The sequence below is a fragment of the Sphingopyxis sp. genome, from assembly GCF_034380315.1.
Classification (GTDB): domain Bacteria; phylum Pseudomonadota; class Alphaproteobacteria; order Sphingomonadales; family Sphingomonadaceae; genus Sphingopyxis.
In genome coordinates this window covers 1-56,065 of the sequence record NZ_JAXMPB010000012.1, presented here as the reverse complement: position 1 = coordinate 56,065, position 56,065 = coordinate 1, and the positions used below count along the sequence as shown (strand labels likewise).

Here is a 56,065-nt window from a genome sequence, read left to right as displayed (position 1 = left end):
TGCTTGCGCGGCATCGGGCTACCGATTACAGGGGCATCACCTGCGAAATAATCGCAGCATTCCATAGTGATGAGCGGGGTAACAAGATGGCAGCCAACATCATGCCGAGTGCCGGCGGGCGTATGCCGGCTGCCTATGAAGCAGATGATCTGTTTCACCTGTTACCATCGATGGTGCAGGCGCAAAGCGCCGCATCCATAGGATCGCTTATCCATGCAAAAAATCGAGCAAGAGGCCTATTGGGTCGCTCAGACCACTTTAACTGAACTCACTTCGATCCATGTCGCTGTCGCATCCGTCCTGGACGGTACGATTGACGGCGAGGTCTGGCTGGACGACCCAGCCAATCCTCAGGTGGCGGTTGTCGCCAATGGGGACGCCTACTATCTGGCCGGAAACCCTGACGCAGAGGCCGAAACTCTCGGCGGCCTCCGGGAAATAATCCCCGACTGGGCCTATGTCTTTGCAGAGCCCCATTGGGTGCCATGCCTTCCCAAGGCGTGGAGCAATGCGTTCGCAATTCCGCATCCCCGCATTCGCATGGGATATGTGGCAGGCGCGGCACGGCCGGCGGTGCGCCAGCCAGGTCCAGGATTTGAGATCCTGCCGATCGATCGTGCGCTGTTCGACCGCAATCCCGGCAACCTTGAAGTGCTGGAGGACTGCGTTGAAGGGTGGACCTCTCCAGAGGCGTTCTTCAACCTCGCTGTCGGCTACTGCGCTCTCTACGATGGGCGGATCGTCAGTCACAGCCTGACGGACAGCGTCAGCGGCCAGCGTTGCGAAGTGGGCGTCGGTACGGAATCCGGCTTCCGGCGCCAGGGGCTTGGACGCATGGTCGCTTCCATGACGATCGCCGAGTGTGTCCGGCGCGGTCTTCATGGCGTCGAGTGGCACAGCCATGCGTCCAACAAGGGCTCCATTGCGATTGGTGGATCAATCGGCCTTTCCGAACTGGATCGGCATGTGGCCTATAGTTGCAGGCTGCCTGCCGAAAATGTCGGCGACCTCTCCCCTGATCACTGCCGCGACCTGGCCGCGCACTTCGAGCGGGCCAGCGAACAGATCAGCTGGAGCCGTTTCCATGCCGCCGGCGCACGAGCACTTGCGGATGACCGCGAAGGCGCGCTGGCAAATGTTCGGCTTCTGATCGAAAGCGACTGGGAGGGCGAAGCGGAGTGGCTGGAAGAATTCTGGGCCCTGCAAACCCTCGCCAATGATCCGGCATTCCGGGCGCTCCTCGCGCGCAAGCGCGAATTGGACCTCTAACGAACCAGCACTTTCTGGCCGCATCTCCGGATGCGGCCAGATTCCTTTCCGCCCCCGCTATCAACGCTTCCGGCGCCGTTTGGCGTGCCGCCGACGCGATCACCGCCACGGCGATGGCTGGCAAGCATGCGTCCATCAATTTCAGCGCATTATGGGCGCTATGGCGCTAAAACGGCGGCGTTCGACCGGGCCTGAATCATTCCCACTCAATCGTGCCGGGGGGTTTCGAGGTATAGTCATATACCACGCGGTTGATCCCCTGGACCTCGTTGATGATGCGCGTCGCGCAGCGCGACAGGAAGCTCGCGTCAAAGGGATAGATGTCGGCGGTCATGCCGTCGGTGGAGGTCACGGCGCGCAGCGCGCAGACGCTGTCATAGGTGCGCCCGTCGCCCATCACGCCGACCGTCTTGACCGGCAGCAGCACCGCAAACGCCTGCCAGATCGCATCGTACAGGCCCGCGTTGCGGATCTCCTCAAGGTACACCGCGTCGGCCTTGCGCAAGATGTCGCAGCGCTCCTTCGTCACCTCGCCGGGGATGCGGATCGCCAGGCCGGGGCCGGGGAAGGGGTGGCGGCCGACGAACACGTCGGGCAGCCCCAGCTCCTTGCCGAGCAGGCGGACCTCGTCCTTGAACAATTCGCGCAAGGGTTCGACCAGCTTCATGTTCATGCGTTCGGGCAGGCCGCCGACATTGTGGTGGCTCTTGATCGTCACGCTCGGCCCGCCGGTGAAGCTGACGCTTTCGATGACGTCGGGGTACAGCGTGCCCTGCGCCAGGAAGTCGGCGCCGCCGATCTTCTTCGCCTCTTCCTCGAACACGTTGATGAATTCGGCGCCGATGAACTTGCGCTTCTTTTCGGGATCGGTGACGCCGGAAAGGCCCGCCATGAAGCGTTCCTCGGCATCCACAACAACCAGCGGGATGTTGTAATGGTCGCGGAACAGCGTTTCGACCTGCTGTCGTTCGTTCATGCGCAGCAGGCCATGGTCGACGAAAACGCAGGTCAGCTGATCGCCGATCGCCTCGTGGATCAGCACCGCCGCGACCGCACTGTCCACCCCGCCCGACAGGCCGCACAGCACGCGCTGGTCGCCGACCTGGGCGCGGATTTCGGCAATCTTGGTGGCGCGGAACTCGGCCATCGTCCACTCACCCGAACAGCCGCAGACGTGGCGCACGAAATTGGCGATCAGCTTCGCGCCGTCGGGGGTGTGGACGACCTCGGGGTGGAACTGCGTCCCGTAATAGCGGCGCTCGTCATTGGCGATCACCGCAAAGGGGGCGCCGTCGCTCACCGCGACGATGCGGAAACCGGGCGCGAATTGCGTCACGCGGTCGCCGTGGCTCATCCACACCTGATGGCGCTCGCCGACTTCCCACAGGCCGTCGAACAACACGCAGGGTTCGGTGACGGTCAGAAAGGCGCGGCCGAATTCGCCGTCGCGCTCGCCGTCGCTGCCGCCGGGTTCGACCTGTCCGCCGAGCTGCTGGCTCATCACCTGCTGGCCGTAACAGATGCCCAGGATGGGAAGGCCGCTGTCAAAGATCGACTGGGGCGCCCGCGGGCTGCCTTCGGCGGGAACCGATGCGGGCGAACCCGACAGGATCACGCCCTTGGGCTGCATTCGCGCCAGCGCGGCCTCGGCGGCGCTGAACGGGACGATCTCGCTATAGACGCCCGCTTCGCGGACGCGGCGGGCGATCAACTGTGTGACCTGGCTTCCGAAATCGACGATCAGGATCGATTCGCCATTTTCGTTCGGACGGGGGGCGATGGCATTGTCTGGAGTCGGCATGGGTGGCCGATAAGGGGCGATCGCCATGCTGTCCAGCGGCGGATGCGTGCGGTTGGTGGAAGAAGGCTGGCCTTGACATATTGGTGCGACAATTGGCGCCGAGACGGTCGGTCGGGGCGATCGTGCGTCACGGGCCGTTCAGATCGGCCGGTTAAAGATAATGAAATCAATCGAACAGGAAATTGCTCTCCCCATGAAAGTCATCCCCCTTTCCCTGTCGGCCCGGGCTGTGATGCTGTCGGGCGCCGCATGTCTGGCGGCCCCCGCTATGGCGCAAGGCGCGTCGCTGGCGGCGGTCGCGGCGGTCGATCAGCCCGCCGAGACGGGCCAGGGCGCCGCGGCACCGGCCGACGACGGATATGAACCCGAAGAGGATGAGATCGTCGTCACCGCGCCGCGCCTCGCGGGACAACTCGATACCGATATCGCGGCAGAGGCCGAACTCGATGAAGCGACGATCGCCAGCTATGGCGCCTCGTCGGTTGAGGAATTGGTGGCCGCGCTCGAACCGCAGACCCGGTCGGGGCGCGGTCGGGGCGGCGGTCGGCCGGTGATGCTGGTCAATGGCCGCCGCGTCGCGGGCTTTGGCGCGATCCGCAACATCCCGCCCGAGGCGATCGCCAAGGTCGAGATTTTCCCTGAAGAGGTCGCGCTGCAATATGGCTATGCGGCGACCGAACGGGTGGTCAATTTGGTGCTCAAGTCGAATTTCCGGCAAATGTCGCTGGAGGGAGAGGCCGGGCTCGCGACGCAGGGCGGCCGGTTCCAAAGCGAGCTTGAACCGGCCTTCATGGCGATCGGCGCCAACGGCCGGGTGAACCTCAACGCCGGGTGGGAAAGCAAGGGGATGCTGCTCGAAAGCGAGCGCGGCCTGGGATCGTCCGACCGCAGTCTGCTTGCCGCGACCGACACCTATGTCATCGACGGCACGCTCATGCGCAACATCGACAAGCTGACCGACGCCTCGATCAGCCTGCGCTTCGACCAGACCGACAGCCTCAGCCTGCTCGGGGCGGGACTTGGCGGCGCGGGCGATCCGCTCCGCCGCAACAGCCGCAGCCAGAACTGGACCAGCTCGGCCAGCGTCAACGGCATGATCGGCGACTGGCGCTGGTCGGTCACCGGCAATTATTCGGATGCCGATACCCGCACCTTCACCGACCGAGCAGGCGGCACGCGCGACCGTTTCGACAGCAGCAGCCAGAGCTTCGGGTCCAACGCCAATATTTCGGGCAGCGTCGTCGACGGCTGGGCGGGGCCGATCCGCGCCTCGATCACCGGGGGATATACGGGTCTGCGCTACGACAGCCGCGCCGAACGCGGCGGCACGGTCACGGCCAGCGACCTGTCGCGCGACACCCCCAATGTGTTCGGATCGCTGACCATTCCGCTGTTCGATCCCGAATATGAGGTTGGGAATTTCGGCACCATGTCGCTGACCCTCAACGCCCAGGCGGAGCGGCCGAGCGACTTTTCTGCGCTGACCAGCTGGGGCACGACGCTCAACTGGGGCATCACCGACAAATTGTCGCTGCTCGCCAGTTTCAAGAATGACGAGGCCGCCCCCAGCGTCACCCAGCTCGGCGCCGCGCCGCTGGTGACGCCGGGCGTGACCTATTATGATTTCGCGACCGGCCAGACCGTCGAAATCACGACGACGACGGGGGGCAATCCCTTGTTGCGTGCCGAACGGCGCCGCGATTTCAAACTGGGGCTCAACTGGGAACTGCCGATGGTCGAAGGGCTGCGCTTTTCGGTCGACTATAACCGCAACCGCAGCGACGATACCGCCAACGGCTTTCCCCTGCTCACGCCAGAGATCGAGGCGGCCTTTCCGGGACGCGCGATCCGCGATGGCAATGGCGTGTTGATCGCGCTCGACCAGCGGCCGGTCAATTTCGACCGCGCAACCAATTCGCAGGTCCGCTGGGGCTTCAACATGAACGGCAGCTTCGGCGAGCCGGAGGCGCAGGGACGCCGCGGCGGCGGACCCCGTGGTGGCGGTTCGGGTGGCGCCGGTTCCGATGCCGGTGGCCCCGGCTCGGGCGGGGAGCGCGCGCGCGGCGCGCGGCCCGGCGCTGCCGCCGCAGGGGAAGGCGCTGCGCCGCCGCCCCCCGCTGCCGATGCCCCGCGCGGTCCGCGCACGGGGCGCGGCTTCGGCGGGCGCGGCGGCCCGCGCGGCATGTTCGGGCGGCCGCAGGGCGGGCGCTGGCAGGTCGGGCTCTATCACACGGTCCGGCTGACCGATAAAATCATGATCGGTCCCGGCGTACCCGAACTCGATCTGTTGAACGGGTCGGCAACGGGTACGGGCGGCGGCAGCAGCCGTCATCTGGTCGAACTCGACGGCGGGCTGTTCTACAAGGGCATCGGCGGGCGGATCAGCGCCAAATATGACAGCGGCAGCCGCATCGTCGGCGGCGCGAATGGCGACCTGAATTTCGGCGACCTCGCGACATTCAACCTGCGCGTCTTCGCCGATTTCAACCAGATGCCGAAACTGACCGAGGATCTGCCCTTCCTCAAGGGCTCGCGCCTGCGCCTGTCGGTCGACAATCTGTTCGATGCCCAGCGGCGGATCACCGACGGCAATGGCGTGGTGCCGCTGAACTACCAACCCGGCTATATCGACCCCTTGGGCCGCTATATCGAGCTGGAATGGCGCAAGACCTTCTAGCCCCTGTCCCTCGCGCCCGGACTGTTCGCCGCGCCGGCTACATGGCCGGTTGCGGCCACGCTTCTCCCCTCCCGCAAGCGGGAGGGGTTGGGGGTGGGCCAGCCGCGGTGAGCTCTTGCCCACCCCGCTGCGCTTGCGCAACGGGGCAGCCGACCACGCCATTTCGGCTTTTCATGCCGATCTGGATCGCATGGCAGCAAACGACCCCGAAGCCGCCGTCTCCGCCTCCTCAACCCGTTCGCATCGAGCGAAGTCGAGATGCCCCTCGGGCCGGGCGCCGCATCGATGGGTGTCTCGACTTCGCGCGACACGAACGGAAAAGGAGGTGCGTCGGCTAGCGAGCGGTTGCGACCGGAAGTTGACCTATCCATCATCGTCACCCCGGACTTGATCCGGGGTCCCGCTTGAGATCGAAGGCGATCCGCGCCTCAAAAGAGCGGGATCCCGGATCAAGTCCTGGATGACGAAGGAGGGCAACGTCCGCTTGCCCCCCAAAGTCGCCGTTCACCACCGATTTGGATTGAATGGCAGGAAACGACCGATTGCGGACATTGGTGTAACGGGGCACACTCACACCATGCTTGATCACCGTTCTCCAAATTTTCTGTGGCTTGTGGCGGGAATAGCACTCACGCTGAGTGTAGGCGCGCGGCTCCTATTTGACGAAACTCCAGTGGCATGGGCGCTGTTCATCATTGCATTTGCTGCGGGTGTCGAAGCGTCGACATCTCAGGCAGCAGCGCGAATTGGGGCACTGTATTTTGATCAGGACAGCGACGACGTCGAGCGACGGGCATTCAGCCCACTCGGGGCATTGTTCCGATGCGGCTATCTAGGTTGTTTCGGCGCCGCGGCTGTGCTCTTAGGCAGCGGCGGTTACAATCTCTTGCGGGACAATTTCTGGGTAGCCGCGTTCATCCTTGGGCCCATTCTAGTCTATTACCTCTGGGCAGGGACGAGCTACTTCAAATCGATCTCTCACCTAGCTCGTCGAGAAAGTTGGCAGCGTCAAAAATTACGCGGCTGATGTCCGCTTTCCACCCCAAAACCGGCCTTCCGCCGATCGGGAAACCGCGCCGTTCAGGCCGCGACGCCGAGCGGCGCGGCGGTGCCGGGCAGTGGATCGCCCGGTACAAAGGTCAGCGCGCGGACGAACTGCGCCGTGCATCCCGCCCAGCTATAGCGGGCGCCGAGCGCCGCGGCGTCGGCGCGGTCGCAGGCCAGCGCCCGGGCGATGGCATGGCCCAGTTTTTCGTCGAGCGCGCCGGCGCCGCCGGTCACGATATCGCCCGGTCCCGGTACCGGATAGGCGGCGACCGGGGTTCCGCACGACAGCGCCTCGATCACCACCAGCCCGAATGTGTCGGTGCGGCTGGGAAACACGAAAACATCGGCCCCGGCATAGGCGGCGGCAAGATCGTCACCGCCCAGCTTGCCCAGAAAGACGGCGCCGGGATGGCGGGCGCGAAGCGCGGCCAGCGCCGGGCCGTCGCCGACCACCACCTTGGTTCCCGGATGCGCGGTGTCCAGAAAGGCGCCGATATTCTTCTCGACCGCGACGCGCCCGACATAAAGCTGGATGGGGCGGGGCAGGTCCGCAAGGGCGGGGTGGGCGGCACGGTCGGGGCGAAACAGGGCGTGATCGACGCCGCGTTCCCACATCATCGTCTGCGGCAGGCCCTGTTCGGCCAGCTCGCGTGCCAGGCTGCGCGTTGCGACCATGATATGCTGCGCCGGGCGGTGGAACCACCGGATGAAACGCCACACCAGCGCGGGCGGGACGGGCAGGCGCGCCGCGACATATTCGGGAAAGCGCGTGTGATAGGCGGTGGTAAAGGGAAAGCGGTTGCGCAAGCACCAGCGCCGCGCCGCCAGGCCCAGCGGTCCCTCGGTCGATATATGGATCGCCTGCGGGGCAAAGGCGGCGATATGCCGCCCGACGCTGCGCGCGCCGGCCAGCGCGAGGCGGATTTCGCCATAGGTGGGGCAGGGGACCGACCGGAACAGGCCGGGCGAAATCACCGCGACCTCATGCCCCGCCACGCGCAGTTCGGCGAGCGTCGCCTGCAGCGTGCGGACCACCCCATTGACCTGCGGTTCCCAGGCGTCGCTGACGATCAATATCTTCATGCCGTCCGGCCCCTCACGCGGCCCGCGCCGACGCGGCGAGCGCGATGGGGGCCGGGGCGTCGCGCGCCGCGACCTCGTCGGCCCAGTGCAGGATTTCCATGCGCCCGTCGTGATGCTCGACCAGCGCGGTGCATCCTTCGACCCAGTCGCCGTCATTATAATAATCGACGCCGTCGATCGCGCGCATTTCGGCGCTGTGGATGTGCCCGCACACCACCCCGTCGACCCCGCGCGATCGCGCGGCGTGCGCGACGACCTCTTCGTAACGGCCGATGAACTGGACCGCATTCTTGACCTTGTGCTTGGCGACCATCGACAGCGACCAATAGGGCAGACCCAATTTGCTGCGCACCGCATTGACCAGCACATTGGCCTTCATCAACGCGGTGTAGGCGGCGTCGCCGACGAAGGCCAGCCAGCGGTGCGCCAGCATCACCGCGTCGAATTCATCGCCGTGGACGACCAGCAACCGGCGTCCGGTGGCGGTTTCGTGGATTGCCTCGCGCCGGATCTGGACGCCGCCGAAATCGAAACCGTCGAACGGCTTGACCATCTCGTCATGATTGCCGGGGACATAGATGACGCGCTCGCCGCGCTTGGCGCGCTTCAGCACCCGCCACACGACGTCATTGTGTTCAGGCGGCCAGAAATGCCGTTTCTTGAGCCGCCAGCCGTCGATGATGTCGCCGACCAGATACAGCGTCTCGCAATCGACATGGTCGAGAAAGTCGATCAGCAGCGCGGCGTTGCACCCGCGGGTTCCCAGATGGACGTCGCTGACCCAGACGGCGCGATAGCTGCGGCGCTCGCCGATCACCCGTTCGGGCACATGCGGCTTGGTCGTATAGGGGTCGGGAAAGCGGGCGGGGATGGGCAGGGTCGAAATCGAGGCCATGTCGCACTCCGTAGGCAGCCTTGGGCTGCCCACGGCCTAGACACGCGAAATGTTACAGCGTTCGATTCAAAGCCGCGACAATTTGAAGAAAGTTTCGCGGCGCTTCGGTGACGGTCGGGGCGGTCGCTCGTCCGGACCGGGGCGGACCGGGACGAAGGGGTCGCGGCAATCCAGGCAGCGCGAACCGCCCTGGATTGCTTCGCGGCGCTTGCCATGATGCGCCAGGCTGCGGGTCAGGCCCGCCGGATCACCAGATTGCGGATTTCGCTCATATCCTCCATCGCGAAACGAATGCCCTCGCGGCCGAGGCCCGAATCCTTCACCCCGCCATAGGGCATGTTGTCGACGCGATAGGACGACACGTCGTTGACGACGATGCCCCCGACGTCGAGATGGTCCCACGCCTCCAGAACCTTGTGGATGTCGCGCGTGAAGATGCCGGCTTGCAGGCCGAACTTGCTGTCGTTGACCTCGGCCAGCGCGGCGTCCCATTCGCTGAACTTCGACAGCACGACGACGGGGCCGAAGGCTTCCTCGACCACCACATCGGCGTCGCGGGGAACATTTTCCAGCAGCGCCGCCTCCAGCATATTGCCCGCGCAGCCGCCGCCCGCGAGCAGGGTCGCGCCCCCGGCGACCGCGGCGTCGATCCATCCCTTCAGCCGTGCCGCTTCCTTGGCGGAGATCATCGGACCGATAAAGGTTTCGCGATGCTTGGGATCGCCCGATTTCAGTGTCTTGACCTTTGCGCTCAGCATGTCGCGAAAACGGTCGTACACCTCGGCATGGATGATCACGCGCTGGACGTGGATGCAGCTTTGCCCCGACTGATAATAACCACCAAAGACGATGCGGGCGAGCGCATGATCGAGGTCGGCGTCCTTGTCGACGATGACCGCGGCGTTGCCGCCAAGCTCCAGCACGACCTTCTTCTTTCCCGCCTTGGCCTTCAAATCCCAGCCGACCCCCGGCGATCCGGTAAAGGACAGCAGCTTCAACCGTTCATCGGTGGTGAACAGGTCGGCGCCGTCGCGGCTCGCGGGCAGGATGCTGAACGCGCCTTCGGGCAGGATATCGCATTCGGCGAGTATCTCGCCCATGATGATCGCGCCGAGCGGGGTCATCGACGCGGGCTTCATGACAAAGGGACAGCCGATCGCGATCGCGGGCGCGATCTTGTGCGCGGCCAGGTTCAAGGGAAAGTTGAAGGGAGAGATAAAGCTGCACGGGCCGATCGGCACCCGCTTCCACATCCCCATATATCCCTTCGCCCGCGCCGAAATGTCGAGCGGCTGGATTTCGCCATAATTGCGCACCGCTTCCTCGGCGGCGATGCGAAACGTATCGATCAGCCGGCTGACCTCGCCCTCGGCATCGGCGATCGGCTTGCCCGCCTCGATGCACAGCGCATAGGCCAGCTCGTCGAAACGCTCGCGGAAACGGGCGACGCAATGGTTCAGCACATCCTGTTTTTCAAAACTCGCGAGCCGCGCCATCGGCTCGGCGGCCCGCACGGCGCCCGCAATGGCTTCGTCGATGACGTCGGGGGTCGCAAGCGCGGTGCGGAACGCGACCTCGCCGGTGAACTTGTCGGTGACGGCCAGGTCGGCGTTCGGCTGGGCCGCCTTGTTGTTGAGATAGAGCGGATAGACGGACTTGAGTGTCATTCGATTTCTCCCCCCTCCCGCTAGCGGAAGGGGTTGGGGGTGGGCCGGCAACAGCGCGGATGGCCCGCCCCGTCGCGACTGGCGAGCGAACGCGCCGCTCTTGCTTCCCCTTCCGTGGGCGGAAGGGGAAATCGGGCTTACAGCTCCTTCGACAACGCCTTGATGTCGATGTTCAAAATCTGGTCATTCTCCGAATAGTCCACTGGACAATCTATCAGGTGTACGCCCGGCGTGTCGCGGGTATGCGCCAGCAATTCGGCCAGATGCGCCGCGCTCGTCACGCGGTGGCCGTGCGCGCCATAGCTTTCGGCATATTTGACGAAATCGGGGTTGCCATAGGTCAGCCCCCAATCCTTGAACCCCATGTTCGCCTGTTTCCAGCGGATCATGCCATAGCTGTTGTCGTTCAGGATCAGCACGGTGATGTTGAGCCCCAGGCGCACCGCGGTCTCCATCTCCTGGCTGTTCATCATGAAACCGCCGTCGCCGCAGATCGCCATGACCTTGCGCTCGGGGTACAGCATCGCCGACATCATCGCGCTGGGCAGCCCGGCGCCCATCGTCGCCAGCGCATTGTCGAGCAGCACCGTGTTCGGGCGATAGGCGGTGTAACCGCGCGCGAACCAGATTTTATAGACGCCATTGTCGAGACAGATGATCCCGTCGTCGGGCATGGCGTCGCGCACCTGTTGCACCAGATGCGGCGGAAAGATCGGAAAGCGCGCATCCTCTGCCAGCGGCGCGGTGTGATCGACCTCGGCCCTGCGATAGGCCAGCAGATGGTCGAATTTCCATCCACCGTTGGGGACGATATCCTCCTTGATCTGCCAGATCGCGTTGGCGATGTCGCCGATCACTTCGATATCGGGGAAATAAACGGGATCGACCTCGGCGGTCTTGGTCGAAACATGGATCACCGTCGGGCCGCCCTGTTTCATGAAAAAGGGCGGCTTTTCGATCACGTCATGCCCGACATTGACGATACAGTCGGACGCCTCGACCGCGCGGTGGACGAAATCGCCCGCGCTCAGGGCGGCACAGCCCAGGAATTTGGGGTGGCGTTCGTCGATCACCCCCTTGCCGAGCTGGGTGGTCAAAAAGGGGATGCCGGTCTTTTCGATGAATTGCAGCAGCATCCGGCTGGTCATCGTCCGGTTGGCGCCCGCGCCGATCACCAGTACCGGGCATTTGGCCTTTTCCAGCGCCTTCACCGCCTCGCGCACCGATTTTACATCGGCGGTCGGGCGGCGCGAAAGGCTGCGTTTCAGCGGCGTCGATTCGGTATGTTCGTCGGCGATATCCTCGGGCAGTTCGATGTGCACGGCGCCCGGCTTTTCCTCTTCGGCCAGACGAAAGGCCTCGCGCACGCGGCTCGGAATATTGTCCGAACTCGCCATCTGGTGGGTATATTTGGTGATCGGCGACATCATCGAACAGACGTCCAGAATCTGGAACCGGCCCTGTTTCGATTTCTTGATCGGCTTTTGCCCGGTGATCATCATCATCGGCATCCCGCCGAGCTGCGCATAGGCGGCGGCGGTGACGAAATTGGTCGCGCCGGGGCCTAGCGTCGCCAGGCACACGCCGGTCTTTCCGGTGTGCCGGCCATAGGTCGCGGCCATAAAGCCCGCCCCCTGTTCGTGGCGTGTCAGGATCAGCTTGATCTTCGTCGACCGCGACAGGCTGTCCAGGAAATCCAGATTCTCCTCGCCCGGCACGCCGAAAATATACTCGACGCCTTCTTCTTCCAGGCAGTCGATGAACAGGTCGGATGCTTTTTTCATGCAAAGTCGCCCCTCTGCTTGCGCGCCATCATGGCACGGCCCCAGAATATGCCGGCGACCCTCGGCATAGTTTCGCGCAGCGCTCCCCGTCGTCAGGCCGCGAGTCCCTGCTGCACGGGGGCGGTTGTAACGAGGGGGGCGGGGGTTGTCACCCGTCGGGGTGCGGGGGCGGGATTCAGCGCCGGTCGATCCACATGTCGCTGTCGATCCGTCCGACGACCGGGGTTCCGGCCGGAATCTCGGCGCTGCGCCCGGTCGCGACAAAGGGCAGGGCGATGAAGGCGACGGCGGTTGCGGCGGCATCACCAGCATCGCTCTTGCCGCGCGCTTCCAGCGACCCGTGGATGCGCGCCGGTCCGCCGGGCAACTCGACATAGAGCAAGCGGACGTCGATCTTGCCCGACCGGCCAAAGGTGTTTCGCTTGTCGACCCGCGACAGCTCGGCGACGACCGTGGCACCGGCGGGTATCGCAACGCTGTCACCGGACAGGACCGGCGTGGCGACCGACAGGAACAACAGGTCGCCCTTCACGTTGCGCTTGCTCGACACCGCGTCGCGGGTGACGAGTTCGATCGCGCTGCCGCCGGGAATCTTCAACCGATCGGCCGATGCCTCGACGACCGGGGACGGGGGCAGGGTGGACGGGGGCAGGGGGGACGGCGGCGGCGGGCCCGCCGTCTGGGCGCCGCCGACCAGCAGCAGCGCGAGAAACGCCGTCATTGACCGGCGGTCGCGGGCATGGCGATCGCCGTATCCTGTTCGACAAATCCGGTCATCAGTTCGCCCGCCTTGATCTTCGCATTATTGCCCTTGGCGAACAGGCCGAGCGGCCCGAGGGCAAGGACGCCGAGTACGGTTTCGCCCGTGCCGCCCGCGCCCTTGGCGCTGTTGGTCCCGTTTACCGGAACCTGTACGTCCTTCGCCTCGACATAAAGCAGCCGGGCCGAAAGCTTGCCGGACTTGCCGACATTGCCGCTCGATTCGGCATCGGTCACTTCGCCCCAACCGGTCGCGCCCACCGGAATGGCGATATGACCGTCGATGACGACGGGGCGATCGACACGCAGCTTGAAACGATGGCCGGGGCCATGGGTCTTGGTGGTCACTTCGGACAGCACCATGAAATGAACCGGCGTGTCGCGCGGCACCAACAGCGTGGCCGGCGCGGCATCGATCGCGGTTTGGGTTTCGATTTCGGGGGGCGGCGCCGTTTCCGTTTCGGCCGATGGTGCGGTTTTGGCCGTCGGCGCTACCGTGTCGGCGGCGGGATCGACCTGTGCCGTTGCTGCCAGCACGGCCGCCGTCAGAACGCCCGAAAACACCATCATATTTCCCCCGTTTCCCCGCGCCGACATAGGCCATGAAATATCGGGAATGCCAAGTCGAATTTCAGTTGACGGCGATAATTTTCGCGACGAATTAATCGGCTTCATTTGGGGGAGCAGACAGAAATGCGTATGAACACTTTTCTGGCCGCGACACTGGCAGTCGCGGCGGTGACGACACCTGCCTATGCCAAGAAAAAGGACGTCGCTCATGTGATGGTGAACGAAGAGATGGGGGTTCCCGTCTTTCCGCACGACATCACGGAAAAGCCCTACAGGATCGTCGGCGTGGTGACGGCCGGGGTGCGCAAGGCGACGATTTTCAGCAAGGAACCGTCGCAGAAGAAAATCTATGCCGAACTTTGGGAACGCGGTGAAAAGCTTGATGCCGATGCGGTGATCGGCGCCAAATATGGCGACAGTCACATGACGGCGTTCAGCTGGGGCAGCACGACCGCTGGCGGCGTTGCGATCAAGTTTCTGACCGATGCCGAAATCGCGGCGGGGGAAAAGGGCGATACGCTGGAGGGTTTCGATCCCGCGGCCTGGACCGGCAAGAAAATCTGATCCCGACCGACGGGGCGCGAAGGGAGCGGCGATTGTCGCTCCCTTTGTCGTTCCATGCCCCCTTCAATCGCTCGCGCAGCGCCCGCCGCTCAATCGATGTCGAACAGGCTCGCCAATTGTTCGACCATCGTGCCGCCCAGTTGCTCGGCATCCATGATCGTCACCGCGCGGCTGTAATAGCGCGTGACGTCGTGGCCGATGCCGATCGCGCACAGCTCGACCGGCGACCGGTTCTCGATCCATTCGATCACCTGGCGCAAATGCTGGTCCAGATACGCGCCGTGGTTGACCGACAGGGTGCTGTCGTCGACCGGGGCGCCGTCCGAAATCACCATCAGGATGCGGCGTTCTTCGGGGCGATTGGCGATACGGTGGTGCGCCCACATCAGCGCCTCGCCGTCGATATTTTCCTTCAGCAACCCCTCGCGCATCATCAGCCCCAGCGACTTGCGCGCCCGGCGATAGGGTTCGTCGGCGGGTTTGTAGATGATGTGGCGAAGATCGTTGAGGCGGCCGGGGTGGGCGGGGCGCCCGGCGGCGAGCCAATCCTCACGGCTTTGGCCGCCCTTCCAGGTGCGCGTCGTAAAACCCAATATCTCGGTCTTCACGCCGCAACGCTCCAGCGTCCGGGCCAGGATGTCGGCGCTGATCGCGGCGATGCTGATCGGGCGTCCGCGCATCGAACCCGAATTGTCGATCAGCAGGGTGACGACGGTGTCGCGAAAATCGGTGTCGCGTTCGATCTTGTAGCTCAGCGATTGGCCGGGCGACACGATCACCCGCGCCAGCCGCGCGGCGTCGAGTTGGCCTTCCTCCTGGTCGAAATCCCACGCCCGGTTCTGCTGCGCCATCAGGCGGCGTTGCAACCGGTTGGCCAGCTTCGTCACCGCGCCCTGCAGATGCGCCATCTGCTGGTCGAGGTAAAAGCGCAGCCGCGCCAGTTCGTCGGCGTCGCACAAATCGGTCGCGGCGATGATCTCGTCATGCTTCTCGGTGAAGCGGACATAGTTGAAATCGGGAACATCGGTCGGCAGGCGGTTGGGGCGCACCGGCAACATGCCCTCGTCGCCTTCGCCGCCCATTTCGGGTTCGCCGTCGGCTTCCATTTCCTGCGCATCGGGGTCGCTGTCGCCGTCGTCGGCCTGGTCGCCCGCCATTTCGGCGCGTGCGTCGACCTGGCTTTCGCCGGTGCCGCCGTCCTCGCTTTCCTGTTCCTCGGCGCTTTCCTCTGCCTCGGTTTCATCCTCGTCGCCGCCGTCCTCGGCGCCTTCTTCCATCGGCTCGTCGCCGACGATCAGGTCCAGGTGGCGCAGCGCTAGCCTGGCGGTCTCGGCAAAGGCGGCCTGGTCGTCGAGCAGCATGGCCATCGCGTCGAGGTCGGTTCCGGCGTCCTTGCTGATCCATTCGCGGACCAGCGACAGGCCGGTTTCGGTGCCCTGCGGCGGCTTTTCGCCGGTCAGCGCCTCGCGCAGCATCAACTCCAGCGCGCTCGACACCGGGACATCGTCGCGGCTCTGCGCGCGGCTGATCGGGTCGGACCGCATCCGCATCGTCAGTGCGGCGCCCAGATTGTCGCGCATTCCCGCCATGTTGCGCGCGCCCAGTGCTTCGATCCGCGCGCGTTCCATCGCATCGAATGCGGCGGCGGCGACCGGTTCGGCGGGGCGGCCCGCGGCGTGCAGCGCCTCGCTGTGATGCTTCATGCGCAGCGCATAGCTGTCGGCAAAGCCGCGCGCTTCGGCGACCTGCTCGGCGGGCAGGGTGCGCGACGGGGTCGGGACCTTGATCTGCTTTCCGATACGCGCCGGGGCGTCGGCGGTGAAACCGACCTCGACCTCGGCATCGCGGGTGACGGCGCGCGCCACGCTCGACAGGGCGGCCTTGAAATCGTCGAGGGGGGACTGAGCGGACATGAAAGGGGCTGTAAACGGCTTTGCGGCGGGAAGAAAGATGGTCGGCAAACTTAGCGATGCTCGCTTGACGTGAACGGAAGGCAGGCGCATCGGCGGTCCATGGCCTCTCCCCCCATCTCCTCCATGAAGAAACCATGGATCGTCATCGCCTGCGCCGCGTTCATCGTGACCGTCGCGCTCGGCGTCCGCCAGAGCTTCGGCTTGTTCCTGCCGCAGATGAGCGCCGACATCGGCATCAGCCGGTCCGATTTCGGATTGGCGATGGCGCTCCAGAATCTTCTCTTCGGGCTGGTCCAGCCCTTCGTCGGTGCGCTGGCCGACAAGCATGGCGCGGGGCGCGTCGTGTTCTTCGGGGCGCTGCTCTATGCCGCCGGGCTGGGCGGCGCGGCGCTTGCCACCGATGCGGCGGGGCTGCACGTCAGTTTCGGCCTGCTGATCGGCATGGCCCAGTCGGCGACCACCTTTGTCGTCGTGCTCGGCGCGGTCGGTCGGGTCGTCCGCCCCGAACAGCGCAGCAGCGCCTTCGGCATCGTTACGGCGGGCGGGTCGCTGGGACAGTTTCTGGTCGTCCCCGCCGCCTCGCGCCTGCTCGGGACCATCGGCTATCATGAAACCTTGTGGATCATGGCGGCGGCGGTGGCGCTCAGCGGGTTGTTGGCGATCGGGGTCGCGGGGCGCGGCACGGGCGCGGGCGCGGGCGCGGTCGAATCGGATGACCAGAGCGTTGCCGACGCGCTGCGCGAAGCGGCGGCGCATCGCGGCTATTGGCTGCTCAACATCGGCTTTTTCGTCTGCGGTTTTCACATCGCCTTCATCGCGACGCACCTTCCCGCCTATCTCGATGACAAGGGGCTGGGGATTGAAATCGGCGCCCAGGTGCTGGCGCTCGTCGGCCTGTTCAACATTTTCGGTTCCTATGTGTTCGGCCGCCTTGGCGACATGATGCGCCAGAAATATGTGCTGTCGGTGCTCTATGTCGCGCGGTCGGCGGTGATCCTGCTGTTCCTGGCGCTGCCGCTGACCCATGCCAGCGCGCTGGCCTTTGCCGCCGCCATGGGCTTTCTGTGGCTCGGCACCGTGCCGCTGACCAGCGGCATCGTCGGGCGGATCTTCGGCATCCGCTATCTGTCGATGCTCTATGGCGTGGTGTTCCTCAGCCACCAGATCGGCAGCTTTTTCGGGGCCTGGATGGCGGGGGTGATCTTCGACGCGACGGGCAGCTATGATATCGCGTGGGGCATATCGATCGCGCTCGGCCTGCTTGCGGGGATCGTCCACCTGCCGATCGCCGATGCGCCGGTCAAAAGGCTGCGTCCGGCGTGAAGCGGCTCCAGCGCCAGGATGCGGTCGCGCTTGTGCTGTTCCTGCTCGTTGCGGTCGGCGGTCTGTGGCTGTGGCGGGGCGAGGGGCCGGTCGTCTGGCTGACCGATTTCGCCATCATGTGCGGATTTATCTGACGCCGTTCGTCATCCGCCGGGCCGGATATCCTAGCCTTTTTCGTCATCCCCCGCATCGGGGGTGCGGCCGCAGATGCGGTCATTGTCGGGCTTTGGGTCGGCGGGGTCGGGGGCCAGCCGGAACACATGCGCCAGATGGGTGGCGACACGGCCGGGCCGCGTTTTCTGGCCGGCGATTGCGTCGATGAAGTCACGGCACGCGGGCGCGCTGCGCAGGAAGTTGCTGTGCCCTGTCGACCCGCGCGACACGTCGGTCGTGTCGATCACCGTCAGGCCGGGGATGGCGGCGGGGTAACAGCGGGCGGGCAGGCCCTTCGCCTCCAGCGCGGCCGCCTCGAACGGGTTGAAGCAATAGGGGGAACCGAGCCGCGGATAACCGTGCAGGGTGCGCGACACCGACAGCGCGCGGTCGTTCAGCGAGGCATAGACGGTGATGTGGCGGCCAAGCGCAACGCGGTCCGGCGCCAATATATCGCCCCCGATGTCGCGTTCGAATGTTTCGCGGTCGATGTCGGGAGAGGCGAGGATGATCGTCGAAATATTGCCGGTGCGGTCGGCGCGCCGCGACAAACGGTCGGCCGACGCGATGGCGGGAAGCGCCAGCCGCGCGCCCAGCGAATGGGCGACGATGACAATCTCCTTCACCCAGGGGCGGTCGGCAAGCGTGCGCAGGAAGTCGCGGAAATTGCGCACGTCATGATACATGTTGGTTTCGTCGGCGGCATATTTCAGCACATCCCCCTGCGAGGGCCAGCTATATTCGATCACCGGGCCGTCGAAACCGGTCATCCGCGCCATCTGGGCGGCGTCCTTCGACGTCGATTCAAAGCTTTCCCGATATCCGTGGACGTACAGCAGCACCCGGCCCTGCCGGCGGTCGGTTTCGGCCTGCAACGCCTGCCACCAGTCGCCTTCGTCCATCAGCGCCAGCGGCGCGCGAAACTTCGTCTTGCCGCCGACGTCGATGTCGCGGGGCGCGGCAAAGCGACCCTGGCGCACCCGGTCGCCGCGATGGCTGAGCAGGCGGATGTCGGCGCTGCGGCAATCGGGCAGGCGGCTGGTGACGAAAAAATGCGGCAGTGCCGCCGGGTCGGCCGGTGCGCCCGGTTGCGGGGTGCAGCGCGGATCGGCGACATAGTCGGGGTGGCGGACCTTGCCATAATCGACCGCCGAAATGCATCCGGCGAGCGGGATCGCCGCCAGCACCGACAGCCAGGGGCGCCATCGGCGCGCGGCCGCCAGCAGGGGACGTCGCGGCGATGATCCGGGCAGGGGGCGGGTCGCGGGTGTCAGGCCGGCACTCCGGGAAAGGGGGCGCGGCGGCGCGCGATGGGCGTTGGCCGAACAATGCGGCCTGGCGAACGCCCTTGTCAATGCCGCCGCGCCCATTCGCTGGCGCCGCCCGGTCAGCGCGGGATATAGATGGGGATATAGGATGTGCGCGTGGTGGTCGTCAGGCCATAGGTGCCCTCGGGAAAACCGCGCGCAACATCGACCTCTATCTTCCCGCTCGCCGGATCATAGCTTTTGACGGTGAAGATCGTGCCCATCAACGCCACCTCCTGGGGCAGCGACTTGATGTCCACCTTGCGGCGGACATTGTCGAATGCCAGCCGTGCGCCGCTTTCGATGACGTGCAGGTCGAAACTAATGTGTCCGCCGACCATCCCGGTTTTGCCGCGATAGATGATCCGCGCCAGGCTTTCGCCCGCCATCACGTCGTTCATCGCGACCTTATAGGCGGTCGGGGTGATCGCCGTGGGCGCGACATCTTCGGCCCGTTTGACGCCCGACAGGATGGCCTGGTCGAAGGCCGCGTCATTCTCGCTGTCGATCAGGCATATCTGGGTGGCGTTCCCGGTGCGGTTGAGCAGCGACGACGCCCCCAGCGTGGACAGGGCGGTCAGCGCCTTGACCGCATTCATCTTTTCATTGCCGCAAAAGACGGCGGCCGCCTTCGGGACCAGCGATGCCGATTTGCCATAGAGCGTGGCTCCGGCGAACTGGTCGCCGGGAACAAAGCTGAAATCCTTGCCCGCCAGCCGGGCCTCGACCGGCGCGTCCAGCCGGGCGGCCTTGCGAAATCCGACCGGGGTTTCGAACATCACCGCGTCGGGTGCGAACTCTGCGGCGCCCAGCGTCGCCGGGGCCCCCTTGTGGGGCAGAAAGGCCTTGCTGGACAGGTTGACGCTATAATGCGGCGCCGAACAGCCCGATGCCAAAAGTAAAATCGCGGCGAATGCGGTTTGTTTCTTCATAAAATCCCCCCGGTTCATGTAACCGGGATAGATATTATGATTTTGACACGACGCTTTCCACTAAATCTTCGCCGAATACGCGCTGATAATATTCGGCGACGATCATCCGTTCGGCCTCGTCGCACTTGTTGAGGAACGACAGGCGGAACGCAAAGCCCAGGCTGTTGAAGATCGCGGCATTCTGCGCCCAGCTGATCACCGTGCGGGGCGACATGACGGTCGAGATGTCGCCGTTGATAAAGCCCTGGCGGGTCAGGTCGGCGACCTTGACCATATTGGCGACCGTCGTGTCGTCGGTGCCCGGCACCTTGGCGAGGATGATCGCGCTTTCGGTCGCGGCGGGCAGATAGTTCAGCGTGACGACGATGTTCCAGCGGTCCATCTGGCCCTGGTTGATCTGCTGCGTGCCGTGATACAGCCCGCTGGTGTCGCCCAGGCCGACGGTGTTGGCGGTCGCGAACAGGCGGAAATGCGGGTTGGGACGGATGACGCGATTCTGGTCGAGCAGGGTCAGCTTGCCTTCGGTTTCCAGCACGCGCTGGATCACGAACATCACGTCGGGGCGGCCCGCGTCATATTCGTCGAACACCAGCGCGGTCGGCGTCTGCAGCGCCCAGGGCAACAGGCCTTCGCGAAATTCGGTGACTTGCTGTCCGTCCTTCAGCACGATCGCGTCGCGACCGACCAGGTCGATGCGGCTGATATGCGCGTCCAGGTTGACGCGGATGCACGGCCATTTCAGGCGGGCGGCGACCTGTTCGATATGGGTCGATTTGCCGGTGCCATGATATCCCTGCACCATGACGCGGCGGTTGTATTTGAACCCGGCCAGGATCGCGAGCGTGGTGTCGCCGTCAAAGACATAGGCGGGGTCCAGGTCGGGAACGCGCTCGTCGGCCTCGCTGAACGCCGGGACCTTCATGTCGATATTGACGCCAAAGACTTCGCGCGCATCGACCTCGGTATCGGGCGCGGCAAGCAGCGTCGAGCCGTGGTGATCGGGAAGGCTGTTGGGGATATCGGTCATCATCGCGTCCATCATGTCATGTTCGTCATGCCGATCTGTTTCAGCATCCATGGCCCGGCTTGTCTTTTGGCGCCGCGCTGGCGGAAAGGTCGGGCCATGGACCCCGAAACAGGTTCAGGGTGACGAGGGAGATAGAGTCGGTGCGTTCCCACCGACCGTCCGAGCGCGGTATCGCTGTCCGTTTCGGCTTGCAACGCCTTATTCAGAGGATGCCCAGCGCGCGCAGCACCGACGATTGGTCGTAATAGGGGCGTTCGCACAGGATCTTGTCGCTGCCGGGGGCGAATTCGAAACTGGCCGCCATGCGGATACGGAACGACTTGCCGGTGGGTTCGACGGTCCGCACGCCCAGCTTCAACGGACCCAGATGCGTCCCGGTCAGCCAGAATTCGACCAATATCATATTGTTTTCGGTGTCGGCCGCGATCGCGATGATCTCGTTCGCCTGATCGGGAAAGGGTTCGCGCGATGCGGCGAAATAGGATCGCACCGCCGTCTCGCCGTCGAAAATGGTGCCGGGGCCCAGCAATTCGTAACGGGGATGGTCGAACGTCGCGATGACGCCGTCCCAGTCGTGGGTGATTTCCAGCGCCATGTGGCGTTTCACCGTTTCGATCCGCCGTGCGTCGAGTTCGCTCATGTCCCGCTCCCTATGCGAAGGCCCGTGTCTTCCTCAAAAGCTGATAGGCCGAAACCACTTCGCCCAATCTTGCCTCAAAACTGCGGTCGCCGCCATTGCGGTCGGGATGATATTGGCGGACCAGTTCGCTGTATCGGCGGCGCAGCGCCGAACGGTCGGCGTCGGGGCCGAGGTTCATCAGCTTCAGCGCGCGATGCTCCTCGCGGGTAAAGCGGGGATCGGCGGCTTCGCGCCGGGCCTCGTCCATGCGCTGACGGAACCGCGCGCCCAGCGCGTCCATCGGGTCCTTGAAATCGGCCCAGCGCGGCGGCAGGTCGGCGCTGCCCGCGGGGCGAAAGCTGCGGCTTTCGGTTTCCCATCCCGCGGTCGGCGACTGCGCGGCCATGATCTGGTCGGCGTTCATCCCTTCAAAGAAATTATAGCCCGCGTTGAATTCGCGAACATGGTCCAGGCACAACCAGCGATAGGGCGGCGGCCCGTCGGGCGAACGATGCGCCGACGCGGGCGCGCGAAATTCGCCGGCTTCCCTGCAACCGGGGACGGCGCACGGGGCCTCGCGGGGGACGCGGCCGTGGAATCGGTTGGGGCGGGCAGAGGACGACAAAACGGGCTTTCGGGATCGAGCGGGGGGTGCGTGGGGGCTCTTACCATTTGGTGCGCAAAAGCCTATGGTCAACCCATGTCTGAAAATCAGCCCATACATAATACCATACAAAAGCCCGCCGCCGGGCCGGTCCAGCGCGAGATGGAAACGATGCTGCGCGCCGCCTTTCCGGACGCGGATTTCACGCTCGATAACGACAGCGCGAAACATCACGGCCACGCCGGCGACGACGGCAGCGGCGAATCGCATTTCAGCCTGACGATCGAATGGGCTGGCTTTGCGGGCCAGAACCGCGTCGCGCGCCAGCGCGCGGTGAACAAGGCGCTGGGCGACCTGCCCGGACAGCGCGTCCACGCCCTCGCGATCAAGGCGACGGCGCCGGGGGAATAGGGTGGTGGCGGAGCATCGCATCTTTTCGACCAGCTTCGCCAGCGTCTATCCCCATTATGTCGCCAAGGCCGAGCGCAAGGGGCGCACGAGGGCCGAAGTCGATGAAATCATCTGCTGGCTGACCGGCTACGACCCGCTGCAACTGGACGCGGTGATCGCGGCGGGAACCGACTTTCGCGGCTTTTTCACGGCGGCTCCGGCGATGAATGGCGCGCGCGACCAGATACGGGGCGTCGTCTGCGGTGTCCGCGTCGAAACGGTGGACGATCCGCTGATGCGCGAGATCCGTTATCTCGACAAGCTGATCGACGAACTTGCGAAGGGAAAGGCGATGGACAGCATATTGCGGACCGCAACGGCATGACGATCGACAAGGTCAATCTGGCGCAGGCTTTCGCCACCATCCCCGACGCATGGAACCCGCGCGTCGCGGGCGACATCAACGATTTCCAGGTCAAGCTGGTGAAACTCGAAGGGAAATTCGACTGGCATCACCATGACATCGAGGACGAATTGTTTCTCGTCGTCGCCGGGCGGATGAAGATGGGGCTTCGGACCGGCGACGTAATCGTCGGACCGGGCGAATTCATCATCGTCCCCCACGGCACCGAACATTGTCCAGAGGCGCTGGACGGCGAATGCCAGGTGCTGCTCCTCGAACCGGGTTCGACGCTCAACACCGGCAATGTCGAAACCGACCGGACGCGCCGCGCGCTCGACCGGATCGCCTGATGTTTACCACGATCACGCCCTCGACCCACGATATCGGCGCTTTTGACGTTCGGCGGACCTTGCCGGACAAGGCGCGCACGATGGTTGGCCCCTTCATCTTCGTCGACCAGTTCGGCCCGGCGCATTTCGACATCGGACAGGGCATGGACGTGCGGCCGCATCCGCACATCAGCCTTGCGACCGTCACCTATTTGTTCGAAGGCGCGATCGAGCATCGCGACAGCCTGGGGACCCGCGCGACGATCCGCCCCGGCGCGTGCAATCTGATGACCGCAGGGCGCGGCATCGTCCATTCGGAACGCACCCCCGCGGCCGAGCGCGCGACCGGATCACCCATTTCGGGGATGCAAACGTGGCTCGCGCTGCCCGACGGCAAGGAGGAGATCGCCCCGGCGTTCGAACATGTCGCAAAGGATGACCTGCCGCTGGTCGAGGATGGCGGTGTGTCGGCGCGGGTCATCATGGGCAGCCTTTGGGGCCGGACCTCGCCGATTACCCAGCATGCCGCGACCATCTATGCCGACATATTGATGAATGCGGGGGCCAGCGTCCCGATCGAGGCCGACGCCGACGAACGCGCGGTGCTGGTGGCGCTGGGCGATGCCAGCCTCGATGGCGAGCGGCTCGAACGCTACAGCCTCTATATCTTGAAACCGGGGCAGGCGATGACGCTGCGCGCGACCAGCGATGCGCGCGTCATGCTGCTGGGCGGAGAGGCGTTTTCGACTCCGCGCCATCTGTGGTGGAATTTCGTCAGTTCCTCGCGCGATCGCATCAACCAGGCGAAACACAACTGGAAAGACGGCCAATTCCCCCTCGTCCCCGGCGACAGCGACGAATTCATTCCGCTGCCCGAGGCGCTGAAAAGGCCGGACTAGCTCCGATTTCACTGACACTCTTGTCAGCGGGGCGGTTTGTCGCCACTCTCGTTGCGAAACGAAACCAAAGGAGTGGATGGCGATGGACGATTTCGAACTGCGGCGGGTGACGCTGTCGACCGGGGTGGAAATCGATACCGTCGACATAGGGCCGCGCGATGCGCCGGTCCTGATCTTTCTGCACGGCTTTCCCGAATCGCATCGTACCTGGCGCCACCAGCTTCCCCATTTTGCCAGGCGCTTTCGCTGTATTGCCCCCGATCAGCGCGGCTATCGCGGTTCGTCAAAGCCGCAACAGGTCGACGCCTATACCCCCGACAAGCTGATCGCCGACATATTCGCGCTCGCCGATGCGCTCGATGTGCGGGACTTTACGATCGTGGGTCATGACTGGGGCGGTGCGATCGCCTGGGGCATCGCGCTTGGCGGCCAGCCGGGCGGGCTGCATCCCGACTGGGCCGGGCGCGTCACCCGCGCGGTGATTGCCAATGCGCCGCATCCGGGCCTGTTCCAACGGCTGCTCGCGACCGATCCGCAACAACGGGCGTCGAGCCAGTATATCCGTGTTTTCCGCGACCCCGCGAGCGACGCGATCATCGAGGCGCATGGGATTGCGGGGCTGCTCGCCCATGCGTTCGCCGACCGCGTGCCGAGCGGCGGGCTACAACCGTCCGACGAGATCGGCCGGTTGCTCAAGGATTGGGAGGACCGGGACGCCTGCCGCGCGATGATCAACTGGTATCGCGCCTCGCCGATCGACGTTCCGGCGATGACCGACGCTTTCGCACCGCTTCCGGCCGCGCCCTTTCCCCTGCTTGGCATTCCGACGCTGGTGATCTGGGCGCTCGACGACACCGCGCTGCCGCCGTGCAATCTTGACGGGATCGAAGAACTGGTCCCCAATGCCACCATTGTGACGGTGCCGGGGTGCGGGCATTTCGTGCCGTGGGAGGCGCCCGACCAAGTCAACGCGGCGATGGATGCCTTTCTGGAAGGGGGAGGCGTCCACGCCTGAGTCGGTGGGGGGCGAATGGAAAACAGGACCGCGGCATTGCGCCGCACGCGCGGGGATGCGCCCCGGCCAGGTCCGCGGTTTCCAGCGCATCCTTATTCTGCGGGCGGCTTCGGCGGCTATCGGCTGGGGTCGAGAAGGCAACCGCTGGCGCCAGCGAAGCGCGCGCTGCGCGAGGCGAGCAGCGGGACGCTGCCCGTCACCGTCCTGGTTGCCGGATCCTCGCTCAGCGACACGATTTCCATCCCGGGTTCGAAATCGCTCTGGCAGCTTTCGAGGCTGCGCCCCTGCACATAGCGGCAGGAACAGCCGATGCGCGCGGCATAGGCCGATCCGAGTTCGGCCTGCGCCTTGAAGGATGGGAATTTCCAGATCAGGAACCCGGTCAGCAATACCGCGAGCACGAGCGCCCAGGGCAGGCACCCGCCCCAACGCGGGGCGTTCCGCTTTCGCCCGCGCAGCCGGGCAGGCACCTCGGGCTTTTCGGGCGACGGGGCGCCGTTGTCGGGGCCGGGCGCCGCCGCCGACGGGTCCGGCGTTGCCGATGCGGGCGGGTTGGTGTTAGTCACATCACCATGATCACGAAAAAAGCCATGCTGGCAAGTGCCGCGCTCGCCGCGCTCTGCGGCTGGTCGCTGACCCAGGCGGCGGGACAGGGCAGTATTGCGCCGCCCGCACCCCGTCCGGACCTTGGCGCCGCGCCCGATCATGCCGTGACGCCGGATACCCTGCCGCTGCTTCCCGCGCTCGATCCGGCGATCAAGGGCAAGGCCGACGCGCTGTTCGCCGATGCCGATGAGGTGGGACAGACGCGCGCGCTTTTTGTGCTGCGTGACGGAGAGCCCATTTACGAGCGCTATGCGCCGGGTTTCGGGCCGGAGACAAAGCTGATCAGCTGGTCGATGGCCAAGAGCATCACGGCGGTACTGATCGGCTTTCTCGTGTCCGACGGGCGCTTGTCGCTCGACGGGCCGGCGCCCGTCGCGGCATGGCAGCGCAGCGGCGATCCGCGCGGCGCGATCACCTTGCGGCAATTGCTGCACATGTCGGCGGGGCTCGAACATGTCGAAGCCGGCGATCCGGTGTGGGATGGCGACACGGTCGATATGCTGTTCGGGGCGGCGGCACAGGATATGGCGGGGTTTGCGGAGGCCAAGCCCGCCGTCGCGCGGCCTGGCGAGCTGTTCAACTACAGCTCGGCGACCAGCGTGATTCTGGCCGACATTCTGGCCGACACGCTGACCCCGTCGCGCCATGCGGAGGCCCGGCGCGAGGCGGTTCGCGAATTCATCGACGGGCGCCTTGTCGAACCGCTCGGCATGACCAGCCTGACCCCGGAATTCGACGCCAGGGGAACGATGATCGGCGGATCGATCATGCACGCGACCGCGCGCGACTATGCCCGGTTCGGCGAGTTTCTGCGCCGTCACGGCGTCGTGGACGGCCAGCGTCTGCTTCCCGAAAGCTGGATGCGCTTCATGCTGTCGTCGTCGGCGAACGATGCGGCCTATGGTGGCCACATATGGCTCAACCGTCCTGGCTCGCCGGGGGAACCGGTGGCGCTATGGCCCGACCGCGGGCCGAACGACCTGTTCGCCTGCATCGGGCATCAGGGGCAGTATATCATCGTCTCGCCGTCCCAGCGCGTGACGATCGTGCGGCTGGGCGTCACCCGTGACGAACAGTTTCCCGCGCTGCGCCGCCGCCTCGCCGACCTCACGCAGGCGCTATAGCAGGAACTCGCCGGTCAGCGTCGTAACGCACGCACCCGACAGCTCGACCCGGTCGCCGTCCAGGCGGCATGCCAGATGTCCGCCGCGCGCGCTCGCCTGATAGGCGGAAAAATGATCGCGCTGCAACCGCGCCGCCCAATATGGTGCCAGGACGCAATGCGCCGATCCCGTCACCGGGTCTTCGTCGATGCCCGCGCCCGGAACGAACACGCGGCTGACGATATCGGCGCCTGACGGGTCGCCGTCGCCGGGGGCCGTCGCGATATAGGCGATGTCGCCTCCGGCGCGCAGGGCACGGAAATCGGGTTCCAGGGCCCGAACCGCAGCGGCGTCGCGATAGACGATCAACGCATATCCATCATCGCGCCAACAGGTTTCGGCGATGTCGCCGCCCAAGGCTTTTGCAATGCTTGGCAAGGATTTTGGCGTGGCCGGATAGGCGGGCAAGGACATGCGGTAACGATCTTCGTCATCGTCTCCGGCCCGCGCGACGCGCAGGATTCCGGCCTTGCGGGTGCGAAAGACCATTTCGTTGCGCCACGGCGCGGCCGACAGCAGGACGTGGCCGCTGGCCAGCGTGGCATGGCCGCACAGGGCAACCTCCATCCCCGGCGTGAACCAGCGCAGCTCATAATCGGCCGCGTCGCTTTCGTCGGGAACCAGAAAGGCGGTTTCGGACAGATTGTTTTCCGCCGCCATCGCCTGCAACAGATCGTCGCTCAGCCATTCATCAAGGGGCATGACCGCCGCCGGATTGCCCGAAAAAGCGCGGTCGGCAAAAGCGTCGACGCGCGTGACGGGAAAGCGGCGCCAGCTCATGGAAACAGGAATCCGCTGGTCCAGCCCTCACCCTCGCGGGTAAAGACGGTGCGTTCGTGCAGCCGGTGGGCACGATCCTGCCAGAATTCGATGCGTTCGGGCGTCACGCGCCAGCCCGACCAGCGCGGCGGGCGGGGGACGTCCTGACCTTCGAATTTCGTCTGCATCGCATCGAAACGGGCCTCGAAAGTGGCGCGGCTGTCCAGCGGGCGCGACTGGTCGCTGGCCCATGCACCCAATTGGCTGTCGCGGCTGCGCGACGCGAAATAGGCGTCGGCGGTTGCCTCATCGACCGGCGATACCGGGCCCTCGATCCGGATCTGGCGGCGCAGCGATTTCCAGTGAAACAACAGGGCGACATGCGGATTGGCGGCCAGTTCGCCGCCCTTTCGGCTGTCGAGATTGGTGTAAAAGACGAACCCGTCGGGGCCGTGCCCCTTCAACAGCACCATGCGCACCGAAGGCCGGCCATCGGGCGTCGTGGTGGCAAGGGCCATCGCATTGCTGTCATTTGGCTCGCTTGCGCGCGCTTCGGCGTACCAGCTGTCGAACAAGGCGAAGGGTTGGTTCATGCTCATGGCCGCACTCATAATGCGCCGCGCGGTCGCGGTCGAGCGAAAGCGGAGCCGGAACGGGAACTTGACCCGCGCCGCGGGGATATCCACATGAGCGCGCAATCGGGCCTTCACGGCCCATGCGAAATCGGGCTACAGAAGAGTTATGGCAGATCCCTATTCCACCCTGGGCGTGGCGAAAAGCGCGAGCGAGGCCGAGATCAAATCGGCGTATCGCAAGCTGGCAAAGGAATTGCACCCCGACCGGAACAAGGACAATCCGAAGGCGGCGGAACGCTTTTCCGATGTGACCAAGGCCTATGACCTGCTGTCCGACAAGACGAAGCGGGCGCAGTTCGACCGCGGAGAGATTGACGGCGACGGCAATCCGGCCATGCCCTATGGCTATGGTGGCGGGTTTCGCGGCGATCCGCGCGCCAGCCAGGGCGGCTTCGGCGGCGAAGGGGCCGATTTCGGCGACATTTTCGAAGGGTTGTTTGGTCGCGGTGGGGGTGGCGGCGGAAATCCCTTTGGCGGCTTCGGCGGGCGCAGCGCTCCCCCGGCAAAGGGTGCGAACGTCGCCTATCGGCTGGCGGTCAATTTCGTCGATGCCGCGACCCAGGCGCCGCAACGCATCACACTGGCCGATGGCGGGACCATCGATCTCAAACTTCCGGCCGGGGTCGAAACCGGCACGCAGATGCGGCTGGCCGGCAAGGGACAGGCGGGGCCGGGCGGTCATGGCGACGGGATCGTCACGATCACCGTGCGCGATCACCCCTTTTTCGTGCGCGAGGGCGCCCATATTCGCCTCGACCTGCCGATTACCCTGACCGAGGCGGTCAAGGGCGCAAAGATCAAGGTGCCGACCGTCGACGGGCCCGTGATGCTGTCGATCCCCGCCGGGTCCAGCTCGGGCAAGGTGATGCGGCTCAAGGGCAAGGGCTTTTCGCAAAAGGGCGGCGGGCGCGGTGACCAGCTTGTTCGCTTGATGGTCGATATTCCGGCCGATGATGCCGATCTCGCCAAGTTGATCGAGGCGTGGGCCGACGGTCGCGCGGTGCGGGCGGACCTTGGCGTGTGATGCGTGGCTGATCGCTTCGAGCAGCAAGCGGCCGATGCGCTGGCGCGCGAGGTAGCCGCCGAAGTCGATCAGGAATATCTGGCCGAAGGGCATTCGCCCCATTCCCCCGAGGCACGTGCCGAACGCGAAAAGCGGATCAAGCTGCGTGGGCGGGCGCAGGGTTTGCTCGATCGCAGCCGGGAAAGAATCGGTCCTGGAACCCGGCTGTTCCGCGTGCTGCGGCGCGTCGTTGTGGGCACCTATACCGACGGCTTCATTCACGCCGGAAACCTCGCCTATCTGGCGTTGATCGCCCTGTTTCCCTTTTTCATCCTGCTCGCCGCGGTGCTCAGCCTCGTGGGCGGCAGCATCGGCGGAGAGGAAGCGGTCGAGGCGGTGTTTTCGACCATGCCGCCGTCGGTCGCGGGGGCACTCGCCGAACCGATCCGCGAGGTGATGAACGCGCGGACCGGTCCCTTTTTGTGGTTGGGCGCGCTCGTCGCGCTGTGGACGGTGGGCAATCTCATCGAAACGATCCGCGATATTCTGCGGCGCGCCTATGGCACCCATTTCAGCCGGGGCTTCTTTCACTATCGCTTGCTGTCGATCGGGATCGTGACGGGCGCGGTGGTGCTGATGCTGTTGTCGTTCAGTATGCAGGTGCTGATCGTCGGGGTCGAACAATTCGTCAGCCGCGTCCTGCCCCAGGCATATCAGGCGGCCGGGGTCGTCGCCATTTCGCGGGGCGTGTCGGGGGTGGGGCTGTTCGTCGCGATCTATTTCCTCTTCCTGTCGCTGACCCCGTCGAAATATCGCGGGCGGCAATTCCCCAAATGGCCGGGGGCGCTTTTCACCACCTTGTGGTGGATCGGGGTCACTCTGGCGCTGCCGCCTTTGCTTGCGGGCCTTTTCCGCTATGACGCCACTTATGGCAGCCTGGCGGGCGTCATGATCGCGCTCTTCTTTTTCTACCTCGTCGGATTGGGTATGGTGATGGGTGCCGAACTCAACGCCGCGCTCGTCGAGGTTGAGGATTTGGGACATGACGCTATGGGGCGCTCGGACGACACTTTGGTCGAAAACAAGAAAGCCGGAGAAACGGAATGACGGGTCTGATGAAGGGCAAGCGCGGATTGATCATGGGCCTTGCCAATGACAAGTCGCTCGCCTGGGGCATTGCCAGGGCGCTGCATGCGCAAGGGGCAGAGCTGGCGATCAGCTATCAGGGCGATGTGATGCTGAAACGGGTCAAGCCGCTGGCCGATCAGCTGGGCTGCGATTTCCTGATCGACTGCGACGTCGGCGACATGGACAATCTGGATGCGGCGTTCGCGACGCTGGCCGCGCGCTGGCCGACGATCGATTTCGTCGTCCACGCCATCGGCTATACCAACAAGGAAGCGTTGCGGGGCAAATATGCCGATGTGACGCTCGACGATTTCCTGATGACGATGAACATCAGCGTGTACAGCTTTACCGCCGTCGCCCGGCGCGCGGCAGAGATGATGACGCCCTTCGATCCCGAAACGGGGGCCGGCGGCGGATCGCTGCTGACGCTGTCCTACTATGGCGCTGAAAAGGTGATCCCGCACTATAACGTCATGGGGGTCGCGAAATCGGCGCTCGAAACCAGCGTCAAATATCTCGCCAACGACTATGGCCCGCAAGGGGTGCGCGTGAACGCGATTTCGGCGGGACCGATCAAGACGCTGGCCGCCTCGGGTATCGGCGATTTCCGCCTTATACTTAAATGGAACGAAAATAACGCCCCCCTACGCCGCAACGTCACCATCGACGATGTCGGCGGTTCGGCGCTTTATTTGCTCAGTGACCTGTCGGCGGGCGTGACCGGTGAAACCCATCATGTCGATGCGGGCTATCACACCGTCGGGATGAAGCAGGAAGACGCACCGGACATCACGCTTGCCTGATCCGCTTTGCATCCGGCCTGCTGCGGCGACCGATGATGCAGCGATTCAGGCGCTGATCCGCACGGCCTTTGCGGCGACCGAATATGGGCATCAGGGCGAGGCGGAACTGGTCCACCGGCTTGCCGACGATGGCGATGTGCTGCTGTCGCTTGTTGCGGAGCGCGATCGGGCGATCGTGGGGCATGTATTGTTCAGCCGCATGGACGTTGAAGCCGACGGCGTTTCGCTGTCCGGTGCCGGGTTGGGGCCGGTGGCCACTGCGCCGGATGTGCAGGGGCAGGGGATTGGCGGTTCGCTGATCCGCGCCGGCCTTCAGACGCTGCGCGAGCGGGGAATCGCGATCAGCTTTGTCCTGGGGCATCAGGACTATTATCCGCGCTTCGGCTATGTCCCCGAACTTGCGGCGCGATTTACCTCGCCCTTTGCAGGACCGTATTTCATGGCCATGATGCTGGACAGCGGCGCGGCTTGGCCGCAAGGCGGCCGCGCAGATTACGCACCGGCATTCGGCCGATTGGGGTAAGTGATGAGTTTCAACAGTTTCGGGCGGGTTCTTCGTTTCACGACTTGGGGGGAAAGCCACGGGCTTGCGCTAGGCGCCGTGATCGATGGCTGTCCGCCGCGCCTCTCGCTGTCCGAAGCCGACATCCAACCTTTTCTCGACAAGCGCCGACCGGGGCAGTCGCGCCACACGACACAGCGGCGCGAACCGGACCAGGTCCGCATCCTGTCGGGCGTGTTCGAAGGCAAGACGACAGGAACGCCCATCAGCCTGATGATCGATAATGTCGATCAGCGATCGAAGGATTATGGGGAGATCGCCCAGGCCTATCGCCCCGGTCATGCCGATTATGCCTATGATGCAAAATATGGGATTCGCGACTATCGCGGCGGTGGCCGGTCGAGTGCGCGTGAAACCGCTGCGCGCGTTGCTGCGGGCGCGGTGGCGCGGTTGGCGATCCCGGAGGTGCAGATTCATGCCTGGGTCGCCGAAATCGGCGGCGATGCCATCGACGCTGCAAATTTCGATCTCGAGGAAATCGATCGCAATCCCTTTTTCTGTCCTGACCCTGCGGCGGCCCAGCGTTGGGAAGGGCTGATGGACGAAGCGCGCAAGGCGGGCAGTTCGCTGGGTGCGGTAATCGAATGCGCGGCAAGCGGGGTCCCCGCGGGCTGGGGCGCACCGGTTTATGGCAAGCTCGACGCCGACCTCGCGGCTGCAATGATGGGCATCAATGCGGTCAAGGGGATCGAAATCGGCGCTGGTTTCGGCGCGGCGCGGCTGCGCGGCGAACAGAATGCCGATCCCATGCGCCCGGCCTCCGATGGTAGCAACCGTCCCGATTTTCTGTCGAATAATGCGGGCGGCATTGCGGGTGGCATTTCAACTGGTCAGCCGGTCGTGGTGCGCGTCGCCTTCAAGCCGACCAGTTCGATCCTGACGCCGGTACCGACGATCAACCGCGCGGGAGAAGCGACCGATATCGTCACCAAGGGGCGCCATGATCCCTGCGTGGGCATTCGCGGCGTGCCTGTCGTCGAAGCGATGATGGCGCTGGTGCTCGCCGATCACAAGCTGCTCCATCGGGCCCAGTGCGGATAAGACCGCGATGATCGAGTCCGCCCAGACCGTCATCCTGGAATATCAGGCGATTATTGGCCTGATCGTTCTGGGGCTGATGTTCGTGGGTTTTGTGATGGAGCGCTTCCCGGCGACGGTGGTGGCGATCCTGGGAACCTGCACATTCCTTTTCCTTGGCATCTTGTCGGGCAAGGATCTGTTTTCGGTCTTTTCCAATCCTGCCCCGGTGACGATCGGCGCGATGTTCATCCTGTCGGGCGCCTTGCTGCGTACCGGGACGCTCGACGCGATTGCGAACCGCATCATTGCGCGGGCCCAGCGGCATCCCAAGCTGGCCCTCGCGGAAATGTTCCTCGGCGTTTATGTCGCCTCTGCTTTTCTCAACAACACGCCGGTCGTCGTGGTGATGATCCCGATCATGCTCAAACTGGCGGTGGCGTTGGGGATCAGCGCCAAGCGATTGCTGATGCCGCTGTCTTTCGTCTGTATTTTGGGCGGAACAACCACCCTTGTCGGCACGTCAACCAACCTGCTCGTGGCTGCGGTGGCCGAAGAAAATGGCCTCGACCGGTTCGGAATTTTCACCATCACGCCGGTCGGCTTGGTGGCGGGCGTGTCGGGCGTGCTCGCGTTGCTGTTCATCGCGCGTCGTTTTCTGCCCGACGACACGCCGTCGCAAATCGCGTTAAGCCAGGAGCATCGCAGCTTCCTTTCCGAGGTTCGCATATTGAAGGGCGGCAATCTGGTTGGCCGCCGCGTCGGCGATGTGCCCTTCGCCAAACGCGCCAACGTCAAACTTGTCGGGTTAAAGCGCGGCGCCAACCTGCGCCGCACCGGCGTTGCCGATGAAGTGCTGGAAGCGGAAGATCGCCTCGTCCTGCGTCTCGAACTGGCCGAACTCCTGTCGCTGCGTGTAAACAAGAATGTGGCGATCGGTCTGACGGCCGGGCATGACGATATCGCACAGGACAGCGACATGGTGGTCGAAGCGATGATCGCGCCCAGCCATCCGGCGATCGGCCGTCGCCTCGTTGAAATTCCTTTCCTGTCCGCGCTCAAGGTGCGCATTCTCGGCATTGCTCGCTTCCGCAAGACGCCGGGGCCGGACCTTCCCAATGCGCGCGTTCAGGCGATCGACCGGGTTCTCGTGACCGGACGGGCCGACCAGATCGAACAGATGTATGGGAACCCGCATCTTTATGGCGTGGGATCGACCAGCGAACGGGAATTCCGGCGTAGCAAGGCGCCGATCGCGATTGGTGCGCTGCTCGGTGTGATCCTGCTCGCGACCTTCAACATCATGGACATCGGCGTTGCCGCGGTCATCGGGGTTGGCTTGATCCTCGTCACCCGCTGCATCGATGCCGATGAGGCTTGGGATTCGATCGACGGCAATGTGCTGGTCCTGATCTTTGCGATGCTGGCGGTCGGCCTGGCGCTCGAAAACTCGGGCAGTGTCGGACTGGTGGTGCGCGAGTTGACCCCGCTTCTGCGCGAAGTGCCGCCATGGGCGCTGATCGTCGCCACCTATGTGGTGTCGGTATTGCTGACCGAGATTATTACCAACAATGCCGTCGCCATTCTGGTGACGCCGCTGGCCATCGCGGTCGCGCGCGAATTGGGCGTCGATCCCTATCCGCTGGTTATCGCGGTCATGTTCGCCGCCTCGGCGAGCTTTGCGACGCCCATCGGTTATCAGACAAACACATTGGTCTATGCTGCGGGCAACTATCGTTTCATCGATTTTTTCCGGGCTGGAATCCCGCTGACCATCGTCGTCGGGGTGGCCACATGTGCGGCGATCGCACTGCTCGTTTGACAACATGAAATCTGAAGATTGCCCGTGATCTCGCGGGCTGATACGCGGCCTGTTTGAGGTTCGCTGCCGAGTGGGCGAAGAGGGGAATGACCAAATGGCGAAACGCCTGACAATCTACATTCTGATCGGGATGATACTGGGCGTTGTCGCCGGTTATCTGGTCCGCGTCGCCGTACCTGCCGGTACCGAAACGTTCGAATATTGGTTGAAGAGTTTCGGCCTGCTGTCGACGATCTTCCTCAACCTGATCAAGATGCTGGTCGCGCCCTTGATCCTGGCCACTTTGGTGTCGGGCATCGCGCATATGGGCGACAGTACCGCACTGGGCCGGATCGGCGTGCGCGCGATCATCTGGTTCATGCTCGCCAGCCTGATTTCGATCAGCCTCGGCCTTGTCATGGTCAATCTTTTCCAGCCGGGTGCCGGTGTCGATCTGACCGCTTCGACGCAGGCGGTGGGCGAGGTGAAAAAACTCGATATGTTCGAGTTCATCGAGCATGTGTTTCCCAAGAATGTGTTCCAGGCGATGGCGGAAAACAACGTCCTCCAAATCCTGGTCTTTTCGCTGTTTGCGGGTGTCGGCCTGTCGGCGCTCGGGGAAAAGGGTGCGCCGCTCGTCCGCGGGGCAGAGGCGCTCGCCGAACTGATGCTCCAGATCACTGGCTATGTCATGCGCCTCGCTCCGCTCGCGGTGTTCGGCGCGCTGGCAAAGGTGGTCGCGCAATATGGGCTGGGTATTCTTGGTACCTATGCCGAATTGCTGACCGAATTCTATTTGTCGCTTATGGTGCTGTGGGTGCTGTTGCTGGGGGTCGGGGCGATCTTCCTGCAGCGGCGGATATTCTCGCTGATCCGCTATATTCGCGAACCGCTGCTGATCGCTTTTTCGACGGCGTCGTCCGAAGCTGCGATGCCCAAGCTCTTCGAACAGCTCGATCGCTTCGGCGTGCCGCGCCGCATTTCGGGCTTTGTGCTGCCGCTTGGCTACAGCTTCAACCTCGACGGGTCGATGATGTACGCCAGCTTTGCGACCATTTTCATCGCCCAGGCCTATGGCATCGATCTGCCGATCGAGACGCAAATATTGATCCTTCTGACGCTGATGGTCTCGTCAAAGGGAATCGCCGCCGTGCCGCGGGCCAGCCTCGTCGTCATCACCGCGACGCTGGCGATGTTCGACTTGCCGGTTGAAGGGGTCGCGCTCATTTTCGCGATCGATCAGTTCCTCGACATGGGCCGGACAGCGACCAATGTTGTCGGCAATGCGGTTGCCACCAGCGTCATTACCAAATGGGAAGGCATGCTGGAGGTCGAGGAGCCCGCCTTTGCCGATCGCCCCCATGCACCCAGTCACACAACCCATCATGGCGCGCGCGGGTTGGAACTGCAGGAAGATATGGTCGAGGATCAGCGCAAGCCTGCCGCCGATTAATCGAGCGCCAAAAAAGAAAGCGCCCGGCGTACCCGTTCAGGGGGCGCCGGGCTTTTGCTTGTATGTGCCGGGTGGTGACGCCTTAGTCTTCGCGCATCCGTTCGATACGGCGGCTGGTGTTGCGCTCGGTCGCCGGGCGTGGAGCCGGAGCCGGACGCACTGCGGGTGCGGGGCGAGGGGTGGGCGCCGCGCTAGGTGGACGCGACGGAGCAGTGGGCCGCGACATTGCAGGCGGCGTTAGCGGAGCAGGGCGGGCGAAATCGGGATCGCGGTCGCGGCGCGGAGCCCCGATCGGGCGGCGCGGCCTTTCGAACTGGTCGCCGCCGATCGTTTCGCGCGGGGGACGGCCGCCTTCGATCACATCGCGTCCAGGCCGCCGTCCCGGAATGGCCCCGGGGCGATCGGGCCGTGCCGGATTTTCGGCGGCGGGTGGCGTGCCCCTGCCGGGTCGGGGGGACGGGCGTGTCCCCGGGGTTCCGTCACGGTCTCCGCGTCCGTCCCATCCACCGGGGCGACCCGGCCGGCCGGGACGATCGGGACGGCCATCACGTTCGCGGTCGCGCCAGTGTCCATCGCGGCGCCAGTCGCCACGGTCGTCGCGGTGATGTTTCCACCATGCGCGCCTGCCGCCCCAATAGCTTAGATAATGGCCGCGCAACGGATAGCGGTTGCGATAATTGTCGAACATCCACAGGCCATAGCCAGGGTAATAATAGCGGTCGTACCATCCCCCGCCAAACCCGATCTGGACGAAGCCGCCGCTATAGTCGGTGGGGTCGTAACAATCATAGCCATAGCCGTCGTCATAGGCATAAGGGTCATAATCATAATAGCGGTCGGAACAGACCCCGGCGGAGGCATAGCTCGCGCCATGGACATCGCCGTAATAGCAACCGCCGAGCGCGGTGGTCGCGAGCGCGCCGAACAGGATGGAAAGAGGTTTTTTCAGGCTCTTGGTCATGGGCCAATCCTTTGTGGGCGCCGCAAAACGGTCGCCATGCTGTGTCGATGATTGCACGAGTCGAGTTGAATTTGCGGTGAATAGAGTCGCTTAGGTGTCTTTGCATTACTTGCATCGATGTCAGTAGTGCGATAGCCTGCCCCGGATTTGAATTGTCGAAGGATATGCTGCGATGAATGCGCCTGCCAAGATTCAGTGGCCTGCTGACCGTTTTGGTCCGGAAACGCAGCATTGGCTGCCGCGCAATGCCGGTAGCACGCTCGACCATATTCCCGGCGAAGACGGTCTGCCGATTCTGGGCAACACGCTCGACCAGCTCCGCGATTATCCCGGCTTCGCGCGCCGGATGGTCGAAAAATATGGCCGTGTATATCGTAACAACAGCTTTGGCGGGCGCAATGTCGCGCTCTACGGGCCGGAAGCGAACGAACTGGTCATGTTCGACCGCGACAAGATCTTCTCGTCCGAACAGGGATGGGGGCCGGTGCTGAACCTGCTGTTCCCGCGCGGACTGATGCTGATGGATTTCGAAAAGCACCGGGCTGATCGCAAGACATTGTCGGTCGCCTTCAAGCCGGAACCGATGCGTCACTATGCCGATGCCCTCAACGAAGGGATTGGAAAACGGATCGCCGACTGGAGCGGCAGGACCTTTCCATTCTATCCCGCGATCAAGGAACTGACGCTCGACCTTGCCGCGACCAGCTTTCTTGGCATTCCGTGGGGTCCCGAAGCCGACAAGGTGAACAAAGCGTTCGTCGACATGGTGCAGGCATCGATCGGCATCGTGCGCGTGCCGCTGCCCTTCACGGCGATGGGGCGCGGGGTAAAGGGGCGTGCCTATCTGGTCGAATATTTCGGCCGCATGGTGCCCGAACGGCGCGAAGGCAGCGGAGAAGATATCTTCAGCCAGATCTGCCGCGCGCGAGATGATAACGGCGATCATCTTTCGGTCGGCGCGATCGTCGATCACATGAATTTTCTGATGATGGCGGCGCACGACACGATCACCAGTTCGATCACCACGCTTGTTTGGCAGCTGGCGAAAAATCCGGATTGGCAGGACCGGCTGCGCGAAGAGATGCTGGCCGTCGCTCCGGCGGGCGAGGGTGTCGGTCACAACAGCCTGGGTGAGCTTGAAATGACCGAATGGGCGTTCAAGGAAGCATTGCGACTGGTGCCACCTGTGCCGAGTTTCCCGCGCCGCGCGCTCAAGGATTTCGAATTTGGCGGCTATCGCATTCCGGCAGGAACGTCGGTCGGCGTCAGCCCCGCCTTCACCCACATGATGGCGGAGCATTGGCCCGACCCCGAACGGTTCGATCCGATGCGCTTTTCGCCGGAAGTCGCGCGCGGGCGGCACAAATATGCGTGGGTGCCTTTTGGCGGCGGCGCGCATATGTGTCTTGGGCTCCATTTCGCTTATATGCAGGCGAAGATATTTTTCCATCACGTCGTGACCACTCACCGGATCGTGGTGGCGGACGGCTATGATCCCGAATGGCAGATATTGCCGATTCCGCGGCCGAAGGACGGATTGATCGTGACGTTCCAGCCGCTCTGATCTTGCCCGCGGGGCGATTTGGTCCCACTTGGCGATGGTGAGGAATTTTCTCCCCTATCTCATCGCCTTCGTGGCTGTTCTGCTGTTCGCTTTTGGCGTGATCCGGGGCATGGAGTGGATCGGTTCCAATCCGCAGCATAATCCGGCGGCGCGGTTCGAACTGGCGCATCTGCAAGGCTGGGCGACCCAGCGCAAACTGCGCGAACTTGTCAGCGACGATGATGCCTGCTTTGCGGCTTTTGACCGCGCCGGGGCGGGGTATGAGCGCCGGGCGCCAATTGGGGAGGGCGCATGCCGGGCCAGCCAGCGCATGATCCTGACCAGCATCGCAAAGGTGCCAAGCCTGGCGCCTGCGGCGGTAGCGCCCGGTTGCGCCGTGACGGCCGCGATGGCGCTATGGAACCGCGACGTCGTACAGCCGCTGGCCCAGCGCCATTTTGGACAAAAGGTCGTGCGTCTCGCGACCATGGGCAGCTATAATTGCCGCAAGATCGCGGGCCGCGATGCGCAGAGCGAACATTCCACTGCGAACGCCATCGACATTTCGGCCTTTGTCCTGGCCGACGGTACGCGGGTCTCTGTTCTGGATGACTGGGACAAGGGGGACGCGAAAGGCGCCTTTCTGCACGCGGTACGCGATGGGGCGTGCGATCTGTTCAGTACGACGCTGTCGCCCGACTATAACCGGGCGCATGCCGATCACTTCCACCTCGACATGGCGGTGCGCACTGCGGGCTGGTCGGCTTGCCGCTAAAGCCCTGTTTCGTTACACTTCCGCGCTGGTCGCCGGTTCAGACGGTAAAGCTCTCGCCGCAGCCGCAGGCGCCCTTGGCATTGGGATTGTTGAAGACGAAACCCGCCGCGAAATCATCCTCGACCCAATCCATCGTGCTGCCGATCAGGTACAGCACCGATGCACCATCAATATAGAACAGGCCGCCGGGGGTCTCGATCCTCTCGTCGAACTTCTGTTCCGCGCTGACATAGTCGACCGAATAGGCCAGCCCCGAACAACCGCGACGCGGGGTCGACAGGCGGACACCGATCGCACCGTCGGGGGCGTTCGCCATCAGCGCGGCGATCCGTGCTTCGGCGTTGGCGGTCAGCGTCACGGCTGCGGGACGGCTGCGGGTTTTGGTTTCGGTCATTCCGTATCTCCTCCCTCCCGCTTGCGAGAGGGGTCGGGGGTGGGCCTTTCAATATAGGGATGATCCGGCCCGCGCCCATCCCTAAGCCTTCCCGCAAGCGGGAAGGGAATTACAGCATCCCGAGTTCGAGCCGGGCTTCATCGCTCATGTTCGCGGGGCTCCACGGAGGATCCCAGACCAGATTGACTTCGGCATCGCCGACCCCCGGTACCGCGCCGACGCGCAGTTCAACCTCGCCCGGCATCGATTCGGCTACCGGACAATGCGGGGTGGTCAGCGTCATCGTGACGACAGCGTGTCCTTCGTCGATCTCGACATTGTAAATGAGACCAAGATCATAGATATTCACCGGAATTTCCGGGTCGTAAATATCCTTCAGCGCCGCAATCACCGCTTCATACAGGTCGCCGCCGACGCCATGCGGATCGGCACTGGCTGGCTTTGCGGCCAGAAAACCTTCCAGATAGTCGCGCTTGCGTTCCAGCTTTTCGCTTGCTGTTTCGCTATCCTCGACGCGCGCCTTCGGCGGCGCTTCGACGCTGGTCACTTCCTCGACCTTGATCATCCGGTCCTCGCTCATCCGAAAATCCTTTCGACGCGCGCCAGCCCTTCGACCAGCGCCGTCACATCGTCCGCATTGCTGTAAAGCCCGAAACTGGCGCGCGCGGTGGCGGGAACGCCCAGGTGCGCCATCAGCGGCTGTGCACAATGGTGCCCGGCACGGATCGCGACCCCATTTTCGTCCAGGATCGTGCCGATGTCGTGCGGGTGCACCCCGGCCATCGCAAAGCTGACGATCCCGGCGCTGTTTTCGGGGCCGAACAGGGTGATGCTGTTGCGGCGCTCCAGCGCCTCGCGCAACTGCGCCACCAATGCCGTCTCATGCGCATGGATCGCCTCGACTCCGATGCCACCGACATAGTCGACCGCCGCCGCGAGCCCCAGCGCCTCGATGATCGCCGGGGTGCCGGCTTCGAAGCGGGTCGGGGCGGGGGCATAGGTCGTCTTTTCAAAGGTCACGCGGTCGATCATCGATCCGCCCCCCTGCCACGGCGGCAACCGGTCGAGCTTGTCGCTCCACAGGATGCCGATACCGGTCGGGCCGTAAAGCTTGTGCCCCGAAAAGACATAATAGTCGCAGCCGAGCGCCGCGACATCGACCGGCAGGCGCGGCACCGCCTGGCATCCGTCGATCAGCAATTCGGCGCCGACGCGGTGGGCCAGCTCGGCGGCGCGCGCGACGTCGAGCGGGCTGCCGAGCACGTTCGAGACATGCGCAAAGGCGACCATCTTATGCTCGGCCGTCAGCAGCTTTTCGGCGGCATCGAGGTCGATGCAGCCGTCGGCGGTCAGCGGGCAGACGTCGACCTGCCAGCCCGCGAGCTGCCAGGGCACGATATTGCTGTGATGCTCGAGCATCGACAGCAGCACGCGGCCTTTGCGCGGGTGCGAGTAAGCGACAAGATTGATCGCCTCGGTCGCGCCGCGCACGAAAGCGATCTGCTCTTCCTTCGCGCCGATAAATGCCGCGATCCGCCGCCGCGCCGCCTCATAGGCGAGCGTCATGTCGGCCGAGCGCGCGTAGACGCCGCGGTGGACGGTCGCATAGTCGCGGCCCATCGCGTTCACCGTCGCGTCGATCACCGCCTGCGGCTTTTGCGCGGTCGCAGCGGTGTCGAGATAGTGCCAGCCGGGGGTCAGGCCGGGGAAATCGGCACGGACGTCGGGGAAGGTGCGGAGCGCGGTTGCGGTGCTCACACCAACTCTCCCAGCTTGGCGAGCGCGAGGGCCTGTAGCTTTTCCTCATCCTCGGCGCCGTCGAAGACGCCCGCGACGAAGGCCTGAAGCAGGATCTTCTTCGCCTCGGCGGGCGGCAGGCCGCGCGACTGGAGATAGTAAAGGCTCATCGCGTCGAGTTCGCCGATCGCGCAGCCGTGCGCGCATTTGACGTCGTCGGCGAAGATTTCGAGCTCGGGTTTGGCATTGGCGGTCGCGCGGCGGTCGAGCAGCATCGCCTTCACATCCTGCTCGCTGTCGGTCTGCTGCGCATCGCGCGCGACCGCAACCTTGCCGAGATAGGTGCCGGTGGCGTTATTCGCTACAACCGAACGAATGGTCTGACTGCTGACCGCGCCCGGTTCCTCATGATGGATCGTGGTTACGATTTCCAATGTTTGGCCCGCACCGCCGATCTGGACGCCGCCAAGATGGAAGCGGGCTCCTTCGCCCAGGAAAGCTCGCAACGTGAGGCGGCCATATGCTCCGGCGATGTTGAGGACGTGCAGGTCAAGCTGTGCACCGGGTTCAAGATCGATCTCGACATCACGAGCAACGCTTTTCGTAGCGTCGAGCACAAAGCTCATCGCATGCGTTTCATTCTCGCTAACGACAAATCGCTCAGTCTTGATCGGCCACAGATCGGCAACCGCATCGATATCGCTATAGCGCCAAGCTTCGTCGCGCCGAGTGGGGACGGCGGTCATCGGGTCAAACCCTTTTCGTCACCCCGGACTTGATCCGGGGTCCCGCTTCCTTCGTCGCCGGAAAAGCGGGATGCCGGATCAAGTCCGGCATGACGATGCAGAGGAAGGCGTCGGTTGAAGATCACGCCGCAATCTCCGCATAGCCTTCGCGTTCCAGCTCGAGCGCCAGTTCGGGGCCGCCCGATTTGACGATGCGGCCGCCCGCGAGGACGTGGACGAAATCGGGCTGCACATAGTCGAGCAGGCGCTGGTAATGGGTGATCAGCAGCACCGCCTTGTCGGGGCGGCGCATGATCGTATTGATCCCGTCGCCGACGACGCGCAGCGCATCGATGTCGAGGCCTGAGTCCGTCTCGTCGAGGATTGCGAGCTTGGGGTCGAGGATGCCCATCTGCACCATTTCGTTGCGCTTCTTCTCGCCGCCCGAAAAGCCGACGTTCACCGGGCGCTTGAGCATGTCCATGTCGAGCTTGAGCAGCCCCGCCTTCTCGCGCGCGAGCTTCAGGAAATCGCCGCCCGACAGCGGCTCCTCGCCGCGTGCCTTGCGCTGCGCGTTTAGGCTTTCGCGCAGAAACTGGACGTTCGATACGCCGGGAATTTCGACCGGATATTGGAAACCGAGGAACAGCCCGGCGGCGGCGCGCTCGTGCGGGTCGAGGGCGAGGAGGTCGAGCGTCTCGGTAGTCCCTGCACCCCGGCGCAAGCCGGGGCCCATTTCCAACGCCCCGTCTGGGCCCCGGCTTTCGCCGGGGATCACGTTGGGCGAGAACATCACCGACCCCTCAGTCACCTCATAGCCCGGACGTCCGCCGAGCACATAGGACAAAGTCGACTTGCCCGCGCCATTGGGCCCCATGATCGCATGAATCTCGCCCGCATTGATGCTGAGCGCCAGGCCCTTGAGGATCGGCTTGTCGGCGACGGTGGCGTGGAGGTTTTCAATTTTGAGCATCATCGGTCCGTTCAGTTTCCGCCGCGCTGCAGGCGGTCGGCACGTATCTTCTGCAATAATTTGATGAAGTTTGGCTTTTCCGCCGCGTCGAGCTGCGACTTCAGGCCGCTCGCCTGATCTGCCGGATATTCCTTGTCGATCGCGCCAAAGAGCTGGGCCCTCAGTTCCTTGCATCCTTCGGTCGCTGCAGCAAAAATCGCATCGTCGGTCGCATCGGTTTTGGTCATCCGGACAGCGTAAGTCGTCATGCAGCGGTCGTTGGCCTGCGCCAGCATCATTGCATCGGCTTGCGCTGTTTGCGCATGAGCTCCCCCGGTAAGCAGAGTCGCGCCCAGAAGGAGGCTAGTTGGCAAAAATCGGTTCACCCCACGCTCCCTTCAAGGCTGATCCCCAAGAGCTTCTGCGCCTCGACCGCAAACTCCATCGGCAGTTGCTGCAGCACTTCCTTGGCGAAGCCATTGACGATCAGCGCCACCGCCTCTTCCTGCCCCAGCCCGCGCTGCATCGCGTAGAAGAGCTGGTCGTCGCTGATCTTGCTCGTCGTCGCTTCATGCTCGACCGTCGCGGTCGGGTTGCGGACTTCGATATAGGGGACGGTGTGCGCGCCGCAGCTGCTGCCCAGAAGCAGGCTATCGCACTGGGTGAAGTTGCGCACGCCCTCGGCATTCGGCGCCACCCGCACGATCCCGCGATAGGTGTTGTTCGACTTGCCCGCGCTGATCCCCTTGCTGACGATGGTGGAGCGCGTGCGCTTGCCATTGTGGATCATCTTGGTGCCGGTGTCGGCCTGCTGGAAATTGTTGGTGACCGCGACCGAATAGAATTCGCCGACGCTGTCGTCGCCGTTGAGCACGCAGCTCGGATATTTCCACGTGATCGCGCTACCGGTTTCGACCTGCGTCCACGACACCTTGCTGCGCTTGCCCTGACAGAGCGCGCGCTTGGTCACGAAATTATAGATGCCGCCTAGGCCCTCGGCATTGCCGGGGTACCAGTTCTGGACGGTCGAATATTTGATCTCGGCATCGTCCAATGCGACGAGCTCGACCACCGCGGCGTGAAGCTGGTTCTCGTCGCGCATCGGCGCGGTGCAGCCTTCGAGGTAGGAGACGTAGGCGCCCTTGTCGGCGACGATCAACGTCCGCTCGAACTGCCCCGTATTCTCGGCATTGATGCGGAAATAGGTGCTGAGCTCCATCGGACAGCGGACGCCCTCGGGAACATAAACGAAGGTGCCGTCGGAGAAGACCGCGCAGTTCAATGTCGCGAAATAATTGTCGTGCATCGGCACGACCTTGCCGAGCCACTTTTTCACCAGCTCGGGATATTCGCGGATCGCCTCGCTGATCGACAGAAAGATGACGCCGGCCTTCTTCAGTTCCTCGCGGAAGGTCGTCGCGACGCTGACGCTGTCGAACACCGCGTCGACCGCGACCTTGCGCGCGCCCTCGACCCCCGCGAGCACCTTCTGCTCCTCGATCGGGATGCCGAGCTTCTTGTAAACCTCCAGAATCTCCGGATCGACCTCGTCGAGGCTCGAAAGCTTCGGCTTCGCCTTGGGCGCCGCGTAGTAATACGCATCCTGATAATCGATCGGCGGCACGTTCAGCTTCGCCCAGTCGGGCGTTTCCATCGTCTGCCAGTGGCGGAACGCCTTCAGCCGCCAGTCGAGCATCCATTCGGGCTCGTTCTTCTTGGCGGAGATGAAGCGAACCGTATCTTCGGTCAGCCCCTTGGGCGCAAAGTCAGTCTCGATATCGGACGACCAGCCATGTTCATAATCGGCGACCTTCGCCGCGGCGTCGTGCGCGGCCTGATCCTTGACGGGGGTATCGCTATTGTCGGTCATAATCTGATCTCGTCGTCGGCCATCGCCGGAATCGGGGGGGCTGTTCTCGGCTTGGCGGCCAGGCTGGCGAGGCTGATTCCGGCCAGCGCGCCGCGCACCGCTCCGTTCACGACGCCCCAGTGCGGTTGCACCTTGCAACTGCCCTCTAGCGTACAGTCGTGCCGACCTTCGGCGACACAGGCGGTAAGCGCGATCGGCCCTTCGACTGCCTCGATGATGTCGGCGACGCTGATCGCGGCGGCCGGGCGCGCCAGCCGCACGCCGCCGCCGCTGCCGCGCGAGGCGACGAGCAATCCGGCCCGAGCCAGGCCGCTCACCAGCTTCTGCGCGGTCGGTCCCGGAATGCCGGTCTGTTCGGCCAGCATACCCGCGTGAATCGGCACCGACCCGCACTGGCGGGCGGCCGCACTCATCAACACCACGGCATAATCGGCAAGGTTGGACAGGCGCATAGTCTCTGTCGTCCGGCAACTGCGAACGATTCTTAACTGGAGTAAATTACTCCACTTATATAGGGAGGCTGTTACGGCGGCGCAAGCCGGGATGCCGCGTCGGGCGAAAGCGTCCAAAAAAAAAGGGCACCCGCTCGGCCGAAGCCAAACGAGTGCCTAGATGAAGGTCTCAGTCCTCGTCAGAGGAAGAGCTCTTCTGGGTCGCGGGGTCCAATTATGCGGCCCGCTCGATTCTGGATTGGACGAAAACGCCAAAAAGCAATGGCCTGCACATTTTGAAGGTTAATCGGCTTTAAACCGTCTGGCCGCTCCAGGTGCCCCTTCTCCTGCATCGCGGTGCCGCCCGGCTTGCGGCGCTTTTTGGTCTTGGAGCGTCAAGTCTCTGAAACAATGGGGCTGACACGGCCGGCAAGCTGTTTGCGACCCTTGGTCGTCGCTTCGGTATAGGAGGAGGGCTTGCCGAGCTGGCCCGGAGTGGCCCCGGCAAAGCGCTTCACTTCGCGGATCAGGTGCGACTGGTCGTAAAATGCGTCACCCAATGCCGCTGTGTCGAGATTCTCGCCGCGTGCCAGCGCGGCGGCGGCGCGCACGGCGCGATATTTGCGCGCCAGCATGCGCGGGGACAGCCCGTAATAATGTTTGGTCATCCGTTCGACTGAACGGATCGACATGCCCGTGGTGTCGACCAGATCGGCGACTTGGGGCGATGCGGAAGAGGTCAGCCAATTGTCGACCGTACGGATGAACCACATCGGCGCATGCTCGTGCCGGGTCAGCACTTCGCGCACGAAATTATTGCCGATGATCAGTTTTTCCTGCGCGCTTTCAGCCTTGTCGAGCGCGGCGGCGACATCTTCGATCCAGGGGCCGAACAGGTCCACGGCATCGATCGCCCGATCGGTCAGTTTTTCCGCATGTTCGCCCATCAGCGCCGCCCATCCGGCGGGAAGCATGCCAAAACCGAACAGGCCGGTCGGCTGGTTGCAGATCGCGCGGACCCGGCTGCTCGTCGGGCCTACGATATTGGCGCGGCAGGCGGGTGCTTCGTGGCCGTCGGAAAAGACATAGCCGCCGTCGGGTATTTCCATGAAGCGGAACTGCGGCCGGTCGGCACGTTCGAATTCGTCAAAGCGCGGCATGTTGATCCGCGCGATGTAAAAGCTCGATACGAGCTCGGCCAGGTCGGGATCGGGTGGATGATATTCCAGTTCGAACGGCGGTCTGCCGCCCCCATCCCCCGATGAGGCAATTTGCTCTGACATGACGAGACGACCCCCGGTGGCTTTATTGCCGCCTGTATACGGCTCCATAATCCCCAATTTTCCGGGGAGTCGTCAAGCGTCAATTTGCTTGCCGTTACGGCATGGGCAAGGTTCAAGCTCCGCCTTTCTCGCTGGAAATCCACTGATCGACCCGCCGTTCCAATATGTCGAGCGGTACCGGCCCCGATTCCAGTACGACGTCGTGGAAGCTGCGGTAATCGAAGCGATTGCCCAGCGCGGCCTGGGCTCGTCCGCGCAGCTCCATGATCTTCAGTTTCCCGATCAGATAGGCGGTCGCCTGTCCGGGATAGACGATATAGCGCTCGATTGCCTTTTCGATATCGCCATCAGGATTGGGGGTGTTGTCCTTGAGATACTGGATCGCCCGTTCACGGCTCCACTTCTTGTCGTGAAGGCCGGTATCGACGACCAGGCGGCAGGCGCGCCACAATTCCATGCCCAACCGCCCAAAGTCGCTGTATGGATCGGTATAGAAGCCCATGTCCTTGGCAAGTTCTTCCGAATAGAGGCCCCAGCCTTCAGTATAGGCGGTAAAACCCCCGAAACGGCGGAAGGGCGGCAGGCCGGTCAGTTCGGTCTGCACCGCGCGCTGCAGGTGATGACCGGGAACACCCTCGTGATAGGCAAGCGCCTCCAGCTCGGTTTTCGACATGTCTCTAAGGTCATAGAGATTGACATAATAGGTGCCCGGCCGCGATCCGTCGGGGGAGGGTGACGAGTAAAAAGCCTTGCCCGCCGACTTTTCGCGAAACGCCTCGACCGGTTTCACAACCAGCGGTGCCTTGGGCAATATATTGAAAAAGGCGGGAAGCCGGGCTTCCATTGCCTTCACATGGGTATCGACCTCGGCCAGATAGGCTTCGCGGCTGGTGTGAAAATATTGTGGGCTGGTCCGAAGGTGGACGAAAAATTGCTGCAGGCTGCCCTTGAACCCGACCTTGGCCATGATCTGCCGCATTTCTCCATGGATGCGGGCGACTTCGGACAGGCCAAGGTCATGGATCTGGGCGGCGGTCATGTTGGTGGTGGTATAATTCGCGAGCAGCGCGGCATAATAGGCCTGACCATCGGGCATCCGCCACACGCCGTCCTCGCGCGGGGCGTTCGCCTGCTGGCGTTTCATTTCGGCGAGCAGACGCCGATAGGCCGGAGCCGCGCTTTCGTCCCAGGCCGCGCGTGCCGCTGCGCGCAGCCGCGCCTTTTCGTTATCGGCGATCGCAAGCTTGCCGACCTTCGCGTCCAGATCGGCGATCACCGCATTGTCGGTGACGAGCAGATTGTCGATGTCCGAAATGACATGCGGATACACCCAGCGCGGCGGCGCCATGCCCTTTGCCGCGCGCTCGGCGGATTGGGCGGACAGCGTGTCGAGCAGAGGGCCGAGTCCGCGAATGCGCGCGATATAGGCTTCGGCCTCGGCGGGGTTCGATACGCGGTGGATGTTGATCAGAAAGGCGGGAAGCTGGCTCTGCGCTCCGTTCATCTGGTCAAAGATATAGCCATGATCGCGAAACGCGAACAGCGTATCGGCGCGTTTGGCCTGTGCGTCGAACAGTTCGAACGACAGGGCTTCGTCGGTCGACAGCGCCGCGGGGTCAAAGCTTGCGCGCATCGCCGCTGCGGCTGCCTGTTGCAGCTTGTGGCGCGCGATCTGGGCGTCGTCACCCTGGTCGGTCCAGCGGGCATAGTCGCCATCGCGAACGCCGCGATAGGCCTTGCCCTGCGGGCTCAGGGACAATTGCGCATCGTCGTATTTGTCAAAGAATTGCGAAAGATTGGCGCCGGCGGGGGGCTGCGCCGGGGCCGCAGGGGAAGGAGGCGCTTGTTCGGCCGCGATCGGGGCACAGCCCGCAACGCTCCCGGCAACGATCAGCGCGAGCAGGCTGGAAGACAGGCGGGCAGGCAAGGGGACGACAGGGAACAGGCGCGGCACAGATTTCTCCCGGATTTTCCGTTGGCTTTGCAGATGGACGGGGCTTGCCATAGCGCCCGTCGCGGCGCAATGGCGGGCGATGTCGCTTTTCGCCTCGCTCGCCGATACCGCCTATGCGCTGGTCCGCCCGCTCGTTCATGCCACCGATGGGGAGGCGGCGCATAATCTGACGCTCAATGCCCTGCAGCCGATGCCGCGTGCGCGTTCCGCGCTGACCAGCTCGGTGCTGGCGTGCGAGGTGGCCGGACTGCATTTCCCGAACCCGGTCGGGGTCGCGCCGGGATTCGACAAGGATGCGCGCGTTGCCCACGCGATGCCGCATTTCGGTTTCGGCTTTGTCGAGGTCGGGACGCTCACCCCGCTGGCGCAAGAGGGCAATCCGCGTCCGCGGTTGTTCCGATTGGTCGAGGATCGCGCCGTGATCAACCGCATGGGCTTCAACAATGGCGGGCAGGCGAAGGCGGCCGATCGTATCCGGTGCCTGCGCCGCTACGGCCTTCCGGTGCCGCTTGGCATTAATATCGGCGCCAACAAGGACAGCGCCGATCGCATTGCCGATTACGCCAAGGGTGCGGAGGCGATGGCGCCGCTGGCCGACTATCTTACCGTCAACATCTCCTCGCCCAACACGCCAGGATTGCGCGCGCTTCAGGATCGGGGCGCGCTCGAGGCGCTGCTGGATGGCGTGGCGGCGGCCCAGGCGTCGGATCCCAAGCCCGTGTTTCTGAAGGTTGCGCCCGATCTCGAACCCGCCGACATCGACGACATTGTGGCGGTTGCGATGGACAAGGGGCTGGCGGCGATCATCGTGTCGAACACGACGATCGAGCGCCCGGCGCTCGTTTCGCGCCACGCTGACGAGGCCGGCGGCCTGTCAGGGGCGCCTTTGACGGGCCTTGCCCTACAGCGGCTTCGCGATTTCCGCGTTGCCAGTGGCGGCGGCGTCCCGCTTGTGGCGGCGGGTGGGATCGGGTCGGCGGATCAGGCGTGGGACCGTATTCGCGCAGGGGCCAGCTTGATCCAGATATATTCGGCGATGGTGTTCGAAGGTCCGGGGCTGGCGGCGCGGATCGCCCATGGGCTGGAGGAGCGCGCGGTGCGCGACGGCTTCGCGCGGGTTGCGGATGCAGTGGGCACGGCGCCCCGCTGATTTTTCGGCGGGTGGACCTCTCGTCGACCCTGGCTGATGACAGGAAGTCGGAACAAGGGTTGCGCTGGCCCTTGGCCCGCGCCAATGTCCGCGCCATGCTGAAGCGAATCCTTTCCCTTATCGCCCCGGTCTTGCTCGTTATTCCGTCGCTCGCGGTGGCGCAGGGTGTGACCTCTTCCGCCGACTCGCGCGCGACCGAGGCGGGACGCCAGATCTTGCACCAGGGCGGCTCGGCCGCCGATGCCGCGGTGGCTATGATTGCCATGCTGACGCTGGTGGAGCCGCAGTCGAGCGGCATTGGCGGCGGCGGCCTGCTTGTCTATCACGACGAAAAAAATGGGCACATCAATACGATTGAGGGTCGCGAAACTGCTCCGGCGTCCGCGACCGCCGAACGCTTCCTTGGTCCCGACGGCAAGCCGCGTGCCTATACCGACGCCATCCCGGGCGGCCTTTCGGTCGGCGTGCCGGGCAATATTCGCCTGATGGAGGCCGCGCACCGCAAATGGGGGCGCCTGGAATGGGCGGCGCTGTTCCAGCCCGCGATCAAGCTGGCCGAAGAAGGTTTCGAAGTTTCTCCTGTTCTGCATAACTGGTTGAACCGTTTTGAGCCGCTGTGGAAAGATTTCCCCGACGCGCGCGCCATTTACTATGTCGACGGCAAACCGGCGCCGGTTGGCACGCGGTTGAAAAATCCGGCCTATGCCGCCTTGCTGCGTGACATTGCGGCGCGCGGCCCCGATGCATTTTACACCGGTGCGAGCGCCCGTGCGATCAGTGCGGCCGTTGCGAACGCTCCCCGCAACAAGGCGGTCATCACGGCGCGCGATCTGGCGGCGTACAAGGCGAACGAGCGCCCTGCGGTATGCACCACCTATCGCATCTACAAGGTGTGCGGCATGGGTCCGCCCTCGTCGGGTGCGACAACCGTTTTCGGTATTCTCGGCATGCTCGAGGGCTGGGACATGAAGGCGATGGGCAAGGATAATCCCATGAGCTGGCATCTCCTCGCCGAAGCGATGCAGCTCGCCTATGCTGACCGCGCCCTCTATCTGGGCGATGGTGATTTCGTCGAAGTTCCGGTCAAGGGGCTGCTCGACAAGGGCTATCTGGCCGAACGTCGCCAGCTGATCTCGCCCTATGGTCGCGCCGCATCCTATCCCGCCGGGACCCCCCCGGGGGCGAAGCCGCGCACCGCATCGGGCCCGGTCGCCGAAAATGGCACCACCCATTTTGTTGTGGTCGATCGCGACGGCAATGTCGCCTCGCTGACCTCGACGATCGAGAGCATCTTTGGCAGCCATCTGGTCGCCAACGGCTTTTTCCTGAACAACGAACTCACCGATTTCGACCTCAACCCGCAATATGAAGGTGCGCCAGCGGCGAACCGCGTCGCACCGGGCAAGCGCCCCTTGTCGTCGATGTCGCCGACGATCGTTTACGGTCCTGATGGCAAGCCGATTCTTGCGGTGGGCTCGGCCGGCGGCCGGCGCATCATCATGCACGTCACCAAGACGCTGATCGGCGTTCTCGACTGGGGATTGAGCGCCGAGCAGGCGATCTCGCTGCCCAATCTGTTCTTCGGCCGCGAAGGCGTGCTGATCGAGGATAATGCTGCGGGACAGGCGATAGCGGAAAAGATGGCGCCCTTTGGCTACACTTTCACGCCGACCGACATCGGGTCAAAGCTTAACGCGGCGGAACGCACCGAAAAGGGTTGGCGCGGCGCCGCCGATCCGCGCAGCCCCGGCACATCGGCCGTCGATGATGCGCCGCCGCAGGGCTGATCCGCACAAAATGATAACAGACGAAATAATCTTCTCCCCGGGAGAGAGAGGCGCATGAAGCTCGAAAATCCGCATCTCGACCATTTTCCGAGTTTGGTCGCGATGTTCTTCGACCGCGCGGAAATGGGCGGCGAGACCCCGTTTCTGTGGCGCAAGGCGGATCGCAGCTGGCAACCGCTGAGCTGGCGTCAGGTTGCAAACCAGGTCGCGGCCCTCGCGCATAATCTGCGTGAGCTGGGGCTGAAGGACTGCGACCGGGTTGTGCTGGTCAGCGAAAACCGTCCCGAATGGTGCATCGCCGACCTTGCGATCATGGCGGCCGGCTGTGTCACCGTGCCGACCTACACCACCAATACCGAACGCGATCATCAGCATATTCTCGACAACAGCGGCGCGCGCGCGGTCATCGTGTCGACAGCAAAGCTGGCCCGCACGCTGATGCCCGCGGTGATGCGTTCGGACGCGCATATCGTGATCAGCATGGAGCCGCTGCGCGTCGGGCAGCAAGGGGACGTCGCGGTCCATGACTGGGACCCGCTCGTCACGGGCGGCGAACAGTGGCTGGATGCGGCGCGGGCGCGCGGTGCCGCCATGGCGCGCGACGATCTGGCGTGTCTGATCTATACCAGCGGCACGGGCGGTGCCCCGCGCGGGGTTATGCAACATCATGGCGCGATCCTGCACAATGCCGCCGGTGCGGCAGAGGTGCTGGTCAATGATTTCGGCATCGGCGATGAAGAGGTGTTTCTCTCCTTCCTTCCGCTCAGCCACGCCTATGAACATTCGGGCGGCCAGTTCCTGCCGATCATGGTCGGGGCGCAAATCTATTACAGCGAGGGGCTGGAAAAGCTCGTTTCGAATATCGAGGAAACACGCCCGACCATCATGGTCGTCGTCCCGCGCCTGTTCGAGGTCATTCGCGCCCGGATGATCAAGTCGGTCGAGAAACAGGGCAAGCTTGCGAACTGGATGCTCAACCAGGCGCTGCGCGTGGGTGAAAAGGATTATGAGCGGCGCATGGGGCTGCTCGACCGTCCGGTCGACATGCTGGTGAACAGGCTGTTCCGGCCCAAGATTTCGGCGCGCTTTGGCGGTCGGATGAAGGCCCTCGTGTCGGGCGGCGCGCCGCTCAACCCGGAAATCGGGGTGTTTTTCCATTCCATCGGCCTGACCCTGCTCCAGGGCTATGGGCAGACCGAGGCGGGGCCGGTGATCAGCTGCAACCGCCCTGCCGCGGGCCTGAAGATGGATACCGTCGGGCCGCCGCTGATGAATACCGAGGTCCGGATCGCCGACGACGGCGAAATCTGCGTGCGCGGCGAATTGGTGATGAAGGGCTATTGGCACAACGCCGCAGAAACCGAACGGGTGCTCGTCCCCGACGCCGCCGAACCCGAAAAGGGCCCCTGGCTTCATACCGGCGACATCGGCCATATCGATGATGCAGGGCGCATCGTCATCACCGACCGCAAGAAGGATCTGATCGTCAATGACAAGGGCGACAATGTCTCGCCCCAGCGGGTCGAAGGGATGCTGACGCTGCAACCTGAAATCCTGCAGGCGATGGTCTATGGCGACAAGCGGCCGCATCTGGTCGGGATCATCGTTCCGGACCCTGAATGGGTGGTCGAGTGGGCGGAGGCGGAAGGTCTTCCGAAGGATCTGAAACTGCTGCGCGAACATGAAAAGTTCCGCGCCGCGATCCGGGGGGCGATCGATCGCGTCAATGCGCAGCTTTCGGTCATCGAAAAGGTGCGCAAGTTCGATCTCGCCGATGAACCGTTTACAATCGAAAATGAACAGATGACGCCGTCGATGAAAATCCGCCGCCACATTCTGCGGCAGGTTTACGAAGACCGGATCGCCGCACTCTACAAGGCCTGACGAGCGCGCGCCGCGCAGTCCTTGTCTTTCAATCTAACAGGCGGGGTTGCGACCCGAAAAGCTCGGTGCAAACCGGACCCCGCCCGCGGCTGGCCCTTTTGGGGTCAGCCTTCATCCCCCGCCGGTTTGCGATAGGGGACGAACTCGCCGAAAACACAGGTCGGCCCGCGAATACCGCTCGACCGATCGACCAGGTGAAAAAAGTCGCCGGAACAGGTTGATGAACCGAACTGGCGAATGACCATGATATCGCTGTCGCGCGCGAGTCCGGGACAACTGCTGCGCAGATCGTTGCGATAGATCAGCGAGCCGCTGGCCCGATACAGCAGAATATTGTCCGATATCCGTATCGTTTCGTTGGTTCGGTAATTCGGCAGGCATTTTTCCGGCTTGCCCGGGACCTTGCCCGCCAGATGCTTTTCCAGCCGTTCGGCCTGCTTGGGGGTCAGCGCCGCCGCGCCAGGCTCCGCGGTGCCCGCAGGGGCGCAGCTCGCCACCAACGGCGCTACCAAGACCACAAGGGCGGCCCATATGGGAGTGCGCATTACCATGTTGGAATCCTTCGGAATTGAAAATAATGAATCGAAAATGAACGGTTGCTGACCGGCCGATGTCATGCCGCATCCTTCAGCGCGCGAATCCGACCAAGCTCAGCCGCGCTGGGTGCGCGAAGAAAGGGGTTGGTGGCACGTTCGGCGCCGATGCTGGTCGGAACGGTTGCTTCGCCCGCTTCGCGGGCTGCCTCGACCGCCGCCAGTCGCCCTGCAAGCGCATCGTTGTCCGGATCGACCGTTACCGCGAACCGCGCGTTGGACAACGTATATTCGTGGGCGCAATAGACGCGGGTGGCATCGTCCAGTTCTGCCAGCCGCTGCATGTTGGCGAACATCTGTTCGGCCGTCCCTTCGAACAAGCGGCCGCACCCCATGGCGAACAGCGTATCGCCGACGAAAATCGCTTCGTCTTCGCGGAAATGATAGGCGATATGGCCCGCCGTGTGGGCCGGCACGTCCCAGACATCGACTGCGTGGGCGCCCAGCATGACGCGGTCGCCGCCACGGACCTGGACGTCCAGCGTCGGAATGCGTTCATATTCGGCCGCCGGGCCTGTGATCGTGCAGCCGGTAGCCTCCTTGATCGCGGCGTTGCCGCCGGTATGATCGGGGTGCCAATGCGTGTTCCAGATATCGGTGATCGTCCAACCACGTTCGGCCGCCGTGGCGAGTACCGGGTCGGCAACCGCGGGGTCGACTACCATCGTTGCCTTGCTGACGGGTTCGTGGACCAGCCAGACATAATTGTCGCTGAGGACGGGGATGCGGACGATGTCGAGCGCGGTCACGTGTCGTCTCCTTTCTCGCCGTCCCTCATCCTTCAGACGGAGTCGGGACGCACGAACCTTGGTGGGCTAGCCGGTCAGGGCAGCGGGTCGGAAGCATCGCACGCGCCGCGGGGCTTGTTAAGCCCGGATGCGGCCGATCAGCGCCAGCGCCCCGGCCGCCAGCTCTTCGGTCAATTGGCGGGCACCCGCAGCGCGGACCAGCGCCGCTGCCTGTCCTGCCCACAATGGCGTGAAATCGCCCTTGCCAGCGGCCTCCGCTGCCCGGCGAAGCGGCGCGATCGCGGCAGAGGCATGGGGAAAGGGCGGCGCATCGGGCGATACCGGGCCCAATGCGTTGATTAGCCTGTTGCGTATGCCGCGCGCGATTCCGCCGGAAAACAGGTTGGTCAGGACGGTTTCCTCGCGATCCTTGCTCGTCAGGCTGTGGCGATAGGGGGCGGCGATCGGGCATTCGGGCGTGAGCAGATAGGCGGTGCCGATCTGCACCCCTGCGGCGCCCAGCATCATCGCGGCGGCGATGCCGCGTGCATCGGCGATGCCGCCAGCGGCGATCACGGGGCAATCGACCGCGTCGACGATTTGCGGGACCAGCGCCATCGTGCCGACCTGGCTGTCGCGGTCGTGCGACAGAAACCAGCCGCGATGCCCGCCCGCTTCATATCCTTGTGCGACAATGGCATCGCATCCGCGCGCCGCCAGCGCGCGCGCTTCGGCCACCGTCGTCGCGCTTGCCAAGATGCCGATGCCTGCGGCGCGCAGCGGCGCGATCAGACTTTCATCGGGCAGACCATAGTGGAAACTGGCGACGTTCGGCGCTGCCGCGAGGGTTGCGGCCGCCATCGCGGCGTCGAACGGGGCGCGGATCGGTGGGGGCGGGCCCCCTTCGGCGATCTCCCATTCGGTGTAAAAGCGCTTCAGCGCCGCCTCCCAGCGCTGCGTGTCGGGGGATGGGGGCAGGTGGTGGCAAAAGAAATTGAGGTTCAAGGGCGCATCGCTGCGCTGACGGATGACCGACACGGCGGTCGATACCTCGTCGGGCGTCATCATGCCGCACGGCAATGATCCCATCGCACCGCCGGCCATTGCCTCGATGACAAGATCGTTCGATGTCGCGCCAGCCATCGGCGCCTGGATGATCGGGTGGCGCGTGCCCAGCAGGTCGATCAACCGCCGGTCGGGCCACCCGGTCATCTTAGGGTCAGGACTCATTGATCAGAGCCAGAAGATGACGGTAGCGGCGAGGGCTACGGCGGAGAAGAAGGCCTTCGGGCACCGATCGTAGCGCGTGGCGACGCGCCGCCAGTCCTTGAGACGACC

54 protein-coding genes and 1 pseudogene are annotated in these 56,065 nt (G+C 64.1%); 24 read left to right on the top strand and 31 right to left on the bottom strand.

Features of this window, described 5'->3' with window-relative positions; translation table 11 throughout:
- Positions 1 to 213: 213 nt before the first annotated feature.
- The gene (locus U0S50_RS17115; protein ID WP_322309889.1) at positions 214 to 1,269 is read left to right on the top strand and encodes a GNAT family N-acetyltransferase; all 1,056 of its coding nucleotides are present in this window, start codon (positions 214 to 216) and stop codon (positions 1,267 to 1,269) included.
- Between the two features lie 196 nt (positions 1,270 to 1,465).
- Here U0S50_RS17115 and guaA read toward each other — a convergent pair whose 3' ends face one another.
- Complete coding sequence (gene guaA / locus U0S50_RS17110) at positions 1,466 to 3,070, bottom strand: glutamine-hydrolyzing GMP synthase (RefSeq protein WP_322309888.1); 1,605 nt, start codon at positions 3,068 to 3,070, stop codon at positions 1,466 to 1,468.
- 193 nt (positions 3,071 to 3,263) lie between these two features.
- On the opposite strand from guaA, the gene U0S50_RS17105 reads away from it, so the two are divergent.
- Positions 3,264 to 5,747, top strand: a complete 2,484-nt coding sequence (locus tag U0S50_RS17105) for an ABC transporter ATP-binding protein (RefSeq protein ID WP_322309887.1) — start codon at positions 3,264 to 3,266, stop codon at positions 5,745 to 5,747.
- Positions 5,748 to 6,207: 460 nt separating this feature from the next.
- Positions 6,208 to 6,774: a hypothetical protein gene (locus U0S50_RS17100; protein WP_322309886.1), complete on the top strand. Its 567-nt coding sequence runs from the start codon at positions 6,208 to 6,210 to the stop codon at positions 6,772 to 6,774.
- 53 nt (positions 6,775 to 6,827) lie between these two features.
- Here the strand turns inward: U0S50_RS17100 and U0S50_RS17095 are convergent, their stop codons facing one another.
- From U0S50_RS17095 to U0S50_RS17070, 6 genes are all read right to left on the bottom strand, one after another.
- Positions 6,828 to 7,877, bottom strand: a complete 1,050-nt coding sequence (locus tag U0S50_RS17095; RefSeq protein WP_322309885.1) for a glycosyltransferase family 1 protein — start codon at positions 7,875 to 7,877, stop codon at positions 6,828 to 6,830.
- Positions 7,878 to 7,890: 13 nt separating this feature from the next.
- On the bottom strand, positions 7,891 to 8,772 hold the full coding sequence (locus U0S50_RS17090) for a UDP-2,3-diacylglucosamine diphosphatase (protein WP_322309884.1): 882 nt from the start codon (positions 8,770 to 8,772) through the stop codon (positions 7,891 to 7,893).
- A gap of 233 nt (positions 8,773 to 9,005) precedes the next feature.
- Positions 9,006 to 10,439: an aldehyde dehydrogenase family protein gene (locus U0S50_RS17085; RefSeq protein WP_322309883.1), complete on the bottom strand. Its 1,434-nt coding sequence runs from the start codon at positions 10,437 to 10,439 to the stop codon at positions 9,006 to 9,008.
- Between the two features lie 137 nt (positions 10,440 to 10,576).
- A complete protein-coding gene (locus tag U0S50_RS17080) occupies positions 10,577 to 12,223 on the bottom strand; it encodes an acetolactate synthase large subunit (protein ID WP_322309882.1) in 1,647 nt (548 codons plus the stop codon).
- A 175-nt stretch (positions 12,224 to 12,398) separates the two neighbouring features.
- The gene (locus U0S50_RS17075) at positions 12,399 to 12,944 is read right to left on the bottom strand and encodes a hypothetical protein (protein WP_322309881.1); all 546 of its coding nucleotides are present in this window, start codon (positions 12,942 to 12,944) and stop codon (positions 12,399 to 12,401) included.
- A complete protein-coding gene (locus U0S50_RS17070) occupies positions 12,941 to 13,552 on the bottom strand; it encodes a hypothetical protein (protein ID WP_322309880.1) in 612 nt (203 codons plus the stop codon). Before U0S50_RS17070 ends, U0S50_RS17075 begins: the two co-directional genes overlap by 4 nt.
- A gap of 123 nt (positions 13,553 to 13,675) precedes the next feature.
- Here U0S50_RS17070 and U0S50_RS17065 point away from each other — a divergent pair, with 123 nt between their 5' ends.
- On the top strand, positions 13,676 to 14,116 hold the full coding sequence (locus U0S50_RS17065; protein WP_322309879.1) for a hypothetical protein: 441 nt from the start codon (positions 13,676 to 13,678) through the stop codon (positions 14,114 to 14,116).
- A gap of 89 nt (positions 14,117 to 14,205) precedes the next feature.
- Here U0S50_RS17065 and cobT read toward each other — a convergent pair whose 3' ends face one another.
- A complete protein-coding gene (cobT, locus tag U0S50_RS17060) occupies positions 14,206 to 16,029 on the bottom strand; it encodes a cobaltochelatase subunit CobT (protein ID WP_322309878.1) in 1,824 nt (607 codons plus the stop codon).
- A gap of 123 nt (positions 16,030 to 16,152) precedes the next feature.
- Between cobT and U0S50_RS17055 the strand changes: the two genes are divergently transcribed.
- Both U0S50_RS17055 and U0S50_RS17050 read left to right on the top strand, forming a co-directional pair.
- Complete coding sequence (locus U0S50_RS17055) at positions 16,153 to 17,352, top strand: MFS transporter (protein ID WP_322309877.1); 1,200 nt, start codon at positions 16,153 to 16,155, stop codon at positions 17,350 to 17,352.
- Positions 17,349 to 17,486 (top strand): hypothetical protein, encoded by a 138-nt coding sequence (locus tag U0S50_RS17050; protein WP_322309876.1) that lies wholly within the window; start codon positions 17,349 to 17,351, stop codon positions 17,484 to 17,486. Before U0S50_RS17055 ends, U0S50_RS17050 begins: the two co-directional genes overlap by 4 nt.
- A 30-nt stretch (positions 17,487 to 17,516) precedes the next feature.
- Here the strand turns inward: U0S50_RS17050 and U0S50_RS17045 are convergent, their stop codons facing one another.
- The 5 genes from U0S50_RS17045 to U0S50_RS17025 all read right to left on the bottom strand — a co-directional run bounded on the left by U0S50_RS17045 (position 17,517) and on the right by U0S50_RS17025 (position 22,015).
- Complete coding sequence (locus tag U0S50_RS17045; RefSeq protein WP_322309875.1) at positions 17,517 to 18,692, bottom strand: alpha/beta hydrolase; 1,176 nt, start codon at positions 18,690 to 18,692, stop codon at positions 17,517 to 17,519.
- A gap of 200 nt (positions 18,693 to 18,892) precedes the next feature.
- Positions 18,893 to 19,744: a hypothetical protein gene (locus U0S50_RS17040; RefSeq protein WP_322309874.1), complete on the bottom strand. Its 852-nt coding sequence runs from the start codon at positions 19,742 to 19,744 to the stop codon at positions 18,893 to 18,895.
- 34 nt (positions 19,745 to 19,778) lie between these two features.
- Positions 19,779 to 20,771, bottom strand: a complete 993-nt coding sequence (gene cobS, locus U0S50_RS17035) for a cobaltochelatase subunit CobS (RefSeq protein ID WP_322309917.1) — start codon at positions 20,769 to 20,771, stop codon at positions 19,779 to 19,781.
- 202 nt (positions 20,772 to 20,973) lie between these two features.
- Positions 20,974 to 21,411: a nuclear transport factor 2 family protein gene (locus U0S50_RS17030; protein ID WP_322309873.1), complete on the bottom strand. Its 438-nt coding sequence runs from the start codon at positions 21,409 to 21,411 to the stop codon at positions 20,974 to 20,976.
- A 10-nt stretch (positions 21,412 to 21,421) separates the two neighbouring features.
- Positions 21,422 to 22,015, bottom strand: coding sequence for a J domain-containing protein (locus tag U0S50_RS17025; protein ID WP_322309872.1), 594 nt, complete (start codon positions 22,013 to 22,015; stop codon positions 21,422 to 21,424).
- A 75-nt stretch (positions 22,016 to 22,090) separates the two neighbouring features.
- On the opposite strand from U0S50_RS17025, the gene U0S50_RS17020 reads away from it, so the two are divergent.
- The 5 genes from U0S50_RS17020 to U0S50_RS17000 all read left to right on the top strand — a co-directional run bounded on the left by U0S50_RS17020 (position 22,091) and on the right by U0S50_RS17000 (position 25,030).
- A complete protein-coding gene (locus tag U0S50_RS17020) occupies positions 22,091 to 22,405 on the top strand; it encodes a BolA family protein (RefSeq protein WP_416195009.1) in 315 nt (104 codons plus the stop codon).
- Positions 22,406 to 22,409: 4 nt separating this feature from the next.
- Entirely contained in the window at positions 22,410 to 22,769 is a 360-nt protein-coding gene (locus U0S50_RS17015) for a DUF2200 domain-containing protein (RefSeq protein WP_322309871.1), read from the top strand.
- Entirely contained in the window at positions 22,766 to 23,137 is a 372-nt protein-coding gene (locus U0S50_RS17010) for a cupin domain-containing protein (protein WP_322309870.1), read from the top strand. The genes U0S50_RS17015 and U0S50_RS17010 overlap by 4 nt, the downstream gene beginning before the upstream one ends.
- Positions 23,137 to 24,015: a pirin family protein gene (locus U0S50_RS17005; protein ID WP_322309869.1), complete on the top strand. Its 879-nt coding sequence runs from the start codon at positions 23,137 to 23,139 to the stop codon at positions 24,013 to 24,015. The genes U0S50_RS17010 and U0S50_RS17005 overlap by 1 nt, the downstream gene beginning before the upstream one ends.
- A gap of 82 nt (positions 24,016 to 24,097) precedes the next feature.
- Complete coding sequence (locus tag U0S50_RS17000; RefSeq protein WP_322309868.1) at positions 24,098 to 25,030, top strand: alpha/beta hydrolase; 933 nt, start codon at positions 24,098 to 24,100, stop codon at positions 25,028 to 25,030.
- A gap of 116 nt (positions 25,031 to 25,146) precedes the next feature.
- On the opposite strand, the gene U0S50_RS16995 is transcribed toward U0S50_RS17000, so the two are convergent.
- Positions 25,147 to 25,596 carry a hypothetical protein gene (locus U0S50_RS16995; protein ID WP_322309867.1) on the bottom strand — a complete coding sequence of 150 codons (450 nt, stop codon included), beginning with the start codon at positions 25,594 to 25,596 and terminating at the stop codon, positions 25,147 to 25,149.
- Between the two features lie 6 nt (positions 25,597 to 25,602).
- On the opposite strand from U0S50_RS16995, the gene U0S50_RS16990 reads away from it, so the two are divergent.
- Positions 25,603 to 26,760, top strand: a complete 1,158-nt coding sequence (locus U0S50_RS16990) for a serine hydrolase (RefSeq protein WP_322309866.1) — start codon at positions 25,603 to 25,605, stop codon at positions 26,758 to 26,760.
- On the opposite strand, the gene U0S50_RS16985 is transcribed toward U0S50_RS16990, so the two are convergent.
- Both U0S50_RS16985 and pdxH read right to left on the bottom strand, forming a co-directional pair.
- A complete protein-coding gene (locus tag U0S50_RS16985; protein ID WP_322309865.1) occupies positions 26,755 to 27,579 on the bottom strand; it encodes a PhzF family phenazine biosynthesis protein in 825 nt (274 codons plus the stop codon). The two genes, U0S50_RS16990 and U0S50_RS16985, sit on opposite strands and share 6 nt — an antisense overlap.
- Complete coding sequence (pdxH, locus tag U0S50_RS16980) at positions 27,576 to 28,151, bottom strand: pyridoxamine 5'-phosphate oxidase (protein WP_322309915.1); 576 nt, start codon at positions 28,149 to 28,151, stop codon at positions 27,576 to 27,578. The genes U0S50_RS16985 and pdxH overlap by 4 nt, the downstream gene beginning before the upstream one ends.
- Positions 28,152 to 28,299: 148 nt before the next feature.
- Here pdxH and U0S50_RS16975 point away from each other — a divergent pair, with 148 nt between their 5' ends.
- From U0S50_RS16975 to U0S50_RS16945, 7 genes are all read left to right on the top strand, one after another.
- Entirely contained in the window at positions 28,300 to 29,217 is a 918-nt protein-coding gene (locus tag U0S50_RS16975) for a DnaJ C-terminal domain-containing protein (protein WP_322309864.1), read from the top strand.
- A gap of 3 nt (positions 29,218 to 29,220) precedes the next feature.
- Positions 29,221 to 30,303 carry a YihY/virulence factor BrkB family protein gene (locus tag U0S50_RS16970; RefSeq protein ID WP_322309863.1) on the top strand — a complete coding sequence of 361 codons (1,083 nt, stop codon included), beginning with the start codon at positions 29,221 to 29,223 and terminating at the stop codon, positions 30,301 to 30,303.
- Positions 30,300 to 31,127 (top strand): SDR family oxidoreductase, encoded by an 828-nt coding sequence (locus U0S50_RS16965; RefSeq protein WP_322309862.1) that lies wholly within the window; start codon positions 30,300 to 30,302, stop codon positions 31,125 to 31,127. The genes U0S50_RS16970 and U0S50_RS16965 overlap by 4 nt, the downstream gene beginning before the upstream one ends.
- Positions 31,120 to 31,650 carry an N-acetyltransferase gene (locus U0S50_RS16960; RefSeq protein ID WP_322309861.1) on the top strand — a complete coding sequence of 177 codons (531 nt, stop codon included), beginning with the start codon at positions 31,120 to 31,122 and terminating at the stop codon, positions 31,648 to 31,650. The genes U0S50_RS16965 and U0S50_RS16960 overlap by 8 nt, the downstream gene beginning before the upstream one ends.
- A gap of 3 nt (positions 31,651 to 31,653) precedes the next feature.
- The gene (gene aroC, locus U0S50_RS16955) at positions 31,654 to 32,730 is read left to right on the top strand and encodes a chorismate synthase (RefSeq protein ID WP_322309860.1); all 1,077 of its coding nucleotides are present in this window, start codon (positions 31,654 to 31,656) and stop codon (positions 32,728 to 32,730) included.
- Between the two features lie 7 nt (positions 32,731 to 32,737).
- A complete protein-coding gene (locus U0S50_RS16950) occupies positions 32,738 to 34,528 on the top strand; it encodes an SLC13 family permease (protein ID WP_322309859.1) in 1,791 nt (596 codons plus the stop codon).
- A 94-nt stretch (positions 34,529 to 34,622) separates the two neighbouring features.
- Positions 34,623 to 35,960, top strand: a complete 1,338-nt coding sequence (locus U0S50_RS16945) for a dicarboxylate/amino acid:cation symporter (RefSeq protein ID WP_322309858.1) — start codon at positions 34,623 to 34,625, stop codon at positions 35,958 to 35,960.
- 82 nt (positions 35,961 to 36,042) lie between these two features.
- On the opposite strand, the gene U0S50_RS16940 is transcribed toward U0S50_RS16945, so the two are convergent.
- Positions 36,043 to 36,921, bottom strand: a complete 879-nt coding sequence (locus U0S50_RS16940; protein WP_322309857.1) for a hypothetical protein — start codon at positions 36,919 to 36,921, stop codon at positions 36,043 to 36,045.
- A gap of 172 nt (positions 36,922 to 37,093) precedes the next feature.
- Here U0S50_RS16940 and U0S50_RS16935 point away from each other — a divergent pair, with 172 nt between their 5' ends.
- Positions 37,094 to 38,485 (top strand): cytochrome P450, encoded by a 1,392-nt coding sequence (locus tag U0S50_RS16935; RefSeq protein ID WP_322309856.1) that lies wholly within the window; start codon positions 37,094 to 37,096, stop codon positions 38,483 to 38,485.
- Positions 38,486 to 38,519: 34 nt separating this feature from the next.
- Entirely contained in the window at positions 38,520 to 39,239 is a 720-nt protein-coding gene (locus tag U0S50_RS16930) for an extensin family protein (RefSeq protein WP_322309855.1), read from the top strand.
- Between the two features lie 37 nt (positions 39,240 to 39,276).
- Here the strand turns inward: U0S50_RS16930 and U0S50_RS16925 are convergent, their stop codons facing one another.
- From U0S50_RS16925 to U0S50_RS16880, 10 genes are all read right to left on the bottom strand, one after another.
- Positions 39,277 to 39,633 carry an iron-sulfur cluster assembly accessory protein gene (locus U0S50_RS16925; RefSeq protein ID WP_322309854.1) on the bottom strand — a complete coding sequence of 119 codons (357 nt, stop codon included), beginning with the start codon at positions 39,631 to 39,633 and terminating at the stop codon, positions 39,277 to 39,279.
- Between the two features lie 109 nt (positions 39,634 to 39,742).
- Positions 39,743 to 40,213 carry an SUF system Fe-S cluster assembly protein gene (locus U0S50_RS16920; RefSeq protein WP_322309853.1) on the bottom strand — a complete coding sequence of 157 codons (471 nt, stop codon included), beginning with the start codon at positions 40,211 to 40,213 and terminating at the stop codon, positions 39,743 to 39,745.
- Positions 40,210 to 41,391: a cysteine desulfurase gene (locus U0S50_RS16915; protein ID WP_322309852.1), complete on the bottom strand. Its 1,182-nt coding sequence runs from the start codon at positions 41,389 to 41,391 to the stop codon at positions 40,210 to 40,212. The genes U0S50_RS16920 and U0S50_RS16915 overlap by 4 nt, the downstream gene beginning before the upstream one ends.
- Positions 41,388 to 42,116 carry a SufD family Fe-S cluster assembly protein gene (locus U0S50_RS16910; protein ID WP_322309851.1) on the bottom strand — a complete coding sequence of 243 codons (729 nt, stop codon included), beginning with the start codon at positions 42,114 to 42,116 and terminating at the stop codon, positions 41,388 to 41,390. The genes U0S50_RS16915 and U0S50_RS16910 overlap by 4 nt, the downstream gene beginning before the upstream one ends.
- 121 nt (positions 42,117 to 42,237) lie before the next feature.
- Positions 42,238 to 43,068 carry a Fe-S cluster assembly ATPase SufC gene (gene sufC / locus U0S50_RS16905; RefSeq protein ID WP_322309914.1) on the bottom strand — a complete coding sequence of 277 codons (831 nt, stop codon included), beginning with the start codon at positions 43,066 to 43,068 and terminating at the stop codon, positions 42,238 to 42,240.
- Between the two features lie 11 nt (positions 43,069 to 43,079).
- The gene (locus U0S50_RS16900) at positions 43,080 to 43,433 is read right to left on the bottom strand and encodes a hypothetical protein (protein WP_322309850.1); all 354 of its coding nucleotides are present in this window, start codon (positions 43,431 to 43,433) and stop codon (positions 43,080 to 43,082) included.
- Positions 43,430 to 44,917, bottom strand: coding sequence for a Fe-S cluster assembly protein SufB (gene sufB / locus U0S50_RS16895; RefSeq protein WP_322309849.1), 1,488 nt, complete (start codon positions 44,915 to 44,917; stop codon positions 43,430 to 43,432). The genes U0S50_RS16900 and sufB overlap by 4 nt, the downstream gene beginning before the upstream one ends.
- A complete protein-coding gene (locus U0S50_RS16890) occupies positions 44,914 to 45,369 on the bottom strand; it encodes an Rrf2 family transcriptional regulator (RefSeq protein ID WP_322309848.1) in 456 nt (151 codons plus the stop codon). The genes sufB and U0S50_RS16890 overlap by 4 nt, the downstream gene beginning before the upstream one ends.
- 374 nt (positions 45,370 to 45,743) lie before the next feature.
- Entirely contained in the window at positions 45,744 to 46,631 is an 888-nt protein-coding gene (locus tag U0S50_RS16885; protein WP_322309847.1) for a helix-turn-helix domain-containing protein, read from the bottom strand.
- Between the two features lie 112 nt (positions 46,632 to 46,743).
- Positions 46,744 to 48,585, bottom strand: coding sequence for a DUF885 domain-containing protein (locus U0S50_RS16880; protein ID WP_322309846.1), 1,842 nt, complete (start codon positions 48,583 to 48,585; stop codon positions 46,744 to 46,746).
- Positions 48,586 to 48,664: 79 nt separating this feature from the next.
- Between U0S50_RS16880 and U0S50_RS16875 the strand changes: the two genes are divergently transcribed.
- From U0S50_RS16875 to U0S50_RS16865, 3 genes are all read left to right on the top strand, one after another.
- The gene (locus tag U0S50_RS16875) at positions 48,665 to 49,735 is read left to right on the top strand and encodes a quinone-dependent dihydroorotate dehydrogenase (protein ID WP_322309845.1); all 1,071 of its coding nucleotides are present in this window, start codon (positions 48,665 to 48,667) and stop codon (positions 49,733 to 49,735) included.
- 95 nt (positions 49,736 to 49,830) lie between these two features.
- Positions 49,831 to 51,522, top strand: coding sequence for a gamma-glutamyltransferase (gene ggt, locus U0S50_RS16870; protein ID WP_322309844.1), 1,692 nt, complete (start codon positions 49,831 to 49,833; stop codon positions 51,520 to 51,522).
- A 54-nt stretch (positions 51,523 to 51,576) separates the two neighbouring features.
- Positions 51,577 to 53,406 (top strand): AMP-dependent synthetase/ligase, encoded by a 1,830-nt coding sequence (locus U0S50_RS16865; RefSeq protein WP_322309843.1) that lies wholly within the window; start codon positions 51,577 to 51,579, stop codon positions 53,404 to 53,406.
- Positions 53,407 to 53,510: 104 nt separating this feature from the next.
- On the opposite strand, the gene U0S50_RS16860 is transcribed toward U0S50_RS16865, so the two are convergent.
- The 4 genes and pseudogenes from U0S50_RS16860 to U0S50_RS16845 form a co-directional block, all read right to left on the bottom strand.
- Complete coding sequence (locus U0S50_RS16860; RefSeq protein WP_322309842.1) at positions 53,511 to 53,957, bottom strand: hypothetical protein; 447 nt, start codon at positions 53,955 to 53,957, stop codon at positions 53,511 to 53,513.
- A 62-nt stretch (positions 53,958 to 54,019) separates the two neighbouring features.
- Positions 54,020 to 54,748 (bottom strand): hydroxyacylglutathione hydrolase, encoded by a 729-nt coding sequence (gloB, locus tag U0S50_RS16855; protein WP_322309841.1) that lies wholly within the window; start codon positions 54,746 to 54,748, stop codon positions 54,020 to 54,022.
- A 117-nt stretch (positions 54,749 to 54,865) separates the two neighbouring features.
- Positions 54,866 to 55,957 (bottom strand): nitronate monooxygenase, encoded by a 1,092-nt coding sequence (locus U0S50_RS16850; RefSeq protein WP_322309840.1) that lies wholly within the window; start codon positions 55,955 to 55,957, stop codon positions 54,866 to 54,868.
- 3 nt (positions 55,958 to 55,960) lie between these two features.
- Positions 55,961 to 56,065: pseudogene (locus U0S50_RS16845) on the bottom strand (IS5/IS1182 family transposase); the annotation flags it as partial.

What these genes read in the sequence shown, in the direction of transcription:
- U0S50_RS16860 (WP_322309842.1), bottom strand. Translation starts at nt 53,957, where the DNA reads ATGGTAATGCGCACTCCCATATGGGCCGCCCTTGTGGTCTTGGTAGCG.
- U0S50_RS17040 (WP_322309874.1), bottom strand. Translation starts at nt 19,744, where the DNA reads ATGAAGAAACAAACCGCATTCGCCGCGATTTTACTTTTGGCATCGGGC.
- cobS (WP_322309917.1), bottom strand. Translation starts at nt 20,771, where the DNA reads ATGACCGATATCCCCAACAGCCTTCCCGATCACCACGGCTCGACGCTG.
- U0S50_RS16890 (WP_322309848.1), bottom strand. Translation starts at nt 45,369, where the DNA reads ATGCGCCTGTCCAACCTTGCCGATTATGCCGTGGTGTTGATGAGTGCG.
- U0S50_RS17095 (WP_322309885.1), bottom strand. Translation starts at nt 7,877, where the DNA reads ATGAAGATATTGATCGTCAGCGACGCCTGGGAACCGCAGGTCAATGGG.
- sufC (WP_322309914.1), bottom strand. Translation starts at nt 43,068, where the DNA reads ATGCTCAAAATTGAAAACCTCCACGCCACCGTCGCCGACAAGCCGATC.
- U0S50_RS17090 (WP_322309884.1), bottom strand. Translation starts at nt 8,772, where the DNA reads ATGGCCTCGATTTCGACCCTGCCCATCCCCGCCCGCTTTCCCGACCCC.
- U0S50_RS16875 (WP_322309845.1), top strand. Translation starts at nt 48,665, where the DNA reads ATGTCGCTTTTCGCCTCGCTCGCCGATACCGCCTATGCGCTGGTCCGC.
- U0S50_RS16975 (WP_322309864.1), top strand. Translation starts at nt 28,300, where the DNA reads ATGGCAGATCCCTATTCCACCCTGGGCGTGGCGAAAAGCGCGAGCGAG.
- sufB (WP_322309849.1), bottom strand. Translation starts at nt 44,917, where the DNA reads ATGACCGACAATAGCGATACCCCCGTCAAGGATCAGGCCGCGCACGAC.
- aroC (WP_322309860.1), top strand. Translation starts at nt 31,654, where the DNA reads ATGAGTTTCAACAGTTTCGGGCGGGTTCTTCGTTTCACGACTTGGGGG.
- U0S50_RS17010 (WP_322309870.1), top strand. Translation starts at nt 22,766, where the DNA reads ATGACGATCGACAAGGTCAATCTGGCGCAGGCTTTCGCCACCATCCCC.
- U0S50_RS17115 (WP_322309889.1), top strand. Translation starts at nt 214, where the DNA reads ATGCAAAAAATCGAGCAAGAGGCCTATTGGGTCGCTCAGACCACTTTA.
- U0S50_RS16850 (WP_322309840.1), bottom strand. Translation starts at nt 55,957, where the DNA reads ATGAGTCCTGACCCTAAGATGACCGGGTGGCCCGACCGGCGGTTGATC.
- ggt (WP_322309844.1), top strand. Translation starts at nt 49,831, where the DNA reads ATGCTGAAGCGAATCCTTTCCCTTATCGCCCCGGTCTTGCTCGTTATT.
- U0S50_RS16885 (WP_322309847.1), bottom strand. Translation starts at nt 46,631, where the DNA reads ATGTCAGAGCAAATTGCCTCATCGGGGGATGGGGGCGGCAGACCGCCG.
- U0S50_RS17065 (WP_322309879.1), top strand. Translation starts at nt 13,676, where the DNA reads ATGCGTATGAACACTTTTCTGGCCGCGACACTGGCAGTCGCGGCGGTG.
- U0S50_RS17005 (WP_322309869.1), top strand. Translation starts at nt 23,137, where the DNA reads ATGTTTACCACGATCACGCCCTCGACCCACGATATCGGCGCTTTTGAC.
- U0S50_RS17055 (WP_322309877.1), top strand. Translation starts at nt 16,153, where the DNA reads ATGAAGAAACCATGGATCGTCATCGCCTGCGCCGCGTTCATCGTGACC.
- U0S50_RS16925 (WP_322309854.1), bottom strand. Translation starts at nt 39,633, where the DNA reads ATGACCGAAACCAAAACCCGCAGCCGTCCCGCAGCCGTGACGCTGACC.
- cobT (WP_322309878.1), bottom strand. Translation starts at nt 16,029, where the DNA reads ATGTCCGCTCAGTCCCCCCTCGACGATTTCAAGGCCGCCCTGTCGAGC.
- U0S50_RS17080 (WP_322309882.1), bottom strand. Translation starts at nt 12,223, where the DNA reads ATGAAAAAAGCATCCGACCTGTTCATCGACTGCCTGGAAGAAGAAGGC.
- U0S50_RS16910 (WP_322309851.1), bottom strand. Translation starts at nt 42,116, where the DNA reads ATGACCGCCGTCCCCACTCGGCGCGACGAAGCTTGGCGCTATAGCGAT.
- U0S50_RS16865 (WP_322309843.1), top strand. Translation starts at nt 51,577, where the DNA reads ATGAAGCTCGAAAATCCGCATCTCGACCATTTTCCGAGTTTGGTCGCG.
- U0S50_RS16950 (WP_322309859.1), top strand. Translation starts at nt 32,738, where the DNA reads ATGATCGAGTCCGCCCAGACCGTCATCCTGGAATATCAGGCGATTATT.
- U0S50_RS16930 (WP_322309855.1), top strand. Translation starts at nt 38,520, where the DNA reads ATGGTGAGGAATTTTCTCCCCTATCTCATCGCCTTCGTGGCTGTTCTG.
- pdxH (WP_322309915.1), bottom strand. Translation starts at nt 28,151, where the DNA reads ATGAACCAACCCTTCGCCTTGTTCGACAGCTGGTACGCCGAAGCGCGC.
- U0S50_RS17100 (WP_322309886.1), top strand. Translation starts at nt 6,208, where the DNA reads ATGACGAAGGAGGGCAACGTCCGCTTGCCCCCCAAAGTCGCCGTTCAC.
- U0S50_RS17085 (WP_322309883.1), bottom strand. Translation starts at nt 10,439, where the DNA reads ATGACACTCAAGTCCGTCTATCCGCTCTATCTCAACAACAAGGCGGCC.
- U0S50_RS16940 (WP_322309857.1), bottom strand. Translation starts at nt 36,921, where the DNA reads ATGACCAAGAGCCTGAAAAAACCTCTTTCCATCCTGTTCGGCGCGCTC.
- U0S50_RS16920 (WP_322309853.1), bottom strand. Translation starts at nt 40,213, where the DNA reads ATGAGCGAGGACCGGATGATCAAGGTCGAGGAAGTGACCAGCGTCGAA.
- U0S50_RS17020 (WP_416195009.1), top strand. Translation starts at nt 22,091, where the DNA reads ATGTCTGAAAATCAGCCCATACATAATACCATACAAAAGCCCGCCGCC.
- U0S50_RS17070 (WP_322309880.1), bottom strand. Translation starts at nt 13,552, where the DNA reads ATGATGGTGTTTTCGGGCGTTCTGACGGCGGCCGTGCTGGCAGCAACG.
- U0S50_RS17075 (WP_322309881.1), bottom strand. Translation starts at nt 12,944, where the DNA reads ATGACGGCGTTTCTCGCGCTGCTGCTGGTCGGCGGCGCCCAGACGGCG.
- guaA (WP_322309888.1), bottom strand. Translation starts at nt 3,070, where the DNA reads ATGCCGACTCCAGACAATGCCATCGCCCCCCGTCCGAACGAAAATGGC.
- U0S50_RS16945 (WP_322309858.1), top strand. Translation starts at nt 34,623, where the DNA reads ATGGCGAAACGCCTGACAATCTACATTCTGATCGGGATGATACTGGGC.
- U0S50_RS17030 (WP_322309873.1), bottom strand. Translation starts at nt 21,411, where the DNA reads ATGAGCGAACTCGACGCACGGCGGATCGAAACGGTGAAACGCCACATG.
- U0S50_RS16985 (WP_322309865.1), bottom strand. Translation starts at nt 27,579, where the DNA reads ATGAGCTGGCGCCGCTTTCCCGTCACGCGCGTCGACGCTTTTGCCGAC.
- U0S50_RS16990 (WP_322309866.1), top strand. Translation starts at nt 25,603, where the DNA reads ATGATCACGAAAAAAGCCATGCTGGCAAGTGCCGCGCTCGCCGCGCTC.
- U0S50_RS16965 (WP_322309862.1), top strand. Translation starts at nt 30,300, where the DNA reads ATGACGGGTCTGATGAAGGGCAAGCGCGGATTGATCATGGGCCTTGCC.
- U0S50_RS17105 (WP_322309887.1), top strand. Translation starts at nt 3,264, where the DNA reads ATGAAAGTCATCCCCCTTTCCCTGTCGGCCCGGGCTGTGATGCTGTCG.
- U0S50_RS16935 (WP_322309856.1), top strand. Translation starts at nt 37,094, where the DNA reads ATGAATGCGCCTGCCAAGATTCAGTGGCCTGCTGACCGTTTTGGTCCG.
- U0S50_RS17000 (WP_322309868.1), top strand. Translation starts at nt 24,098, where the DNA reads ATGGACGATTTCGAACTGCGGCGGGTGACGCTGTCGACCGGGGTGGAA.